Here is a 57,671-nt window from a genome sequence, read left to right as displayed (position 1 = left end):
CGGAGGGTGCGATTCGCGCTGTCCGTCATCGCCGTGTGCAGCGCCGCGATGCTGATCATGCCGCAAGGGATCGCGAGCGAACGTTCAGTCTCGGCAATGGAAGTAGGCATATCGTCCGTAACCGCAATACAAGCATTGGAAGCCGCGTCCTCGTCGGATAAAGCCGCGTTCCTGAAGGAATCCGGCTTCATCGAAGCGTGGGCCGCGTCGCCCGCCGAAGTGAACGCGACGATCGCCGTCGTCGATACCGGCGTCGACTTCAATCATCCCGCGCTGAAGTCTTACCTCCTCCCAGGTAAGAATCTCGTCAACGCGAACCGGCCGCCTCAGGACGATAACGGACACGGTACTGCCGTAGCCGGTATCATCGCCGCGGTCGCGGAAGCGGGAACGGCTTCGGGCAAGACGAAGTGGAAGGGGCGGATATTGCCGATCAAGGCGCTCGACCAGAACGGCTCGGGCGACGAATCGAAGCTGACGCAAGCGATCGACTACGCCGTATCGCAGGGGGCGGATATCGTCGTGCTGTCGCTCGGGTTGCGCCGCGACGCTCCGCGGCTGCGAGATGCCGTCGCGGAAGCGGAGAGCAAAGGCGTGCTGCTCGTCGCCGCCAGCGGCAACGACGCGGCCACGTTGGGAACGAGGGCAACCGTGCAATATCCGGCGGCGTACGCAAGCGTGTTGGCAGTCTCCGGCTCGGATGGGCTGAAGCCGGTAACGCAGTCGACGCCAGGACCGGAAATCGACCTCAGCGCGTCATGGACGGTCGATACGCTCGCGATCGGCGGCGGCCGCGTCTCGATGGCGGGCAGCTCGATGGGGGCGCCGCAAGTCGCGGCAGCGGCGGCGATGCTGATGGCCGCTCACCCGGATTGGAGTCCGCTGCAGCTTCGCGAAGCATTGCGGGCCGCGGCGGTTAAACCGACCTCAGCGGACTGGAACCGGAACGTCGGATTCGGTTTCTTATCGGCGAGCCGCGCCTTGGACGAGGAAGCGACGGCCGATTGGCGGGAGCCGAACGACTCGCGGGAGCAAGCCGCGACGTTCCCGCTAGGCAAGGAAGCCGCCGGAGCTTGGAGCGGCGCGAACGACGCCGATTGGTACGCGCTCGACATGCCGCATGCAGGCACGTTGAGCGTTCGCGGAACCGGCGTAGCGCTGGCGCTATACGGCTCCCAGAGCATCTCGGCGCTTGCCGAGGTCGACGGGGCGGACGGCGCGGCGAGCGAGTGGCGCGTCTCCAAGGGGCGCTACTGGCTGCGGGCGACGAAAGCGGCCGGCGCCAGCGCGAGCAAAGCGTATCCGGCATACCGTCTTACGTCGGATTTCGTCATAGCGGCCGACGCGCGCGAGCCGAACGATGCCGCCGCGACAGCTTATACGATGCCGCCCCGCTCTCAGCAATGGACGGGGACGTTCCATCAGCGGGGCGATCAGGATTGGACAGCCGTTACGCTGCCGAAGGACGGCGATCTTACGTTATCGGCGACGACGGACACGGCGCGCATCGATCTCGCGCTCATGATACAGCCCGCGGGGGGCGGCATGACGCTCGCGGACGAGCGCGGAGACGGCGGCAGCGAGCAGCTGTTCGTCAAGCATGCGAAAGCCGGTAAGTACTACATTCGAATCATGAACGCGGTATCCGCAAATCCGGAGCCTGTCATCGGGACGTATACCGTGCAGTTGGAATATATTACCCAATACGAAGACCCTTATGAACCGAACGACGGTCCGGTCGAAGCCACTCCGCTACAGTTTGGAGAGTCGTACGAAGGGTTAATAACTCCTGTCAACGACGTGGATTGGTACAAATTTACGTTGAACGATCGGCGTAAAGTCGGCGTGTCGCTCGGCGGAATACCGTCCGACACGGCTTTCTCGGTCGAATTAAGGGATCGCAAACAGCAAACGCTAAACAAGTGGCGCAATGCGGACGGTCTTAGCGAGCTTAACGGAGAGCGCGTGCTGGAGGCCGGCACGTATTACGTCTCCGTAGGCGCGAACCGCGCCGGGCAGAACGAAGCGTATCGGTTGACCGTAAGGGCGGAGACGACTTCGGATCCGTTCGCCGATCTGGCCGGTCATCGATGGGCCAGCTCGAGCATACAATCGCTTGTCAAGGCAGGTTGGATGAACGGTTATCCCGACGGGCGGTTCCAACCGTCCGCGGCACTGAACCGAGGCGAATCGATCGCGACGCTCGCGCGCGCGCACGAACTGCAGAAGCGGACGGCGAAAGTACGCTTCAAGGACATTCCCGCGAATAGCTGGCTCTACGATCCGATTGCCAAGGCGGATCAAGCGGGATGGCTCGGGCTGTACGGAGGCGCGCTTCTCCGTCCGGAGCAAGCGATTACGCGCGGGGAAGCGGCAGCGTTGTTCGCCGCGGCGCTCGCGCTCGACTTGCCGAAGCAGCCGAAGCAAGTGTTCAAGGATATTCCAGCGAACGATGCGCTAGCATCCACGGTGGAAGTTCTCTCGGAACAGCATTGGCTGAGCGGATATCCGGACGGAAATTTCAAACCGAACGCAACGATTACCCGGGCGGAATGGTCAGTATTGTTGGCGAAGCTGCTCGCGAGGGCAACGTGATGCCGACGCGACGTCGCGCGAACAACTAGTCGAAGGAATGGATGCTGCACATGGATCAATCGGACGTACTCGCGACAGTGGGATGGAACGGTATTTTCTCGATATTCGTAACGTTGGGTTGCGTGGCCGTCGCTTGGTTCGTCCTGCACGAAGTGAACTTCGACAGGTTCGTCAAACACCCTAGAAGCCCGAGAGCCAGGCTGCTGCAATTGCTGATCGCGATCGTGCTCGGCCATTCCGCGGCGCGGTTCGTTCTGGATTATTGGACTTGGGCCGGCACGGTAAAGTGGCTGTTCGGCGCGGCATAATCGCGCGTCCCGCATAACGCGGAGACGGAATGCTCACAATGAAACATAACGGGATCGTATCGCCTGTCTACGTAGATACGCAAGAACGGCGTCGAACGGAGTCGTAAATCGGCAGAATTTGCCGCTTGTATCACCATATTCCCAGTGGTATGATGGAATTTGGGTTTTTCGGGGTTGGTCTGAAGCATGCAGCTTCGGAATGAATCTATAACGCGCGGAGGGAACCACCCATGAGCAAAATCATCGTCCGCGGCGGACGTACCTTACAAGGCACGGTTCGCGTGCACGGCGCCAAAAATTCTGTCCTTCCGATCCTTGCGGCCGCATTATTGGCGGAAGAAGGATCCAGCGTCATTCATGACGTGCCTGCCCTGGACGATGTGAAGAATATCCTGCAAGTGCTCGCGGCTTTGGGGGTTCACGCGCAGCAAAGCGACGGCAGCGTCCGCTTACAAGCTGAATCGTTGATTTCGTATGAAGCGCCTTACGAGTTAGTCAGGAAAATGCGAGCTTCGTTCTTGGTCATGGGTCCGTTATTGGCCCGGCTAGGCAAAGTAAGGATTTCTCTTCCAGGGGGCTGCGCGATCGGCACGCGTCCGATCGACCAGCATTTGAAAGGTTTCGAAGCGATGGGAGCGGAGATCGGATTCGGTCAAGGCACTATCGAAGCGAGCGTGAACGGCAAGCTGCGCGGCGCCAGAATCTATCTGGATATCGCCAGCGTCGGCGCGACCGAGAACATTATGATGGCGGCCGCTACGGCGGAGGGCACGACCATTATTGAAAATGCAGCAAAAGAACCGGAAATCGTCGATCTGGCGAATTTCCTGAATAGCATGGGCGGAAAAGTCCGCGGAGCCGGAACGGGCGTCATTCGGATCGAAGGCGTCGAGCGTCTGCGCGGCGTCGAGCACCATGTCATTCCGGACCGCGTGGAAGCGGGTACTTATATGATCGCGGCGGCCATTACGGGCGGAGACGTCTATGTCGAAGGCGCGATTCGCGATCACCTTGGACCCGTCGTCGCGAAGCTGGAAGAGATGGGCGTTCGAATCGATTGCGACGAGAACGGCATCCGCGTCAACGCGACGCATCCGCTGAAAGCCGTCGACGTGAAGACGCTGCCTTATCCGGGCTATCCGACGGATATGCAGGCGCAGATGATGGCGCTCCTGCTCGTCGCCGAAGGCACGAGCATCGTGACGGAGACCGTCTTCGAGAATCGCTTCATGCACGTGGAGGAGCTCGCCAAGATGGGCGCGGAGATCAAGGTCGACGGACGTACCGCGATCATAACGGGCGGCTCGAAGCTGTCCGGCGCCAGCGTGTGCGCGACCGATCTTCGGGCGGGCGCGGCGTTGATCTGCGCGGCGCTCGTCGCCGACGGAAGCACCGAGGTCGGCGGCATTCACCACATCGAGCGCGGTTATATGGACCTCGTCAGCAAGCTTGCCGGGATCGGGGCGGATATCTATCGCGCGCCGTCGCCGGAAGAAGTGCTGGAGGAAGCGGAGCTGGAGTCGTTGCAGCCGGATAAGCTGCTGCAGCAGTTGGAGCAGCGTGCCGTTGCGCCAGTGCAGACACCTGCGCCGACGCACGCTTCGGCCGAACTCGGCCGCGCGATGAAGATTCAGCCTACGTTAGCGTAATAAGAGCAAGCGAGTACATTGTCCTTATATTATCCCTCTGCCTTCGGGCAGGGGGATTTTTCGTTGTTGTTGGGCATTCGTGCCGCTGTAACGTTACGAGGCACGGTTGGAGCAACCATGTTTGCATTCGCGCCGCTGTAGCGTTGCGAGGCACGGTTGGAGTAACCCGTTGGTCTTTCGCGCCGCTGTAGCGTTGCGAGGCGCGGTTGGAGTAACCCGTTGCTCTTTCGCGCCGCTGTAACGTTACGAGGCACGGCTGGAGTAACCAGTTTGTCTTTCACGCCGCTGCAGCGTTGCGAGGCGCGGTTGGAGTAACCAGTTGGTTTTTCGCGCCGCTGTAGCGTTGCGAGGCACGGTTGGAGTAACCAGTTGGTCGTTCGCGCCGCTGTAGCGTTGCGAGGCACGGTTGGAGTAACCAGTTGGTTTTCGCGCCGTTGTAACGTTACGAGGCACGGTTGGAGTATCCAGTTGGTTTTTCGCGCCGCTGTAACGTTGCGAGGCACGGTTGGAGTAACCAGTTGGTCGTTCGCGCCGCCGTAACGTTGCGAGGCGCGGTTGGAGTAACCAGTTGGTCGTTCGCGCCGCTGTAGCGTTGCGAGGCGCGGTTGGAGTAACCAGTTGGTCGTTCGCGTCGCTGTAGCGTTGCGAGGCGCGGTTGGAGTAATCCGTTGCTCTTTCGCGCCGCTGTAACGTTACGAGGCACGGTTGGAGCAACTAGAAATTATAGAAGGTTGGGGAAAGCAGATGCTTTCAGCCGATAGCGATGAATACGCTGGCGTTCTCCGTCATAAGCCGGCTCAAGGATTTCATTAACGATAAGCTCTTGCAACTGTGCCCGGGTAAACGTTTCTCCCTTGCCCAAGGCTAGACGAATATCCTCTTGCGCGAAGGGAACGGGCGAACGCAGCGCGATCCGAACGATCTCCCGCTGATAGATATTCAAGCCGGCCATCATTTCGTCTTCGCCCCCATACCAGCTAACGAACATCCGCTTAATCGTCTGTTGGCAGGCAGTCGGATTCTCTTTCAACTTGTCCGTCGAGAATCGTAGAATGTTCCAATTCGTCAATACGATTTCGTTCTGTCGGTCTAATCCGCGAGAGAATTCTTCGCGATCTATATCCCGTGCGTGCGAGCCGTAACTATCCGCTTCCATAGCGGTCGGCTTAGGCAGCTGTAAGTAAGCGTAGTCCATGAAATAATGTTTGCCGTCAAAGCCTATGAATTCAAACTCCGGGACAAGATGGTCTAGATTCCCGACCGCCGGCCACCAAGCTTGTTGCAACAATAGCTTCTCGCCGTAACCGAGCTTCTTGACCAGTCGCCGCAATCGCTCGCCTTTTGCCTCGGACTTGTGCTTCTCGAACCACCCCATGTACGCCTTCTCGAAATTCGCCATCTCCGAATCCTCCCGGACAAAAAAATAACCGCCCGACGCCCCGGAGGGGGAGTGGACGGTGTGCTTCACGCGTGTACGGATAGCATATCGCAGTTGCGGAGCATTCGCAATATAGCATAAAAATGAACTTACCCTCATCTCGTTCTAGCGCTTCTATTTGTCGCATAATTTGAGAGCATTGGAGAATGGAGCGAGGTGAGCGGGATGGAAGGAAGATTGAGAGAGAGATGGGGTTTGCCATCCGGCGAGCTGAAGTGGAGCGTGCTCAGGACCGGATTCGCGGTCGGGGCGGTCATGGCGGCGGCGTGTTGGATGGTCGTGCATGCGGGACAGGATACGGGGGGGAAAGAGAGCGCGCGATATAGCGTCGACTCTGAACTGCAACGGACGGCGGTGTTAGCGAAGAGAGAGTCGGCGTCAGACGAAGGTAGTTCGAGCACCGCCGCGAGAGACGTTGCGCAGCGACAGCCGGCGCAACCGCAATCGGCGGTAACGGCGGCCAAGCAACAACCGGAGAACAAGAAGCAGGCCGCCGAAGCCGAAGCGGTCGCGCCGGCCGACAGCCTCGATCCCAACGTTAGCGTCTACTTGAAGGACAAGCAGAGCGTGGAGACTGTGCCGCTAGAGACATACGTGCTCGGCGTCGTCGCGGCGGAAATGCCGCTGGATTTCGAACCGGCGGCGCTCGAAGCGCAGGCGCTGGCAGCGCGAACCTATATCGTGCGCAGGCTGCTCGCAGATAACCGAGACGGCGTGCCTGGAGCCAAGGCGCTCGTAACCGACCAAGTGACGCATCAAGCTTATCTCTCTCTAGCGAACATCGCCGAGCTACAAGAGATGAATGCGTCCGGTCTGCGCAAAGCGCGCAATGCAGTCGAGCGAACGAAAGACAGCATCATCTCCTATAGCGGCGAGCCGATCGAAGCGCTGTTCTTCTCCGCGAGCAACGGCTATACGGAAAATTCCGAGGAAGTGTTCCCGAACAAGCTGCCCTATCTGCGAGCGGTTCCTAGTCCATGGGATAAGGAAAGCGTGCATGCGTCGGAGGAGACGGTGACGATGCCGCTACAACGATTTTACGAGAAGCTGGACGTAGATTCGCTCCCCGCGATCGGCCGCGGCAAGAGCAAGCCGAACGTCCGGGTGCTCGAATGGACGCAAGGGCGCCGGGTGAAGCTTCTGCTGGTCGGCTCCGTCAAAATAACGGGAGAAGAGGCTCGCGCCAAGCTTGGCCTGCGTTCCGCCTCGTTCGACGTGAACGTAGCTAACGGCGAGGTTAAGATTAAGACGCACGGAAACGGCCACGGAGTCGGCATGAGCCAGTGGGGGGCGGAAGGCATGGCGAAAGCCGGAAGCGACGCCGACGATATCGTCGAGCACTACTATACCGGGGCGCGGGTTACCGAAGCTTCGAAGATTCTAAAAGACGCCGTAGACCATACCTGACTATAAAAATTGCAATCTTCCAACGCGGATACGTATAAAACGTCCTCACCTGGTAACAATGGCTTACTGAGGTGATGATAACAATGAATGATGGAAACAACAAAACGCCACGCAAGATCGAAGAGTCTTCCAAGTCGGTAGTAGGATCGTCTTCCGCTGTCAGGCCTTCCGGTTTCAAAAAGCTGCTCTCCAAACGCTGGGTTTTCCCTGCAGCTTACATGGCCGCCGCAGCAATCATCGTAGCGATTCTCTGGGTGTATTCGGGAACGGACAAGGATGAATCCGCGCAAACCGTAACCGAAGTCTCAGAAGTCGACGGCGATACGACGAACAGTCCGACGGGCTCGGATGCCGCCCCTGCAGCAGCGAATAATGAGACGCTGCGCTGGCCGGTAAGCAAGATCGAAGACATGACGCCGACTATGCCGTACTATGATCAAGCGGCATCGGTGGAGCAACGCGAAGCGGCCATGGTCGAGTACAACGGTACCTTCACGCCGCACACCGGAGTCGATCTGGCCCGCAAAGACGCGAAAGCGTTCGACGTGCTGGCCGCGATGAGCGGCGAAGTCACGGTAGCGGAGCAAACGCCGGGCAACAACTACGAGGTGGAAATCAAGCATGCGGACGGCCTCGTAACGGTGTACCAAAGCTTATCGAACATCGAAGTGAAAGTCGGCGACCAAATCGAGCAAGGCGACAAGATCGGCGCTGCCGGTCAAAGCCAAACCGAGCCTGGCGAAGGGTACCACGTACACTTCGAGGTTCGCAGCAACGGCGAGTCGATCAACCCGTCATCCAAGATTGCCGCAGCTGAATAATAGGCGCTAACGCGCGCGACCGCTCCGCTTGCCGAAAGGCAGGCGGGCGGTTTTTATTGTGAGGATGTAGCAATTTAGTCCTATTAATGTTACAATTAGTATCATAGAATCAGTGAGACTTTCGTCGACAAGTTACTAGGCCCTATGGCATAATTTGTTACATAAGAATACGGCGATCTGGACGGACGCAGGCAGGAAGGGTGTGACTAATGAGACTAGTAGGGGTTTCCGAGTTGGAGAGAGGCGACGTGCTTGCCAAAGCGGTGCATAACCACAGCGGCGTCGTGATGCTGGAAGCGGGCACGGTGTTAACGGAACAATATATTAGCCGGCTGCGGAATCTTCGCATCAATGCCGTCCACCTTCAAGCGTTGCCGAATCAACCCGGCGCTATCTTGGACCGCGGCGGCCGTCCGATCTACTCGGACGCGGAGTGGCTCCACCCGGATATCGATAGAATGAAGAACGACGATAAGGCCCGCGAGAACGCGGTCAAGCTCGTGACGGAATTCGCTTCCACGGGATTAATGCAGGATCGGATTATTCTGCCGGTTCCGGAAGAGGCGTTCCGCAACAGCTTCCGCGAAGTTTTGCACGAGATCGCTTCCAACCGCGCGTTCGCGGAGGAGCTCGGCGTCATGATGCTGAGCGACCCGATGCAGTTCCAGCATGCGATGAACGTAACCTTATGCGCCGACGTGATCGCCGCCGCCAAGCAATTCGATAGCGCCAAGCTGTATGAATTGACCGTCGGCGCGTTGTTCTGCGACATCGGCATGACTCGGCTGCCGATGGCGCTGACGAAGGTCAATCGGGAGCTTAGCGAAACCGAAATGAAGATGATGAAGCAGCATACGACCGAAGGCTATCGGGTACTCAAGGCGATGAAGGACGTCCCGACGGCAGCGGCGCAGGTCGCGCTCTTGCACCACGAACGTTATCGCGGAGAAGGGTATCCGCTCGGCGTCAAGCAAGAGGCGATACCGGAATTCGCGCAGATCGTCGGCTTGGCCGACGTCTACAACGCGCTTATCTCCCCTCGGCATCATCGGAAGCCGTTCGCGCCGGGCGAAGCGACGGAGTATCTGTTCGCCTCCGGCAACTACGATTTCGATCTGTCGCTCGTGAAGACGTTCCTGAAATTTCTCACCATCTATCCGGTCGGAACGGTCGTGAAGCTAAGCACCGGACAGATCGGCGTCGTACTGGAGACGGCAGGTCGTCCCATGAACCGTCCGGTCGTGCAAATTTTCTGCGAAGCGAACGGCGCCGTCGCGAAGGTTCCTTACGCGCTGGATTTGCAGGAGATTAACAACGTCGTAATCGCCGGCAAGCAAGGCAATTAAACGAATCGAATAACGGCTCGCAGGCGGAAGGGACCCCCCTTCCGCTTTTTGACGTAGGGCTTAAGTTGCAGGAAATGGGACTTTCCTAGCTTGTCAGGCTTGGCAACAAAGAATAAGTGAACGCGCCCCTCATATACTGTACCAATCAATCACAGCAGGGAGGCGGGAGCGTGCACGATTATATCAAGGAACGCACGATCAAGATCGGCCGATGCATTGTGGAGACGCGCCATACGGTGCGCACGATAGCCAAGGAATTCGGCGTCTCCAAAAGCACGGTGCATAAAGATTTGACGGAGAGGCTGCCGGAAATCAACCCCGATTTAGCGGACCAGGTGAAACACATTTTGGAGTACCATAAGTCGATTCGGCACTTGCGCGGCGGAGAAGCAACCAAGATCAAATACAAGAAGACGACGATCAAGAAACGGGAGGTTATGACGGCGGGCAAAGCATAATTTTTGGAATTTTGTCGAACGAAAAGAGGGTTTGCTCTAATCGTGGCGAATAATGTACTATTACGATGTCGTTTCAAACGCAGACGCAGTCGCAGACATTCCAAACGTGGTGAGGGATCCCAAACGCATGTTTAGCAAAGATATCGGAATCGATCTAGGTACGGCTAACGTATCCATACATGTGAAAGGCAAGGGCGTCGTACTCGACGAGCCTTCGGTCGTCGCGATCGAGAGCGACACGAAGAGGGTTCTCGCGGTCGGCGAGGAAGCACGGCGCATGGTCGGGCGTACGCCCGGCAACATCATCGCGATTCGTCCACTGAGAGACGGCGTCATTGCCGACTTCGAAGTGACCGATATGATGTTGAAAGCGTTCATCCAGCGCGTCGGAGGACGGAACTGGTATAGCCGGCCGCGCATTCTGATCTGCGCGCCGTCGAACATTACGTCCGTCGAGCAGAAGGCGATCCGCGAAGCGGCGGAGCGCAGCGGGGCGAAAGAAGTATTCTTAGAGGAAGAAGCGAAAGCGGCCGCGATCGGTGCGGGCATGGATATTTTCCAACCGAGCGGCAATATGGTCGTCGATATAGGCGGAGGTACAACGGATGTCGCCGTGCTGTCCATGGGCGACGTTGTGACCGCCTCTTCTCTTAAAGTCGCAGGGGACAAGTTCGACGCCGCGATCATGAAATACATAAAGAACAAATACAAGCTGCTCATCGGCGAACGCACGAGCGAAGATATCAAGATCAAGATCGGAACGGTCCATCTCGGAGGACGCCGCGAAGAGATGGACATTCGCGGACGGGACATGGTATCGGGCTTGCCGCTTACCGTCACGATCCACTCGGACGAAGTTCGCGAAGCGCTGTGGGAGCCGGTCATGTCGATCGTCTCTTCCGCCAAAACCGTACTCGAGCGCACGCCGCCGGAGCTGTCCGCGGACATTATCGACCGCGGGGTCATTCTGACCGGCGGCGGCGCGCTTCTTGACGGGTTGGACGCGCTCTTGGCCGACGAGATCAAGGTTCCGGTGCTCATCGCCGAAGACCCGATGCATTGCGTCGTCAAAGGCACGGGCATCATGCTCGACCACTTGGATAAAATGACCCGCAAAATGGGCTAATCGCAGCGAGTCTTACTCGCGCGACTTCACCGATAAGACATAAGGAGGCATCCGCATGCTTAGAGGCTTGTATACCGCGGCATCTGGAATGGCGGCGCAGCAGCGCAGGCACGATACGGTTACGAACAACATCGCCAACATCAACACCCCGGGCTTTAAGAGCTCGAACGCGGTCACCCGTTCTTTTCCCGATATGCTGCTCTCCGCGCTCGGCGGGCCCGATCCGTCGAACGGGACGATCGGCAAGGTGAGCACGGGCGTATTCGCGGAAGAGAACCTGTTATCGATGGGACAAGGCGATCTGCAGCAGACGTATCGTCCGCAGGACTTGGCGCTCGTCGCCGACATTCTCGTGCCCGGCATGGCATTCGACGCATCGGGCAAGGCGATCGATGCGAACGGCAACGTCACGTATCAGCCGCAAGCGTACTTCAGCGTCTTGACGCCGGAGGGCGAACGCTATTCGCGCAACGGCAGCTTCAAGACGGCTCCGGACGGCACGCTGGTCAATGCCGACGGCATGCAGATTCTAGGCGCGGATGGACAGCCTATCCAAGTGAACGTTCCGTGGGATCAGATCCAAGTGACGCCGATCGGCGCGCTCATCGACGGCAGGACGGGCTTGCCGCTCCAAGGCGATCCGCAATTGCGCATCATGCGGGTGGACAACCCTAACCAGCTCATTCGCGAAGGCGACGGCAACTTCCGCTACGAAGGCGAGCCTGGAGGCATGCGCCAGATCGAAGCGGACGAGCGGGTAGAAGTACGCCAAGGCTTCTTGGAACGCTCGAACGTGGACACGGCGCAATCGGCGGTCGACATCATGTCGGCGCTTCGCGCTTACGAAGCGAACCAGAAGGTCATCCAATTCTATGACAAGAGCCTAGATAAAGCGGTTAACGAAGTCGGTCGCGTATAAGAGGAGGAACGATAACGTGAATAGCTCCATGATCTCGGCATCCGTCTCGATGGGTGCCCTGCAACAGAAGCTGGATATGCTGGCGGACAATATCTCCAACTCCAATACGGTCGGTTACAAACGCAAGACGGCCGTATTCGAGGATATATTGACCAGCGTCAACCCGCAGGAGAAAGACTTCGAGCTGTCCGGCCGACGTACGCCGCTCGGCTTCGCTCAAGGCTGGGGCGCGCGGATCGCGAGCATGCAGCTCGACCTGTCCCAAGGCATGCTGCAGCAGACCGGCAACATGACGGACGTGGCGATCGAAGGCAACGGCTTGTTCGAAGTGCGGACGGGCGGCACGCTCGACAGCTCGCGCGCGTTCACGCGGCACGGTTCGTTCCAACTCGTCTCGACGGGCGGAGGAGACCGGACGCTCTATACGAACACCGGATATCCCGTCGTCGCCGAAGTCGGAGGCGCGGACAGCTTCATCGTCGTTCCCGAGGGGTATAACCTAAGCATTAACGCGGACGGTACGCTCGTGGGCGTCGGACCGCAAGGTTCGACGCCGATCGAGTTGGGCAAGCTGAAGATGATGCAGGCTTCCAAGCCGGAGCTGCTTCAATCGATCGCGGACAACTTGTACGGAGTACCGGAAGATATTAATATAGAAGACGTCGTCACGAACGTGACGCAGTTGCCGGCGGACACGCTCGGCATCGCTGTCCGTCAAGGATACGTGGAGAACTCCAACGTCAGCATGACGGACGAGATGACCGATCTGATGATCGTTCAGCGGGCCTATCAGCTGAGCGCGCGGGCGCTGAGTTCGAGCGAACAAATGATGGGAATGGCGAACAACTTGCGAGCGTAAGACCTTCGTTGTTGCCGGCAAGAGGAGAGAAGCCTACATGACAGTAAGTACCCGTTCGACGGATCCAAGAAAACGTTCATCTAAATCATCGGGTTCTTCAGGTCCTTCGGGACGGACGTTACTACGCATCGTATGGACGAGCGTCAAAATACTCATTATTCCGATCGTATGCATCGCAGCGCTCATCGTCGGCCTCGCGATCGGCTACGTCGTCTTGGGCGACAAGCCGTTATCCGAGGTGTTCGACGCGGGGACGTGGAGACATATGTACGATCTCGTGTTCTCGGAGGGCGGTTAACGCCCTGCCTGCCGCCCTCTCGAGGGGACGGTGAACTCCCCGGCTTTCGCCCGGGGAGTTTTCATTTGTAGGGGTGAGCGGTTATAATGATGTGGAACTTCGGAGAAAAGAGGGGGATGCCATGAACTTGCCGAATACGCTGACGATGTCGCGATTTGTGCTGATCCCCCTCTTCCTGGCGTTGTACCTGTACGATTATACGATTACGGCTTTGTTCGTCGTCCTGCTCGCCGGTTTAACGGACGTCTTGGACGGCTATCTCGCCCGTCGCAACGGCCAGATTACGGTTACGGGCATCATGCTGGATCCGCTCGCGGACAAGTTGATGATGCTGGCCGTCATCGTCGCGCTGCTGATCGGCGATCACCTCTCTTGGGAGGCGTTCGGGGTCATGGCGTTCCGGGAAGTCGGCATGATCATCACGTCCGCTTACTTCCACTTCCGTGGGTTTAAGACGGTTCCCGCGAACAATCTGGGCAAAGCGACGACGGTCGTATACTATCTCGCGATCGTGCTGTTGTTCCTGGACCAGCAAGGCGGTACCGCCGTCTTGTGGTGCGGCATTGCGCTGTCCTATGTCGCGTCCGCGATCTATCTCGTTAAATTCAGAATGCTCAATCGGGCGTCCTGAGCTAACGATACATATGTGCAAGACAAAAGAGCTCGCCTAAGGGCTGAACGACAGGGGCAGACCGGGCGAGCTCTCTTATAGTCAACCTTCGCGACTGCAGTTTCGCCAAAGGGATAATGCTAGTATTGCCGCCACAATGCGGCTTATGCGCGCCTATGCGCGAAAATTCAAGCTGTCGACCCGCGCCGCGGGAATTAAGGAGGAAACCGAAATGTTGGATATCGTGCAAATTCAAGAGATTATTCCCCACCGTCCGCCGTTCCTGCTCGTGGACCGGATTCTGGAGGTAGAGCCGGGCAAACGCGCCGTCGGCATCAAGAACGTGACGATGAACGAACCTTATTTCGTCGGACATTTTCCGGGATACCCGGTCATGCCCGGCGTATTGATCGTCGAAGCGCTCGCGCAGGTCGGCACGGTCGCCATGCTGTCGCTGGAAGAGAACAAAGGCAAACTGGGCTTCTTCGCGGGCATCGACGAATTCCGGTTCCGCGGACAAGTGAAGCCGGGCGACACGCTCATCCTGGAGCTGGAAGTGACGCGGCTGAAAGGTCCGATCGGCAAAGGCCGCGCGACCGCGAAGGTAGGAGATACGGTCGTCGCCGAGGGAGAGTTGATGTTCGCGTTGTCCGACCCCAACAAGGGTTAATGATAACAATAGAGAGATAAGGGAGAGAAGAAACGATGCCGATAACACCGCAAGAGCTATACGAAGCATGGTTGAACGATTCGAACATCGATGAAGCGACGAAGAACGAGCTTCGCGCGATCACGGGGCAGCCGGGCGATATCGAGGATCGCTTCTATCGGGAGCTGGAATTCGGAACCGGGGGGCTGCGCGGCGTCATGGGCGCGGGCACGAACCGGATGAACCGGTACGTCATCGGAAAGGCGACGCAAGGCTTCGCCAACTTCCTGCTCGGCGAATCGGCGGCGCCTTCGGTCGTCATCGCGCACGATTCCCGCAACAACTCGGATACGTTCTCGCTGGAAGCCGCTTGCGTGCTGGCCGCGAACGGGATCCGCACCTACTTGTTCCGTTCGCTCCGTCCGACGCCGCAGCTTAGCTTCGCGGTGCGCGACTTGAAGGCGACCGGCGGCATCGTCGTGACGGCGAGTCACAACCCTCCCGAATATAACGGATATAAAGTATACGGCTCGGACGGCGGACAGCTCGTTCCCCACCAAGCCGAGCAAGTAATCGGCCGCATTCGCGACATTGCTTCGTTCGACGAGGTGAAGCGGTTGACGCCGGAAGAGGCCGAGGCTCAGGGATTGCTAGTATGGCTCGGTGACGCGGACGACCAGCGGTTCGTCGACGCGGTCGTGGCGCAGTCGGTGCGGCCCGACGTCCTCAAGGGCGGAGCGGGAGCCGCGCTGAGCGTCGTGTTCACGCCGCTGCACGGCGCAGGCAACTTGCCGATCCGGGCGGTGCTGGCGCAAGCGGGCTTCACTAACGTGAACGTCGTCGCCGCGCAGGAGCAGCCGGACGGCATGTTCAGCACGGTGAAGTCGCCGAACCCGGAGGAGCAGGAAGCGTTCACGCTGGCGATCAAGCAAGCGGACGAGATCGGCGCGGACATCATCGTCGGCACCGACCCGGACTGCGACCGGATGGGCGCCGTCGTCAAGAACGACAAAGGCGAATACGTGGTACTGACGGGCAACCAATCGGGCGCGCTCATGGTCCATTATTTGCTATCGAATTTGCAAGCGCAGGGCAAACTACCGGCGAACGGCGCGGTCATCAAGACGATCGTGACGAGCGAGATGGGGGCGGACATCGCCGCTTCCTACGGCTGCACGGTTATCAACACGTTGACGGGCTTCAAGTATATCGGCGAGAAAATGACGCAGTTCGAAGCGGACGGCTCCCATGAGTTCTTGTTCGGTTATGAGGAGAGCTACGGCTACCTGACCGGCACGTACGCTCGCGACAAAGACGCCGTCGTCGCGTCGCTACTAATCTGCGAGGCGGCCGCTTATTACAAATCGCAAGGCAAGACGTTGTACGACGTGTTGCTCGAGCTGTACGAGAAGTATGGAACGTACTTGGAGAAGCTCGAATCGCGCACGCTCAAGGGCAAGGACGGCGTCGCGCAGATCGGCGCGATCATGGAAGACTGGCGGAACGCTCCGCCGGAGGAGATCGCGGGCGTCGCGGTAACGCAGGTGCTGGACTACGCGCAAGGGCTGGACGGTCTTCCGGCCGAGAACGTGCTGAAGTACGGGCTGGCGGACGGTTCGTGGTTCTGCTTGCGTCCTTCGGGAACGGAGCCGAAGATCAAAGTATACTTCGCCGTCAGGGGAAGCGGGCTGGAAGGCGCGTCCGACGCGCTAGGACGGCTCGTGGGCGCCGTTATGGCGCGTGTCGATGGCTAGGCTTGGAACGATCGGGGAGCAGCGGAGGGTGAAGACCAGCCGCTGCTTTTTGCGGGTGATGCGGCGAAAAATGGCGGAATCGGCCGCGGCGATACATAATGGAAGTACCGAATCGTGGAAAATGAGAGTAGCGATGCGCTACGAAAGCGGGATTGGCTGAAGAAGCCCGCACGGGTATTCCGGATGCTGTAACTCAATCGGTGAAAAGTCGGCGTCTTGCGTCCTTATCATATTTATCTATATCGCCCGGCGGAAGAAGCCGGAACCATTAAAAAAGTAATGGAGTGAAACGTTGTGCCCCATTGGCTGAGCGCATGGAATAGAAGGTTGTCGAAGTGGTTATGGTGGGTCGTGCTGGTCGGGATCGTCGCCGCGCTGCCGGTCATGTACGCGAGGGAGCAAACCGAGACTTCCGCGGATCAAGTCGCCGTCGTCATGGATTATCGCGACTTGCTGCAGGTGAGCTCGTCGCAGGCGGTTCCGCGGCAATTCCTGCAGGAGCAATTAACGAAGCTGAAGGATGCCGGTGTGAACGGCATGGCCGTGTTCGAGAGCACGCTGGAGGAGCTTGGCTGGGCCGGCGAGGTGAACGTCTATAACGCGTCGCAAGCCGCGCTGCTGGAAGGGCGCGTATCGCGTCCGGGCGATAACCGCACGTACGTCGTCTTCCAAGACGCCGAGCACGAGAAGGCGCTTCGTCCGATCATCGAGTGGGCGTTCGCGCATTACGGGGCCGACGTGAAGAGCTGGACCGCGGACGGATTGCCCGGCCTTAGCATCGGCATGGGCTACGATGATGCCATCATCCATCCGATGCAGCCGAATCCGATCGCGATGCAGGAGCTGAAGGATCTAGGGTTCCAGGTGTACCCGCGGCTGTCGAACCGCATCTTGCCGTTCGACGCGCCGGAAGTAAGCAAGTGGCTGGACGCGTTCCAAGCGCTCGGGGTGAACCGCGTGCTGTTCGACGGAGACGCCGTTACCGGTTACGGAGACGGGGAAAGCCTGAACGGCGTGAAGCAGTTCGCTCGTATGCTGGACGAGCACGGCATCGGCGTCGCGATGTTCGAGAACTTGAAGGTTCCAATGAAGGGGCTCTCCAAGGTTGCCAATCTGCTGGAGTTCGACGCGATCCGCGCGCACTCGGTCGGGGAAGCGGAGATGTCGATTCTGAAGCCCGCCCAGCTGGAAGATCGGCTCGTGCTCGCGGTGAAGGACCGCAACATCCGGTTGCTGTATCTGAACGCCGTGGCGGCGAAAGATCTGGTTAAAGGCCAAGTGTATCATCCGCTTAATAAAATCGCCGACGTACTCGCCGGGGATGAAGATAAAAAGGGCGTCATCGGACAAATCGAGGATTTCGGCTTCGAGACGGGCACGCCGAGAGCGTTCGAAGTGCATTCGGCGCCGCAGGCTTCTTTATTGAAGGGCGTGGCCGCTCTCGGCGCGATCGCGCTATGCGCGATCATGATCGGACTGTTCCTGCCGGGCGTGCAAGTGCTTGCGTTCATCGTGGGCGCGATCGGCTCGGCGGCATTGTACGTGCTCAGCTCGAGCTTGATGCTGCAGGCGTTGTCGCTGTTCGTGGGCATCGCCGCTCCGACGACGGCGGTTATTCTGCTCGTGAAGCGGCTTCGGGAGCTTCGGGAGGGCCGCGATGGCGGGGGACAGCTTTCCGCGGCCAGAAGGCTCGGTGGTTCGCTGTTGCTGTTCGCTCGCACGACGGTGCTGTCGCTCGCGGCCGTTCCGTTCATCGTCGCGATGCTGAACGATATTACGTACGCGCTCGTGCTCGAGCAATATCGCGGCGTCAGCCTGCTTCACCTCGGTCCGATCGCGCTCGTCGCGCTGTACGTGTTCCTGTACGGCTCGGGCGACACGGTGATCGGCAACGCGCGCCGCATTCTCGCGATGCCGCTGACGGTGCTGTGGATCGTGGCCATCGGCGTGCTGGCCGTGGCGGGGATGTACTACTTGACGAGAACGGGCAACGAAGGCCAAGTGTCCGGCCTGGAGCTGCAGTTCCGCTCGCTGCTCGAGAATACGTTCGGCGTGCGTCCGCGCACGAAGGAGTTCATGCTGGGCCATCCGATCTTCCTGGTCGGCATCTTCCTGGCGCTGCGTTACCGCTGGGCGATGGCGCTGATCATCGCGGGCACGATCGCGCAATTGTCGATGGTCGACACGTTCGCGCACATTCATACGCCGCTTATACTCTCGATCATCCGCGTGCTGCTCGGTCTGGGGCTCGGCGCGATTATCGGGCTGGTGGGTATGGCGGTATGGCAAGTACTCGAGTACGCGTATAAGCGCTGGTTGAAGAAGCTGGCTTGAGGGTAGATAAACATTGAATGAAGGTCAGGGATCGCGGCTATGGCGAATAAGGGAATAAATCGAGCGTCGAACGTTCGTCGTATCGTATTGTCCGGTTATTACGGATTTCACAACAGCGGCGACGAAGCGGTGCTGAAGAGCATACTAACGGCGCTGGACGAAGCGGGAACGGCGGCCGGCTTGAAGATTGAACCGATCGTGCTGTCAGGCGATCCCGAGTGGACGCGCCGTCATTACGGCGTGGAAGCCGTGCCGAGGATGGATCTGAGGGAAGTGCGCCGCGCGCTCAAGAACAGCGACGGCCTCATCAGCGGCGGCGGCAGCCTGCTGCAGGACGCGACGGGGATGGGCTCGATTCCGTATTATCTCGGTATCATGGCTATCGCGCGCTGGTGCGGCAAGCCGACGTTCGTGTACGCGCAAGGAATCGGGCCGGTCAACCGGAAGCTGTTCCAGCCGTTCATTGCGCGCGCGTTCAAGAAGGCGGCGTACGTGTCGGTGCGCGACGAGGAGTCGGCCTTGCTGCTGCGGCGGTATGGCGTGCCGGAGGCGAAGGTGGAGGTTGTGCCGGACCCGGTGATGGGGTTGCCGGCGGGGAGTGCGGGGGTGGAAGAGCAGGAAGCGCGTGGTGCGGTAGGGCAGGAGCATGGGATGATGGCAGGTGCTGCGGAAGGGCAAGAGCATGGGGCGATAGCCGGTGCTGAGCCTGCTGCCATCGGCGGAGGCGTGGCCGGACGTGATGAGCCGCCGATCGTCGAAGCTGGCGTTGCGGGGGGGCAAGAGCAATGGGCATCAGCCGTTGCTGAGCCCTCCGCCGCCGGCGGAGGCGTAGCCGGACGTGACGAGCCGCCGATCGTCGGCGTGTCCGTCCGGTTCTGGCGCAGCGACCGCGCGGACTTGGACCGCGCGGCTGCGGCGCTTGAAGCGCTGGCCGCCCGGGCGCCTCGCGGCGTGCGGCTGCGCTTCTTGCCGTTCCATCAGGGGGGCGACGAGGGTGCGTCGCGCTACGTGATGGAACGGCTCTCGTGCGCGGCTGAGCTGGCGCCGGCGCACGAAGACCCGCAGCGCATGCTGCGGGAGGTAGGCCGATGCGCGCTGCTCATCGGCATGCGGCTCCATTCGCTCATCTACGCGGCGAATCGCGAGGTGCCTCTCCTTGGGATCTCTTACGATCCCAAGATCGATCAGTTCCTCGCGCGGCTGAGCCAGCGCGCCATCGGAACGACCGAGGCGCTCGATCCGGATAACGCCGCCGACCGCGCCTTAGAAATTATTAATAATCCAGCCCAATGGCTTGCCGCGTGCGGGCCGGCGGTCTCTCGCCTGAAGCGAGAGGCGATCAAGCCGGCGCAACAAATTGTCGATTACCTGCGTATTTAACATAGGGTTTGGAGGCTGAAGGCGTTGAACACAGGCGTTAGACCGTTTCCGACGGTATCGCTCTACGGCGTGCCGTTCTCCAAGATGAACATGGAAGAAACCGTCGCTTACCTTGCGGAAGCGATCGAATCCAGACGTCCGAACCGCGTCATCACGGGCAATCCGATCATGCTTATGGTCGGTCTCGAGAATCCCGCCTTCCATCGGGCGCTCGCGACCGCCGATCTCGTCGTGCCGGACGGCGCGGGCGTCGTATGGGCGGCCGGCAAGCTGAAGCAGCCGGTGAAGGAACGCGTCGCGGGCTTCGATCTCATGCACGAATTGCTGCGCGAGGGAGAACGGAAGAGCTGGAGCGCGTATTTGCTCGGCGCGAGCCCGGACATTATTCGGACGGCTCACGATAACTTGAAGAGCAAATTTCGCGGCGTGCGCTTCGTCGGCTACCGCGATGGGTATTTTACCGATAACGAAGACGAAGTGGTGATTGCCGAGATCCGTGCCGCTAATCCGGATATGCTGTTCGTCGCGCGAGCTACGATGAACCAGGAGCCGTGGATCGAGAAATACGCGAAAACCCTTGGCGTACCGGTCATTATGGGGGTCGGAGGCAGCTTCGACGTCGTCGCCGGGAAGCTGAAACGGGCTCCCGCGATTTTCCGCAAGTTGAGCTTGGAATGGTTCTACCGCTTATTGCAGGAGCCGTCCCGCTACAAGAGAATGTTGGTACTGCCCAAGTTTGCGCTTAAAGTGATTAAAGACGGAGATAAAGTTCTGAAACCGATCAAACCGTCGTGAAAACTTTTATGAAAATGATCTAAATCGGTGAAAACGGCTGAAAACGGCAAAATGTTCGCCTTGTTGTAATCCGCATCTCGGGAGTATAATTCATTCCGGTATACAAAAAGGGGAGAGTTGCAGATGCTGTCTGGCTGGATGGTAGGAATCGGATTATCCGGATTTGCTATTGCATTGGCGCTAGCGCTTGTCTTGACGCCGCTCGTTAAAAAATTCGCCGTTCGGGTCGGGGCGGTCGACGTGCCGAACCAACGTAAAGTTCATACACGCATTATGCCGCGCATGGGCGGCCTCGCTATTTATGCATCTTTTACCGTAGGATTATTGCTCTTATTGCCATGGTTGCCTAGCGATCTCTTGAGCCACCACGACAAGAACCTGATCGGCGGGTTGTTAACCGGAGGCACGCTCATCGTGCTCCTCGGCTCGCTCGACGACAAGTTCGATTTGTCTGCCAAGCTGAAGCTGCTCGTGCAGATCGCGGCGGCGTGCATCGTCGTATTCGGCTTCGACGTCAAGATCAACCTGCTCAACATTCCGTTCGGCGACGCGATGCAGCCGCTGGGCGAATGGATCAGCGTGCCGCTCACGATCTTCTGGATCGTCGGCGTCACTAACGCGATCAACCTGATCGACGGTCTTGACGGCCTCGCCGCGGGCGTGTCCGCCATCGCGATCGGCACGATCCTCGTGATGGGCATCATCATGGGCAACTTCGCGGTCATCATGTTGGCTGCTGTGCTGCTCGGCAGCATTATTGGATTCTTGTTCTTCAACTTCCATCCCGCGAAGATCTTCATGGGAGACTCGGGCTCGTTGTTCCTCGGCTTCGCCCTGGCAACTCTGTCGATGCTAGGATTTAAGCAAATTACCGTCGTGTCGTTCGTCACGCCGCTTCTCATCATCGGCGTTCCGCTGTCCGATACGTTCTTCGCGATCGTCCGCCGCTGGATCCAGAAGAAACCGATCTTCGCGCCGGATAAGGGCCATCTGCATCACTGCTTGCAGCAACTCGGATTCAGCCATCGCAAGACCGTGCTCATCATCTGGGGCATCGCCGCGTTCTTCGGTACGTGCGCGGTCATCCAGTCGAGCATCTCCAACACGGGTCTCGGCAACTGGATTACGTTCATCGTCATCTGCGCGCTCGTGTTCCTGCTCCAGATCGGCGCCGAGCTCATCGGCATCGTCGACAAGTCGCGCCGCCCGGTGCTCGATTTCCTGGCCCGCCTGCGCTTGAAGCCGCAAACCGATTCCCGCGGCAAATAACGGTTATCCACTAAGATTCGCTAAGACCAAAGACTCAATTGCTTCTCCTTTCTCGGAAAGGACAAGCCGTTGAGTCTTTTTTTTCGCGCGTACGCCTAAACATTTTCCGTGAAAATCCGATAACTACTGTACAGAACTTTTGCGGGAAACGTTCGTCTAATGGAATATCCTGCCGAAAATTAGGGATTTCTCAGCAAGGGGGAGCGAACAGTCAAGCTTGATCCAAGATTCGACCGAAAGGTCGCTGTCTCTCATCAGAATGCTTCCCGAAGAACGGACACACATTAAGGAGGATCTACAGTGAGAAAATTGCTATCGACATTATTAGCGTTGGTCTTGGCGATCGGTCTGATCCCATACGGCCTCGTTCAGACGGTAAGCGCAGCCAGTAACGCGACTTACTTTATTCCCGATATCTCGGGCGTTCGTGATACGGCTATCTTGCAGATCAGTAATCCGACTCCCGCTCCAACTGAGCCGCAGCTTTTGACGCAAACGAATTCTTATCGAACGAATCAGGGAACGCTGACGATAAACGGTACATTTTCCTATGTGACGGCGTCATCCATGAGCTACCGAATTGACCAGCTCAACTTGCAATCCAATGGAACTTGGCTGCCCGATAATACGCATTTCACGACAGGCGCGCTAGAGGAAGTTACCGGTTCGACGAATCGGTTCGCCGGCAAGAACTTGACGTTGTTCAGCGGCATGAACCGAATCACGTTTACAGGGACGCAGGGCTCGACCTTGAGATCCGACGTCTTCTATGTACTGTATGATCAAATTCCTTATATCCAAAGCTTGAAGGTAATGAGCGGCTCGACGATCGTTAACTTGAACGAAGGCGCGCAAGCCGTCGTTCCTGCCAAGACAATTACGCTACAAGGCGTTGCTATTAACGCGAATAACGCGACGGTTAGCGTAAACGGCGGCGTGGCGATCAAAACCTCAGTTCTGCCCGACGGAACGTTCTTCTCTCCGGCCGTAACGCTCATTCCGGGTTTGAATGAACTCAAGATGAGTATCACGAACGGCACAAACACCATTAATATCAAGCGGGAGCTCTATTATTTCGATATCAACAATCCCTTTACGGACGTAAAAGTAAAGCAAGGGGCGACAAACGAGTTTTCCATACTTAATAATATTCCTTCCATTACAGACGTCGGCGTAACGGCGGTCGGCTATAAGGTGAAGATGTTGCTCCCCTACACGTCTACTCCTTTCGCCGGTTCGGGTACGTATACCGCGAGAAACAGCGTAACCTCGGCCGTATATGATGGTATTTCGGGGACGGTTGCGACTGCTACCGAAATTATTATTCCGGGTAGCGACGGCATTACACCGCAATATCGGTTGGTCGATTTCACGCTACCTAATTTGAATCTGCATCAGACGTCCGGAGTTTACGATAAAGACCAATTCGTAAACATGGTCATCACTTATGGTAACTTCAGTTCCACTTTCAATGGCAATTTCAAATATTTGCCTGGCGAGACGATCATTAAGAATATTCAACTTCTTCCCGGTTACAATGGGTCTGCTAACGTAACGACAGTCGCCAAAGAACCTTTGAATGGAGCAGAGGTCAACGATTCGACGTTCTATATCTTGGTGGATGCGGACAAACCGCTGACGGCCGACTCGCTTAGCGGAACCTACTTACCTTTAAGTACATTGAGTCTTACGTTGGATGACCTAGGGGCAGTTGCCGGACTAGGGGGCAATCAAGCCGTTTACCGCGTTGATAACTTCACGAACGGTCAACAGAAGGTTCAATTTAAAATCGGAAGCTCTACGGCTACGTACAACGCAGATATTACTTACGTACAGAAGAGCTATATCTATATCGCCAACTTGTACGATGGGCAGCGCTATGAGTTCGATTCCCGGAATAGCAACTCGATTACGATATCGGGTAAATATATGGGCTTCAAGAACTTGAGCGGTGCGCAGTATTTCGTTAACGGCAAGGAAATGACGGCGCCGGCGAATCCGGCACTTACCGATGCTATCGCCTTGTCAGGCTTTAGTTTAGCTCTGAACGTCGATACGACTGGGCCGCTTGTATTCGGCGAAAACCGCATCGTATTCAAAGGGGTCAATACGAGCGTCTCCGGCATTACTCAGGAAATTATCAAAGAGATAAGAATATACTTGGTCGACACAAACGTATCTAAGATTGATCGGTTCCAGCCGACGCTTAGCGTTGCGACTAGACAATCGTTCCCTAGTACGACTCCGGGAACTTACACGGACGATGTTAGAGGAAGGATCTTTGCTGTATCTCCTGAATTCGTGTTCACGAAAGACAAGTACGTGACTAGCGAGCTTGGGTATGACTTGGTGATGCAAGGCAGCGGGGCGTCCACTTTGAACGTAAAATTGGGCTCGGATCTGTTCTTCTCCAAGCCGATTCCGGCTCGAGGCACTCCTGTGCTTGAACAAGCGCAAACCTTCACTTACAAGAGCGTGACTTATTACTACGATTTCGCCGGCGACGAGACGAACTTTATATTCCGGATTCGCGATATCAAGTTCGAAGCGCCGGGCTCGCACGTTTATAATCTTGAGTTGATCAATCGAACGGGTGCGATCACGAAGCAAACGTTGGATATTACGAGAGAATTGTCGTCGTTCAGATTGCTGTCTCCGCAGCCTACGGTAGGCGACCAAATCATCGTCAACAAGAATTTCGTAAGATTCGATATCGAAGCGGAAGGCGCAACGGAAGTGTTGGTTGACGGGGAGCAAGCAACCAAGCGCGCCGACTTGAACAACCGGTTCGTGTACGATTTCGTCGGATTAAAAGCAGGCAAGATGACCGAAATCGACATCGATATCATTCGGGTTGATTCGAAGCTAAGCCAATCCGTAAACGTGTTCTACTCGGACACGGTGCAAGTCGACACTCAGTTCATGCAGAAGATGGGCACTAAATTCGACATGTTCAACAAGACGTTGCAGTTGACGTTCCCTAAAGGGACGGTTCTCAAAGCAGCGAATGAAAATACGCTCGGAATTACGAAACTGTATAACGACACGAACGTGTTGTTCGGCATCGCCAATCCGGAAGACGGTATCGTCGAACGCCGTAACGACTATGGCAACATTATCAATCGAACGGTGGACGCAAGAACGTATCAGGGAGCAAGTCCGATCGTCATTCCCGACTTTTTCCTAATCCGTTTCGCTAATAACACGAACACGTTCAACTTTAACAACGTATCTCCGACTTACTGGATTAGCGCAGGGGTCGGCGAACTCGGTAATCGAGGAGATATCGGCTATAAGCCGGCTACGAACGGCTTGGCGCCATACTCCGTCGAAGGCAGATTTACGGAGTACGAGCTCGAGCGCAAAGTAATACCATCCAATCGCGGTCAATTGACCTTGAAATACGACAGCAGCGTCGTCGATGAAGCCGGCTATATCATAACCGTTTTCCGATATACGGATAGAGGCGAATGGGAGAACATCGGAGGCGAAGTGAACACGAGTAGCCACACGGTCACCGTTCCATTCGATGATTTCGGATATTACAAGGTCATGAAGATGAGAAAAGGCTTCGCGGACGTTACGAACCATACCTGGGCGCGTAATATCCTGAATGCCTTGTATTCCAAAGGGATTATGAACAACGTGCGCTTCGACGAGTTCGGCGCCAACGATCTGACGACGCGCGGAGAATTCGCGACGTTGCTCGTGAAGGGTCTCAACCTCCCGCTGAATTACGAAGGCAACGCATCGTTCTTCGACATTACGCCGGGCACGAAAACGACGACCTGGGATTATGAGCATATCGAGACAGCCGCAAGAGCGGGTATCATCTCCGGTCTTGAAGAAGGGTTCTTCGGAGCCGGAATACCGGTAACGCGGCAAGATGCCGCGGTCATGATTGCTCGAGGCCTTAAGCTGAAGATGGCGATCAATAACGACAAGCTCGAAACGAGCATCGCCAAATCGTTCGCGGATTCCGGCACCATTCAATTCTATGCGAGACCTGCAGTCGATGCCGTCAATAAAGCGAAGATCATGACGGGAGCGGCCGTGACGATTCCGGGAGTGAAGAAGCCAGTGTACAACTTCAACGCGCGTAGCAACATGACGCGTGCCGAAGCCGGTAAAATCACGGTCGAGCTGTTGAAGAAGAGCACCAAGATATTCCCGAAAAACTTAAGCTAGTCTTGCGTCAGACCGAGGGAGTTGCCGAACTGGCAACTCCCTCACTTCTTACTCTTTCTTGGCGCATTAGGTAAAGTTTATACAATGACGGTTAGGCCTATCCTCGCTATACTAGAGAAGTGTTAGCCCTTACATATTTAATCTGGTGCCAACAACGTATTATTGGGTAAAAAAAGTTACGGCAATTCGATTTCATCCGCAACTTTTCCGTTTCCCCTGCGTTTAACATGATGAGTCTTGCGAGAAGGGCTTTAGCCCTAATCCCTATACTTCACTATCAAAATCTTCTTTACGCTAGGCAAGGCGCTCATGTATAATGGGGAAAGTGGCATATTTTACCCTGCCCATTTTGCGTCTCTTTCTAAGTTTACGAGTTTCTGCGACATGTATCTACTACATAGACATGCAGCAGACATCAATTATAGACAATGCTCTACTCAAGGAAGGGGGTGAAACACCGATGAGAGATTCGAGCTATAATTCTTCCCACCAAACAAAACAGATATTTTCTCGAGGAGGAGAAAAAAAGGTTATGAAAAAAAGTTTATCCTTTTTGCTAGCGATCGCCCTGGTCTTCGGAATGTTCTCCGCCATGGCATCCGCTGCAACACCAAGCACGCCGGCTGAAGCTGGCGCTGTACTGAAAGAACTCGGCGTCCTGAAGGGCGACGACGGCGATTTGCTCGAAGGCACTGTATGGAAACGTCAAGACATCGTAGTTCTGCTTGCTCGTCTTCTTGCTAAAGAAGAAGCAGCAGCTGCTACTGCGAAATCCCACACTTTCAAAGACGTACCTAAAGGCTACTACGACGGCTTCCTGTCGTGGGCTAAAGCTGAAGGCTACGTAAACGGCTACTCCGCTACGAAGTTCGGCTTCAACGACGAGTTGACGGTTAAAGACTTCGCAGCTGTAGTCCTTCGCGCTCTTGGCATCAAGAACGACGAAACGATCGCTGCAGACGCAGTTAAAGCTGGAATCTTCGCTGAAGGTACCGACTTCGCTGCTAAAGCTAAGCGCGGCGACACTTTCGTAGCTCTGGTAGCTGCACTGAACGCTGAAGTTGCTGGCACTGGCAAAACGCTGGGCGAAGTTCTGGGCCTTCCAGGCTTCAACGTTGCGCTTGCTGTAAAAGGCGCTAAGCAAACTGGCGCTAAAAAGATCACGGTTGAACTTAGCCGCGCTCTGAAAGCCGACGAAGAAACTGCACTGAAAGCATCCGTTAAAAACGGCCTTGTTCCTTACCCAGTAACGATCAAAGCTTCCGAAGACAAGAAATCCGTTGTTCTCGAAGCTACGTTCCTTCCTGCTGCTGAATACGACGTAGTAATCAACGAGTTCGCTGCTGTTAAAGTAACGGTAGCTGCTGAAGTTATTACGAAAATCGACATCGGCGCAGTTGCTCTGCAAAACATCAACGGTCAAGACCTTCTTGTCAAGCCTTACAACCAGTTCGGCGAAGTAGTTGCATCTGCTTACACGGACATTAACGTATCTGCATACACGAGCGAAGCTGTTACTGCTAACAACTTGGCAAACGTACTCAGAGGTACGAACAACTTCAAAGTAGATCTTGCTGCTTACAAAGTTGACGGTACTGTCGTTGTAACTGCAAGCCACAGCAAATCCGGCGTTGTTGCTTCGAAAACGTTCAAAATCGTTTCCGCTAGCTCCGCGACGAACATCACGCTTGGCGCAGTAGTTCCAAAAACGGATGAAACTCGCATCTTCACGGGCAGATCCGGTGCAAATGCTTATACTCTTCCAATTACGCTGAAAGACCAATACGGTGCAGAGTTCAAGCTTCCTGCAAGCGTAACGGCTAATGTGTACAACCAAATCGGCGGTATCACGTTCGCTTCCAGCAACACTGCAATCATCGATCCAGCTTCGTTCAACACGAACGGCGACAGCGTTCTGAAATTCAACACTGGCGCTACTGCAGGCGTTGTAGTAGTTACGGCTTTCAACTCCGCAACGGGTGCATCTGCATCTGTATCGGTTAACGTTGAAGCTCCAGCTTCCCTGAAATCGTTCCAGCTTAACAACCCAGCTGCAATCGTTGTTGACGGCGAAGAAGTTACGATTCCTTATGTAGCTGCTGATACTTTCGGTTCTCCAATCGCTAACAAAGACGTCCCTGCTTCTGCTAAAGTACAAGTTAACGGCGCTGACACGCTGACGTTCACGGCTAACAGTGTTCCTGTCACTCCTAAATGGAAAGCTAATGGCGATCTCGTATTGTCCTTCACGGGTACAGGTACGAAAGTCGTAACCGCTCTGGTTAAAGGCATTCCAGTTTCGACTATCACAGTTGATGTTAAAGACGCTGCTTACCCTGTAAGCATCACGGGTACGAAAGATCTGAAAACGACTCTGGCTGTTTACGGCGCTCAAACGATCGCTGGAAGCAACACGGATATCGGCAAACTGGTTGTAGTTGATAACTACGGCCGTGCAATGGGCTCCCTGCCAACTGGTTGGACGTTGGCTGTAGCTGAAGACGGCGCTAACGCTGCATTGTCCCTGACGGGCTTCGCTGCAACTGCTGGCTCTGCTGCTGGTTCCGAGAAAGTCACTGCTACCCTGTCCAAAACTGGTGCAACGTCCGTATCTTACGACATCGCATTCACGGTTGTTAAGATCGAAGACGTTAAATCGGTAACGATCGGCGCTGTTGGTACGGTATACGGACACGCTAGCAACACTATCTCTGGCGCTAACGTTAAGCACTCTGTTGAACTGTCCCTGACAGGTAAAACGGCTGCGGGCGTAGAAGTTGCGGTTCGTGCAACCGACTTCTTCGACCTCGTAACTTCGAGTGATTCTGCAATTCTTGCTACCGACGCTGACCCGACGACTTCCCTGAAGATCGTAGGTAAAGCTGAAGGTACAGCTACTGTAACGGTTTGGAAGAACGGTGCTAAGTTGAACGAACAAACTGTAACGGTTGCTAAAGCTGCTCCTGCAATCGCTACTGTTAAGTTCACGGCTTCCGAGTATACGTTCGTTCCTGCAACTCCAGCTGGCATCGTGAGCAAGCTTGAGATCAAGGACCAATATGGCGTAGCGTTTGATGGTGCTGATAACTCTTGGATCACTGCTGATGTAAACGGCAAATGGTTCTCTTCCGATCCTTCGGTTGCAACTATCAGCAATTCTGGTACGATCGCTAAGCAAAAATCTGGTATCGTAACGATCACTTACGTATCCGGTAACGGCGTATCCGCTAGCATCACGGTTAATGTTGACTAATTGATCTAAATTGAACAAAAGAGCTTGGCAGCTGCCAAGCTCTTTTGTTTTGTATAAATAATTCATAAATTGGGTTGTGTCGAGAAACTATTTGATGCTAATAAACGTTATATTAAGCAGAGAATATTTTCTGAGGAGGAAATGGGTTGTTACATGTACCTAAGGTTCGAAAAGCCGTTGTGTATTCCCTTTGTTTCTTGTTGATGCTAAGCATTACGCTAATGAATAATGTAAAACCTTCTATGGCCGCTACAACTACCGCCAAGGCACCTGCAAAGATATCTTTAGGAAACGCGGCAACAGTTCAAGTGAAAAGCGCTGACGTGTTCTCGCAGGACAAAGGAACGTACCTCATCTATACGCTAACATACACGAACAATGGATCGAATACAGTGCAGCTTGGCGACTACTGGTCTAAAGTAAAGAATACGTCGGGTAAAACCTATACGACAAGCGTAATCGAGAAAGACAAAAAAATAACGACCTTAAACGCCAAGTCTAGCGTAGACGTGACCTATTATGTATCCGTGGATGAATCAACTTTGCTATCCAAGCTAATCATAACCATTGTAAAATGGGATTTCTCAGCTCCGAGCTACACACGTACGTTGGGCAGTTTCAAACTAGCGAACTATAATACGATTCCGGTGGCTGCATTTCAACCGAAGTACTTAACGGCAAAAGAATGGAAAATTAAAACGGCGATTAAAAGCGTGAAATCGAAACTAGCCTCTGCATCCACAGAGAATGATGTCGATCTTCGAACGTTAGAGATTTCGTTCTTGTTCGAAAATCAAAATACGAGAGAATACAAACCGAGTTCAACACAGTTCTTCTTAATCGCCAAAGATGGATCGTTATTCAAAGTAAACAGCGATAGTCTAAAGGATCTAATCGTCCAACCTAAAGAACGTAAGATCGTAACCATTAAGGTAAAGATGCCCGCAATAGTTAAAGAGGATGGTTTGAAGCTCGTAATGGGTACCGCAAGCGAGACCGAAGGGCTATTCATCCCCCTTGCCACTTATCAAGTGCCTAAGAGCAGCACAAGCACTACGACCACCGCTGTTTCCAAGTTAACTTATAATGATTACGAAATTGAAATAATAGGGTATAGTCGATTGCCGGCAGGCGCGCAAGATACATTAACGGCTATGTTCAAAGTTACGAATAAAGCCAAGACCGCGGTCAAGGTGCCGGATCTTAAAGCTTCATGGACTTTAAATGGAATAGATCAAAACAACAGCGAAGGTAAAGCAGTCGCGTATGATCAACGAGTGCAGTTAACAACTAATCAATCCATCTTAATGCTTGCAAGCATCCAAGTGCCATATACGGCTACATTGGACGATATTCGAGTAAATCTAAAAGAAGTAGAAGACGCTCAGACTACGAATACTATCGGACAATTCAAGAATCTGAATGTCAATAAGTTTATAGCTGCAGCAGATCAGATTGCACAGTTCGATCGGCTTGCTGCCAAAGCCAGCATTGAAGTATTGCGTGTTCGTTCATCGGTTGAGGGTAAACAACTAAATGTGAGCGGAGATCTCGCAATTACGAATTTAGAGCCTAGAGTTAATAATCTGCAAAAGTATGCGATTTATTTGAGAGACAAAGATGGACAGATGTATACGCTGACGCTAGGGGAATATACCAAGCCGATTCTTGCCAATGGCCGCATCTTGGTGCCGTTCAGCGGTAAAGTCCCATTGACGACTTCTACTGCCGATATGAATCTTGTGATTGCCGACCTTGTTCAGCAACAGGCGGAAGGCGGAACTGCTGCCGGATCCTTAATAGGGAATGCCATTAGCATGACGACTCCGTGGCCAGCCACGACGGTTCAAGACAAGTTCACGAACCTTACTATCGGTCAGAACCTGATTAGCATGGATAAGTTCTATGCCTATGCTGAATACGCAGGAAGCATGGGTAGCGCGCTAGGCTTGAACTTGGAACTGGAATACAGTTTGTTGAAGGATGCAACGTTCGATGATGTGGCGGGGCCCTATAAGCTTCGAATCGAAATTGAAGATCAACAAGCGGATAAGACCGTTCTTTCGAAGGAAATCAATCTCGATGATGCCGAACAAGGATTTAAAGAAGGTCAGAACATCAAGAAGATCATCTTGTTGGAAGACAACAAACTTTTAGATAAGATCACGGAGTTTAGGAATTATAAACTGTCGATATATTGTGTAGTGAACGATCAGAAAGTGCTGCTTGCACAACGGGTTATGCCATACTTCCTGATTAATTGGCTCGTGAATCAATAGCGAGAGTAAGTGAGTATGTAGTTGTTTTTCATCTTGCGAATATAGACTAGTTATTGATAGCAGCCACTTGAATTGACGGTGAATTCGGAACCGCTCATTTAAGTGGCTGTTTATTATCATAGCCGATATGGAAATGAACGAAAGTACATAGGTTACAATCGCTGAGATGAATCTACAGGTCTAAAAATGTAATATTTTAACAAATAAGCACGAATTGCTAAGAAATATAGATTGTACTGGGGACTCCAAATCCGATACAATGATAGACGACGAGTGCCTTACGGTATGGAATCGACCCGCAATCTAAAATTGAGACGTGCCTGACGAGGAGACCTAACATGAACGATGAAATTCTGATAAGAGATTTGATAGCGGCCATTTGGAATGGACGCAAAAAGATCTCTATTTTTACCGTCGCGATTATAGTCCTTACGTTTGCCTTGCTATATTTTACAATGACGACCAAATATGAAACGACATCATCGATTATGTCAAATCACAAAAACCTTCAATCGTTCGCTCAACAAATCGTAATGGACAAAAATATACATGATGTCGTTTCTCACTTGAAGTTCGATTCATCGATCTATCATCGTATTAAAGACAATATTAAAGTAACCTCTAAAGAAGAATCAAATATGGTATCCATAATGATTAAGGGAATCGACCCTGATCGGATTACAAAAGTGAATAACATGCTTGCATATCGCCTTGCAAGACAAATCGAAAGAGTCGACCTATTAGACCAGATTCAAGAATATAAGTCGGTCGTCTCAACTCTAGATACTGAAATAAAAAAGGCATCTTCCGAAGTATTAGAACTGGAAGAGCGAATCTCGAACACGCCTAAGACGATTCTGTTATCAAAATCGCTATCTGACGAACAAATAATTGCTTCGTCAAATAATGCAATGAAATTGATTACCGAAGAGATCAATGAGGAGTACATCGAATTAAAGAATTTGTATAACATCGCAGTAGCAGAAACAAGCAAGTTGGAATCCGAACAAAGAAATTATAATGAACTCATTACTCAAAAGCAGAACAAAGCTGAGCAACTAACAAACGAACAGGATTGGAGTGATTCTAATACCGTTGTGAATACGGATACAACTTCTATAGTAATCACGCCTGCTATCGTTCCAACCATTCCATTAGCTACTCATATATTGGTTAAGGTGGCCATGGCAGGATTAATCGCATTTATTATGAGCTCGATCTACTTTATATTAAAACACTATGTCAAAGAGGGCATAGTGAACGGTAAAACTACTAATAAAAGCAATTAATACATTTGGATGATTGGCTGGTAGTTTAGAAGGAGGCACTAATGGGTCAACTAAGCAGAACAAGGTTGTTAATGCTTGTAGATGCAATAACGATAGCTTGTTCGATAATTATTGCGTTTCTTTTAAGGTTTGACTTACATATTCCCAAAGAATACTTTAATACGTTATCGATTGTAATTCCGATACAAGCCATATTGACGATATCCTTAATGACGTACTTCCGTATCTATAAGAGACTGTGGCAGTATGCGAGTACGAGTGACGTAGTATCAATATGCAAGGCAACCGTATTGTCATCGGGCATGCTGTATATTATTCACCATTTAGTATTGCATCCTGCATGGGACAATCTAATAATTCCACGCAGTATTCACTTGTTGTCTTGCATTCTTATCATCTTGTGCATTGTTGCATCCAGGTTCTTCTGGAAAATAATTCGTGACGACTTCATTAAGCTGCAGCCCCATCACAAACGAGTATTAGTGATCGGAGCGGGAAATACGGGCGTCAAGCTGATTAGGGACTTGAAGCAATCGGATAAGTCGGATCTATTTCCTGTTGTTTGCATCGATGATGACGTGTACAAGCGCAATCTTGAAGTACATGGCGTCCCGGTCGTCGGGGGAAGGAAGGATATCGCTAAAATCGTCGATAATTACGAAATCGATGTCATTGTCATAGCCATTCCCTCGGCAACTAAGGAAGACATGTCCGAGTTGGTGAAAATCTGCAAAAAAACCGGGAAAGACACTAAGATCGTTCCTCGCTTTCATGATTTCATTTCATCCGCTACAATAATTCCTAAAATCAGAGAAGTTCGGCTAGAAGATCTGCTTGGTAGAGAGCAAATTCGAACTGATCTGGACGAGATTATGCACTATATTCAAGATAGAACGGTTCTTGTCACAGGAGCTGGCGGTTCGATCGGGAGCGAATTGTGCAGGCAAATCTTGAACTATTCTCCGAGAAGACTAATTCTACTAGGTCACGGTGAAAATAGTATTTATGAAATAGAATTGGAGCTTAGAAAGTCGTATCCTGGTATTGACTTGGTGCCTGTCATCGCGGACATTCAAGATAAAAAAAGGCTAGAGTACGTATTTAAAGAATACGAGCCCAAAATTGTATTTCATGCGGCTGCGCACAAGCATGTGCCTTTAATGGAAAAAAACCCGATTGAAGCGGTCAAGAATAACGTGTTCGGTACGATGAATCTGGCGGAAACCGCACATCAATACAATGCCCACAAATTCGTTATGATATCGACGGATAAAGCAGTCAATCCAACGAATGTGATGGGGGCGACGAAAAGGATTGCTGAAATGATTATTCAGGGTCTTAGTCAGATCAGCAATACGAAATTCGTAGCTGTTCGTTTCGGGAACGTACTGGGCAGTCGGGGGAGCGTAGTACCGATTTTTAAGAAGCAAATCGAAGAAGGCGGACCGGTTACGGTCACGCATCCGGAGATGGTCAGATACTTCATGACGATTCCAGAAGCGGTGCAACTAGTCTTGCAATCAGGTAGTATGGCTGAATCTGGCGAAATCTATATTCTAGATATGGGCAAACCGATGAAGATCGTTGATCTAGCTACCGACTTGATTCGATTGTACGGAATTGAACCAGGGATTGACATCGAAATCAAATTTACCGGCATTCGCCCGGGAGAAAAGTTGTATGAGGAAATTTTATCCAGCGAAGAAGGGGCAAGGGCATCCAAGCACAATCGAATATTTATTAGTAAGCCGGAAAACATCGCTATCGACGGTCTGAAAAGGAAGTTGGATATTCTAGATAGAATATCGAGCAAATGGAACGAGGATCCCGACGGTGTATTGGTCAGGCAAATCATTAAAGAGATTGTTATTAGTTATCAATACAACGACGAGTACGGCGATTCCAAACAACTCGTTCTTGATGCGATTAGAGCTGCAGAGGAACTTGCCTCATCCGTAGAAAGTAAAAGCAATAGACAGGGGTAGGATCAATCAATGATCTATAAACGGTTTCTGAACGTTAAGTCGATAGCAACCTTGTTCTTCTTCATATTCATTATTGTTATGCCTTACTTTAGAGGCTTATTCAATGGGAATTTTCCGCTTTTTGATCTACCCATATATTATAGTTTTACATGTGCTTCGTTACTGATGATGACGATTGGAATTTATGCTATTAAAGAGAGAAAGTACAGCCAAATTCATACTTCTATATGGGTCGCAATGGCGATTGTACTTTGTTATTACATGGCGTCCTTCGGAGCAGCTTCACAATTTACGGCTTCTAAATCCGTTTATATTCAATTGGTGTTTGTGACTTTATTTATCTATGGAACGTTGACGACCTCCTTCCAAAGCAAGATTAATACGACTCTTGCAGGGCTCGTTGGATCAACATATCTGATTGTTCTATTTGGGTTGTTCAACTGGCTTGGCGTAATCCAATATCGGGATGCGGTATTGCATGAGCGCCTTGGGGGAGCATTTCAATATGCGAATTCCAACGGCGCACTACTGAGTTGCGCATTGATTGCATGCTTATTGTTGAATTTGACGATTCAAAAGAGACCCTATCTTATTGCAAACTCACTGATGCTAGTTCCGATCTTCACATCTCTTATTTTGACATATTCTCGGGGCGCTTACTTGGTATTCGGGATCGTGTGGCTGATCACCTTGTGTTTCTTATCGGTTAAACAACAGGTGGCATTCATTATACATTCGATTATAGCGGTGATGGCTTCTGTCTCGATAATTGAAACATTAATTGAAATCCGAGTGTCCATGAACGATGAAATATTAATATCGTATAAAGGCTTCGCGTTCTTGCTTATCGCATCGGCGATTGCTTCACTGCTAGTAGTAGGTATGAACTATCTTCTTGAAAGGAAGTTATTGAATCTATCGAGTTGGTCGGTAAAAAGTTCTATTCTACCTTCGATTATGATCTTAATATTGAGCCTTGGAGCTTGGGTTTCGTTAACGCTTCTCATTGAATACTTGCCGGAAAGGCTTCAGCTTCGGCTGAAATCGACCGACGTATTCTCAATCTTCTCCGAAAGAGGCACATATTATAAGGATGCAATCGACATAATAAAACACAAATGGTTGCTTGGATCCGGCGGTGGTGGTTGGGCGGCGCTATTCGAAACGTACCAGTCAGTTCCATATATCAGTCGTCAAGCGCATAGCTCTGTATTGCAGGTAGCGTCCGAGATTGGATTAATAGGTCTTGGGTTATTTCTATTTTTAATTATTTATGCCACGATTAGTTTTGTGAAGGACTATAAGCAATCGGATCGTATTGGGCTGCATCGAATGATTTTCTTCGTATTCGTCATAGCTTTGTTTTTACATAGCTTGATTGATTTTGATCTGAGTTATGTTTGGATCGGAGCTGTATTTTATCTAAGTCTAGGCGTACTCTTCTCGAATAGTGAGCAACGTCAAAGCAGAATGAGAAGTTGGAAATTACATCAACTGGTTTCCAAGCATAAAGCGAAAGTGTATATTGCAGCGTTGCTTCTACTAGGCGGAGTACTATTCATAAAATCCCTGACAGCAATTCAAGCTAATAATGTATTTGAAGATGCCAATAAAGTACTGAACACAACAAGAAATGCGAATGATCTATCCCGATTACTTAATAAAGCATTAAGTTTAGATTCAAAAAATACGAACTACGGAATGTTGAACGCAGCAGTACTTAAGAGCACCTACGAACAAACGCAAGATGTAAAGCTGTTGAGTAAATACGAAGATCAAATTAACGAGTTAACCAAGAATGAGCCTTACAATCGGGGCTTGATAGAACACCAATACAATTTAGCGCAGATGCAGGGGTATAACGAAACCGTTGCTCTTCTGTCAGATAGTATCGCTAAGCACCCTTGGGATATTTCGATTTATGATCTAATGATTAAATTGACGTACGGGCAAGGTTTAAACGACCGGAATAACGGTAAATCCAACGATCAGAATGAAGCATGGAAAATGGCGCAAGATGTACTTGAGAAAGCCATTGCGAAACGAGAATACTTACGATCCTTGCAAGCGGAGACGAGTGGATTTGAACCGACTAAGGATATGTTCTATAAGGCGGGACAAATATACTATTACACCGGCGAATACGATAAGGCTTCCAATACCTTCAAAGAAATTCTCCCGGCCGAGATTTCCGAGGAAGAAGACAAGGAATACGTACGCTGGTACCTCGCTTCTATTCATTACACGAGAGAAGCGGACACGGGCATAGGCAATAAACTGTTAGAGCAGTTCCCAGCAGAGCAACAGCGGGTAGATTTCATAATTAACTTGAAATAATTGTGGGGGGTACGACCAATGTCTTATAAAGGTTCTCGAATATTAGTCACCGGTGCCGACGGATTTATAGGATCGCATTTGACGGAAGAATTGGTGCGCAGAGGTTACGATGTTAGAGCGTTCGCAATGTACAATTCGTTCAACTCGTGGGGGTGGTTAGATCAATCGCCTAAAGAAATCAAGCCCTCGTTGGATGTATTCATGGGAGATATCAGAGATCCGCATGGCGTGAAACAAGCAATGAAGGGCTGCGATGTCGTGCTTCATCTGGCTGCTCTTATCGCTATTCCGTATTCCTATCATTCGCCTGACACCTATGTCGACACCAATATCAAGGGAACGCTCCATTTGCTTCAAGCGGCGCGAGAACTTGGCGTGTCGAAGTTCGTGCATACGTCAACGAGCGAAGTGTACGGTACGGCGCGTTTCGTGCCAATTACCGAAGCGCATCCGTTGCAGGGCCAATCCCCGTATTCCGCAAGTAAGATCGGCGCTGACCAGATGGCAATGGCGTTTTACGATTCGTTCCAAACGCCGGTGGCTACTATCCGTCCATTCAATACCTACGGACCTCGTCAATCTGCACGCGCAGTTATCCCGACGGTAATTACTCAAATAGCCAATGGGAAAAAGGCGATTCAACTGGGGGCGCTACACCCGACGCGAGATTTCAACTTTGTCGAGGATACGGTGAACGGATTTATTAGCGTAATGGAATCCGAGCGCTCAGTAGGAGAAATTATTAATATTGGAAGCAATTATGAGATTTCTATTGGAGATACGGTGAAGATGATCTCCGAAGTGATGAACTCGGAAGTGGAGGTCGTTACGGATTCAAACCGAATGAGACCTGAGAAAAGCGAAGTCGAGCGTCTCTGGGCGGATAATCAGAAGGCGAAAGAGCTTCTAGGATGGGAACCTGCATATGGCGGTAAAGACGGATTGAAGAGGGGACTAGAGAAAACGGCTGAATGGTTTACGAATCCAGAGAACCTAAAAAACTATAAAGCCGATTTCTACAACATATGAGTACGTCTATCGATTTACCTAAGCTTGTCGCGGCAATTAGGGAAGCAACCTGCTCGGACAAAGACTTCGTCGGTTTGCATGAACCAATCTTCGTAGGCAAAGAAAAGGATTATGTCGTTGATTGTCTAGAAACCGGTTGGGTATCTTCCGTTGGCAGATATGTTGATCAGTTCGAACAGATGATGGCGGATATTACAGGATCCGTGCGCGCGGTCGCAGTAATTAACGGGACCGCTGCCTTGCATATGTGCTTGCTGCTATCCGAAGTGAGAGCAAATGACGAAGTCATTTGTCCTGCGCTTTCTTTCATTGCTACGGCCAACCCTATCGCTTATATCGGTGCTATTCCGCATTTTGCCGATGTCGGCAGAGATACGCTCGGCTTAGATCCGGATAAGCTAGAGTGCTATCTGCAATCAATCTCCACGATTCAAGGCGATGAGTGTTTTAATAAAGTCACGGGTAGACGCATAAAAGCGGTCATTGCGATGCATACCTTCGGTCATCCTGTTAAGCTTGACCGTTTGCAGGAGGTTTGTCTGAAGTACAAACTCGAATTGGTCGAGGATGCGGCTGAATCGCTTGGCTCGCATTACAAGGGGCGACACACAGGCACTTGGAGCAAGCTTGCAGCAGTCAGCTTCAACGGGAATAAAATCGTGACCACAGGCGGCGGCGGCGTTATTCTAGTTCAGGACGAAGAACTTGGGAAATTAGCCAAACATCTTACGACGACGGCAAAGGTGCCGCACAAATGGGAATTCGTTCACGATCACGTTGGATACAATTATCGCCTCCCTAACCTTAACGCCGCATTGGGATGTGCTCAGTTGGAGCAGTTGCCTGCGTTCCTGGCAAGCAAACGCACACTGGCCGAGCGTTATCGCGGCATTCTGGCAGAGGTAGAAGGCGTTACTTTCTTTGACGAGCCGAAGGACAGCATCAGCAACTACTGGTTGAATACGATCCTGTTGAATGAAGTGGATAAGGGACAGCGGGACGAGGTTCTCAAGTACTTGAACGATAACGGGTTAATGGCGAGACCGGCATGGACGTTGTTGCACAAGCTGAATATGTACGAGGGTTGCCCGCGAATGGATCTGGAAGCATCCGAAGATCTTGCTCAAAGAATCATTAACATTCCGAGCAGCACTTTCCTTGGAGGCAATCATGAGTAAAAAGAAAGTATGCGTCGTTACGGGGACGAGGGCGGAGTACGGACTGTTATATTACCTGCTGAAGGGGATTGAGCAGGAACCGGATTTGGAATTGCAACTCGTCGTGACGGGCATGCATTTATCCCCGGAATTCGGATTAACCTATCGAGGCATCGTTGAAGACGGTTTTCGGATCGACGAGAAGATAGAGATGCTGCTATCGAGCGATACGCCGGTCGGCATTACGAAATCGATCGGTCTTGCCGTTCTGAGCTTTGCAGAATGCTTAGAGCGGTTAACGCCGGATATATTGCTGCTTGCGGGCGATCGTTATGAGATATTAGCCGCAGCTCAAGCCGCGCTTATCTTCAAGATTCCTGTAGCGCATGTATTCGGAGGCGATACGTCTGAAGGCGCTTTTGACGAAGCGATTCGTCATAGCGTTACGAAGATGTCTCATCTTCACTTCGTTACGAACGCGCAAGCGGCCAAACGAATTAGACAAATGGGGGAGAACCCGAACCATATACATCTTGTCGGCAGCACGGGTTTGGACTTCATTCGCAATGCGTCGTTGCTAAGCCGTGATCAGTTAGAAGAGAGTCTGGATTTGAAATTCAGGTCTAGAAATATCGCGGTAACTTTTCATCCCGCGACGCTTGACTTTCAAAAGCCGGAAGAGCAATTCGAACAACTACTTCTCGCGCTAGCTCAATTCGAAGATCTTGGCATTATTATTACGAAGCCCAACTCGGATACGTACGGCAGGAAGTTAATAGACATGATCGATACGTTCGTACGGCATCATTCGAACGCCAAATCCTTTACTTCGTTGGGCCAATTAAGATATATAAGCCTGCTTTCGCAAGTGGATGCTGTAGTAGGCAACTCGTCGAGCGGTCTCTATGAAGCACCCTCGTTCAGAATTCCAACCGTAAACATCGGAAACCGTCAAAAAGGTCGGCTGCAAGCAGCCTCCATCATTAACTGCGATCCGAAGCGAGAGGACATTATACAAGCAATGAACACTGCGTTCGACATGGAGTGTTCTAACGTAGTCAATCCTTATGGGGACGGGTTTGCGTCTGAAAAGATCTTGCGAATTCTTAAAAACTTGTCCGACACGAAAGCGGTAATACAAAAATCATTTTACGAGGTTGATTTTGATGAATAATGCCGTTCGTCAAGTATATATCATTGCAGAAGCCGGCGTTAATCACAATGGGTCTCTGGATATAGCGCTTCAATTAATCGATGCCGCGAAGGCTGCCGGCGTTGATGCCGTAAAGTTTCAAACCTTTAAGGCGGACAAGCTGGTAAGTAAATCAGCACCTAAAGCTGATTATCAATTGGCAACGACTGAAGCCACCGAATCTCAATACGAGATGCTTAAGAAGCTTGAGCTTTCCGAAGAAGATCATATCGTTCTAGATAAATATTGTCGAGAGACGGGGGTTCAGTTCTTATCGACGCCATTCGATCTTGATAGCTTAGACTGGCTTTGCGATCATTTACAGCTCGATACGGTGAAAATATCGTCGGGCGATTTGACTAACGCGACCTTGCTGCTTGCGGCCGCGAGAAAAAGAGTGATGATGATCCTTTCTACGGGGATGAGCAGCTTAGGAGAAATCGAGAGCGCGATGGGTGTTCTGGCATTCGGCTACCTGCATCCGAATGAAGAGCCCCAATCGGAAAGCGACTTCATAAATGCTTATCGTTCGGAACAAGGTCAACAGGAACTGAAAAAGCATGTTCGGATATTACACTGCACGACGGAATATCCCGCGCCGCTTAGCGAAGTCAATCTGAAGGCGATGGCCACCTTACATGCTGCTTTCCAATTGCCTATCGGTTATTCGGATCATACGGAAGGCATTGTTATCCCGATTGCAGCGGTCGCACAGGGAGCGACGGTCATAGAGAAACACTTTACTCTGGATCGGAACATGCCTGGACCGGACCACAAAGCGTCACTAGAGCCGGAAGAGCTCAAGCAAATGGTACAGGGAATCAGACAAGTAGAACAGGCGCTAGGAATCGGTTTGAAAGTGCCTAGCGATTCCGAAATGAAAAACGCGGCGGTGGCAAGAAAAAGCTTGGTCGCGGCTAAAGATATCGAAATCGGTGAAACGTTTACTTCCACTAATCTCACCGTAAAACGCCCGGGCACGGGGGTGGAGCCGATTAAGTATTGGGACCTATTAGGCACAACGGCTACTAGATCTTACAAGAAAGACGATGTGATCTAATCATGGCCGATAAGTGCATTGTATTCGGAGGCGGCGGGCATGCCAAAGTCCTGATTGATGTTTTGGAGAGCCAAAAAATTGAATTGATCGGCTATACCGCGTTGCAGCCCTCAAGCGACGAATTATTCAAGAACCTAAAATTCTGGAACGAGAACGAACTGGCGGTTAGTGACTTGGAGAAGATGACTGTTCGATTAGTGAATGGTATCGGCGCCATCGGGGACCCGAGTTTGCGAAAGAAAATATTCGAACGCTGGACAGCAGACGGGTATACGTTTGTAAGTCTGATTCACCCCGGTTCGATCGTGTCGAAGCATGTAGAAATCGAAGACGGCGTGCAAATTATGGCGGGCGCGGTCGTTCAACCGGGATGCCGAATCGGCGCGAATAGCATCGTCAACACTAGAGCGAGCATCGACCATGATTGCGTGATCGGAAGACATGTTCATCTTTCTCCAGGCGCGGTGCTTTGTGGCAGCGTCATAGTCGAAGACGAGGCACATATCGGAGCCGGCGCGACGATCAAGCAGAACGTACACATTGGAAAAGGAAGCATTGTCGGAGCAGGTGCTGTCGTGATCAAGGACGTTCCCTCAGGCAAGACTGTAGTGGGAGTTCCCGCGAAGGAGGCGAGCACATGAATAACTGGAAAAAGTCGCTTGTTATGCATACTGCAAGCATTCGCGAAGTCATACATGCGATCGACACGAACTCCATGCAAATTGCTTTAGTCGTGGACGGATCAAGCAAGTTGTTAGGTACCGTGACCGATGGCGATATAAGAAGAGCGATCTTGAACGGATATTCGTTGGAAGACATAATCACGAATGTCATGAATAAATATCCGACGGTCGTCAAAAGCACGCACGATCACAGCGAAGTCGTTGCGATCATGCGAAAAAAACAAATCAACCATGTTCCCGTCGTGGACGCTTTCGGCGTCGTTGTCGGTCTCGAGACGATTCAGAAGATCGTAAGGCCGGAATTAAGAGACAATTGGGTCGTATTGATGGCGGGGGGGCTGGGGAGCCGACTTAGACCGTTGACAGACGACTGCCCCAAGCCTTTGCTGAAAGTTGGGGGCAAACCTGTACTGGAGACGATATTGGAAAATTTGATCTCTTATGGTCTGAATAAGTTCATACTCACCGTGAATTATAAAGCCGAGATGCTAGAAGAATTCTTCGGAGATGGATCTAAGTGGGGCGTAGAAATCAGATATGTTAACGAAGAGAAGCGCATGGGTACCGCCGGGGCATTGAGCTTGCTTCAGGAAAAACCGGATTTGCCGTTTATCGTCATGAACGGAGATTTACTGACTAAAGTAAATGCGGGTAATCTACTGGATCATCATGCCGCCCAAAGAGCATTTGCCACGATGTGCGTTCGGGATTATGAGATTCAAATCCCTTACGGAGTTATTCATGCAGAGCATGATCGATTGACGAGTATCGAAGAGAAACCGATCTTGAGATACTTCGTAAACGCGGGAATTTATGTACTGAGTCCGGACGCCCTTCAAATCATACCTAATAATGAATTTTACGATATGACAACGCTCTTCGAGGATTTGATTAAAGCCAAGAAAGAAACTTCGGTATTCCCGATCAGGGAGTACTGGCTGGATATCGGGAAAATCGAGGATTACGAAAGAGCGAACGGTGAATATACGAAGGTGTTCGGATGAACGTATTGATCGTTGGTTACGGGTCGATCGGTCAAAGACATGCTGAGCTATTCGAGCAGCTTGATTGCAAAGTAGGTATCGTCAGTCGTCGAGACTCGGAACTATCCAGGGATTGCTATCATTCGGTTGCCTACGCTCTGGCTGCATCGACATGGGATATCATTGTCATTGCAAACCGCACGGCGGAACATTTTTTTACATTGAATGATATAATTCGATTAAAGTATACTGGAATCGTACTTGTAGAAAAACCGATTTTTGACGAATTGAAGGAGTTGGGGGAGCTTCCGTTTCGCAAGGTGCTTGTCTCCTATAATTTAAGATTCCATCCTGGCGTGCAAAAATTGCGTCATCTCTTAATCGGAGAAAAGACCATCTCCGCACACTTTTACGTCGGTCAATATTTGCCTGGTTGGAGACCGGGCCAAGACTACCGCGACAGCTACTCTGCTTCCAAAGAGATGGGGGGCGGCGTCCTTCGCGATTTAAGTCATGAACTTGATTTATTGCAATATTTAACCGGACGATGGACAAGGCTATCGGCAATCGGCGGCACGTACAGTCATTTGCAAATAGACAGCGACGATATCTTTTCGATACTTCTGCAAACTGATAGGTGTCCCGTCGCGACCGTTCAACTTAACTATCTCGATCGCATTACCCAGAGGCAAATCATTGTGAATACGGACCGACACACATTTTCTCTCGATCTTATTAAAGGGACGTTGAATGTCGACGGTGTAGTTGAAAGCTTCGATCTTGAACGAAATGCCACGTATCTTGTCCAACATCGTCAATTGCTCAACGAAGACTTCACGCAAATTTGCTCTCTTGAAGAAGGAATGAACGTACTTAGAATGATCGAGGCGATTGAATCGGCGTCGATCCGGGAAGTGTGGATGCAAAATGAAGTTGTGCACGATATGCGCTAGAGGCGGATCAAAAGGAGTCAAAAATAAAAATATCCGACTATTGGCTGGGAAGCCGCTAATCGGATACAGCATCGAACAAGCCAAGAAATCCGGGTTGTTTAAATATATTGCGGTGAGCAGCGATTCGAAAGATATTTTGAAGATCGCAGCGGAGTTCGGTGCCGATTTTTGCATTCATAGACCCGATGAGCTTGCATCCGACACGGCGGCCAAGTTGCCGGCTATTCGTCATTGCGTATCTTCAACGGAAGAACTGACAGGGGAAACGTTCGAAATCATCGTGGATTTGGACGCTACCTCTCCGCTGAGAATCCCCGATGAGATTGTCGGGGCCGTTCGGTTGCTGGAGAGTAAAAACTGCGGAAACGTTATTACGGGCATTACGTCGCGGCGCTCGCCCTATTTCAATTTAGTAGAGCTTAACGAATCAGGAGCAGTCCAACTAAGCAAGAAGCTTGAAAAACCGGTTGTAAGAAGACAGGATTCACCTAAAACGTTCGATATGAATGCGTCGATCTATGTCTGGCGCAGAGACGTGTTGATGGAGACGGAGGGACTATTCCAACTGGATACGTCGCTCTACGAAATGCCGGAAGAGCATTCATGGGATATCGACTCCGAACTGGATTTTGAATTTGTTGAATTGCTAATGAAAAAGAGGGCAAATTCATGAGCGAAAGATTCGACTATCGCAACTTGTATTCCTTAAACAACAAAACCGCGATCGTCACCGGCGGCGGTGGGATACTAGGCAAGCATTTTTGCTCGGCGCTCTGCGACTTCGGCGCTAACGTTGCCGTCGTAGACATCAACGAAGATGCCGTGCATAACGTAGCGCACGAACTCGTCAATAAGTACGGCGTGAAGGCAGACGGATTTATTTGCGACGTCGCTTCGCCGGACTCCGTTGCAAAATTGATCGCAGATGTTGTTGCGCATTTCGGAAGCATTGATATTTTACACAATAACGCCGCAAGTAAGTCAAAGGACTTAAATCAGTTTTTTGCACCTTTCGAGGAATACTCGCTTGAGCAATGGCGCGAAGTTATGTCCGTGAATATCGATGGCATGTTCTTGATGGCGCAGGCCGTTGGAAAACAAATGATAAAACAAGGTACCGGGGGATCTATTATTCAAACCGCTTCAATCTACGGCATTATGGCTCCCGATCAAAGGATTTATGAAGGTTCGAGTTATATGGGCGTTACGATTAACACTCCTGCCGTCTATTCCGCATCTAAAGCAGCGGTTGTTGGATTGACGAAATACTTGGCCACATACTGGGCCGATCAGAATATCAGAGTCAATACATTGACGCCCGGCGGCAACGAAAGCGGCCAGAACGAAGAATTCATTCGTAAATACTCCAATCGCATTCCGCTAGGCAGAATGGGGTACCCGCACGAGATGACTGGGGCGTTGATCTATCTCGCCTCGGACGCATCAAGTTATATGACGGGGCAAAACTTGATTGTCGACGGTGGGTTACATGCTTGGTAAATCATATCGCAATTAAAATGGAGGGTTAAACGTGATTGAGGTCAAGAAAAGAATCGATGAAAGTTTGTTCGGTTTGTCAGAAGACCAATTGGATGCCAAATACGGATTGCCGCGAGAAGTGAAGTTTTGCAAGATGTGCGTCATATCCAACCAACGACCGAACTCGGCAGTTGAATACGAGCACACGAAAGACAGTAAGAAGAAAACCATTCATTTTGACGAAGACCATATTTGCGATGCATGTAAATTAAGCATTGAAAAACACCACAAGATCAATTGGGCCGATCGAGAGAAGCAACTAATGGAGCTTTGCGACCGTTATCGCAGTAAAGACGGATCTTATGATTGCTTGGTTCCGGGCTCCGGCGGTAAGGACAGTTTCTATGCCGCACATATCTTGAAAACCAAATACGGCATGCATCCGCTAACAGTTACTTGGGCGCCTCATGTATATACGGACTGGGGGTTTAAAAACTTTCAGTCGTGGATACATGCGGGTTTCGATAACTATTTGTGTACGCCTAACGGACGAGCGCATCGCCTCCTGACCCGGTTGGCCGTAGAAAATATATTCCATCCGTTCCAAGCCTTTATTTTCGGTCAAAAAGCGTTAGCGCCTAAAATGGCTGCATTGTTCAATATTCCTCTTGTGTTCTACGGAGAAAACGAAGCGGAGTACGGCAATCCGATTGCGGATACGCAAAGCGCAAAAAGAGACTGGTCATATTTCACTGCCGAGGATCAAAGCAAAATTTATTTGGGCGGTACTTCCGTTCAGCAGTTAAAAGAAGATTACGGAATGGATCAGAGCGATCTTACGCCTTACTTGCCGGCTAACCCGGAGGAAATCGAAAAGAAAAAAATCGAAGTGCATTACCTCGGCTACTACTTGAAATGGCATCCGCAAAGCTGCTATTACTACTCGGTCGAGCACGGAGGGTTTCAAGCCTCGCCTGAGAGAACGCCAGGCACCTATAGCAAATACAACAGCATAGACGACCGGATTGACGATTTCCACTACTACACAACCTATATCAAGTTCGGTATCGGACGCGCCACATACGATGCCGCTCAAGAAATCCGTTCACGCGATATAACGCGCGACGAGGGAGTGGCGCTTGTCAAACGTTATGACGGGGAGTTCCCGGAGCGGTTCGCTGATGAAATCTTCAACTATCTTAGCATCAACGATAAAGAATTCCCGCAAGCTTCGAAAATGTTCGAGCAGCCAATTATGGATAAGGACTACTTCATGAATTTGGCGGATCAGTTCCGCTCGCCGCACCTGTGGAAAAAAGAAGACGGGGTATGGAAGCTACGTCATACCGTGTGGTCCTAATAGAGAGGATTGGCTTGAGATGGCGAATGTTAGGCTCATTGCTAGGCTAGATATTAAAGGGCCGAATTTGATTAAAGGCATCCATCTTGAGGGCCTCAGAGTTATGGGAGATCCTCAAGAATTCGCCTCTAAATATTATGCGGCAGGTATTGATGAACTTATCTATATGGATGCGGTCGCAAGTCTCTACGAACGGAACAATTTGTCCGATATCGTCAAGCACACCGCCCAGAACCTATTTATTCCATTAACTGTAGGAGGCGGTATTCGCTCGATTGATGATGTCAAAAACTTGCTCCGATCGGGTGCGGACAAAATCGCGATCAATACGGCAGCCGTCAGAAATCCCGAACTGATCCGTCAAGTTGCTCGCAGATTCGGCTCCCAGTGCATGGTACTGTCGATCGAAGCGAAGAAAGTAGCAGACGGCAAGTGGGAAGCATATACGGACAATGGCCGCGAACATACGGGATTAGACGTTGTGGAGTGGGCGATCAGGGGGGCTGATCTAGGGGCAGGGGAAATTTTACTGACATCCGTAGACCAAGAGGGAACGCGCAAAGGTTTTGATATTGATCTCGTTCGACGAGTCAGTCAAGCCGTACCGATTCCTGTAATCGCAAGCGGCGGAATGGGCAATGTCGATCATTTAGTTGACGTGATTGAAAACGGCAAGGCGGATGCTGTGGCTATGGCCGATGTATTGCACTACAACCGGCTTAGTGTACAAGAAATCAAGCAACAAGCTCTCCTCAATCACATCTCAGTTAGGAGAACTTGATATGGAAAACCGACCGTCAGTATCTATCATTGACTATGGCATGTGCAATATGCACAGCGTTATTCATGCATTCGAAGCGATCGGGGCGCAAATAGCGATCGCAAACAAACCGGAAGACATTCTGACAGCGGATCATGTCGTACTGCCTGGCGTAGGTGCGTTCGAAGACGGCATGAAGGGCTTGGCGGAGCTCGGCTTTATCGAACCGTTAAAGCAGTTTGCCGCAACGGGCAAACCTCTGCTCGGAATTTGTCTAGGCATGCAAATGCTGATGGATACGAGCGAGGAGTTCGGCGAGCATCGCGGACTGGGGTTGATCGAGGGGACGGTAACGGCGATTCCGGATACAGGGAACAACGGCGAACGTCACAAAATTCCGCATATCGGATGGAATGAACTTGTCAAACCCAATTTGAAGCAATGGGACGGAACGATCATGAACGATACCGAAGAGCATTCTTCGGTTTACTTTGTGCATTCGTTCACGTGCAAACCAGAAAGTTCGGAGAATCGATTGGCAGATGCGTACTATAACGGCAGACTGATTTCGGCCGCAATAAAAAAACAAAATATTTACGGATGTCAATTCCATCCGGAAAAAAGCGGCAAGGTCGGTCTCGAGATCATTAGCAACTTCCTTCGAATCCGTTAGATTGGAAATGGGAATTGCAATACGATTATTAGGAGTAAATCAATGAAGACGGTATATGTTTTTAATCGTCCGTTCACGAACGGTTTTAACAAAGTTTATAAGGATATTCTAGGTTCTGAACAATATCGTTTACTTTATATTAGCGACTTCAAATATAGGGATGACGTAGGACTCGTTACTAAACTCTATAAGCACCTGAATAATAAGTTCGATGCGCTTCCTGAGTTGTCTTCGGATTATGAGGCCGTCATTCGCAGATGCCGGTATCTTCGCTTTCAAAGCAAAGATCTGGCGAATCGGTTGATTAATTCAGTTTGGAAGGCATTACAAGAAATTTTCGCGATCACTCCTCCTGATTATGTGATCGGTCTGCCGATTGATAATTATGTATTGGATTTGCTTCACCTCTATTGCCAGAAAAACAACATCGCCTGTATCTTCCCGGTACAATCGTTCTTGCCGAACCTAACCAGAATGACTTGCCGAGGCGAATGGCGCAAGGCTAGGGATGTTTCAGACGACGAAGTAACGGAATATTTAGCCGTCATCAATAAAAAGAATTTCCGTCCGACATGGCTTTCGCCAAAGCGCAACAACTATAAGTTGTTGAAGCTTTATGTTCGGGAAAGAATGAAGAAGGTATTCTTCGAGTCAATGAAGATCTTGAAAAATGATAAATACAGTTTCCATTATAATTGTATTTTCCCGATGCCTGGAGCGATTACGGTTAAATCGATCGATGTATTGGAAGCCAGAAAGATGTTCGTAGCGGATCCTGGATCGATTGAGCAAAAGGCGGCTAAGTTCAAGAAAGTGGTCTTCTTCCCGTTGCAATTCTCTCCCGAAACCTCCTTGGACTATTACATTGAAGATAGCCGGTTTTCACAGTACGAAGACATGCTAAGAACGGTTTTGAATAGCATCCCTTCAGATACGTTGCTTATTATCAAGGAGCACCCGGACTTGTTCGGCTTTAGGGAGAAGCGGTTTTACGAGAAGTTTCTACATAAAGACAATGTCGTATTGGCGGACGTCGATATTACCGTTCAAGAGATATTTAATTACGCGCAATATCTTCTCGTGACGGGAGCGGCATCGACGGGAGCGGAAGCGGTAGTCAAAGGAAAGACCGTCATCTCCTTGGGCGGAGCATTCTATAGCTTAGACGGCATGATTCATGAGATCAAGAACTTTTCCGATGCGGGGAATTGGGGCCAATATTTGACGCCGATTCACAACGATGAGGATCAGATTTTTCGTTATATGCGCAATATATTGGGAAATACGGTTAAGGGACCTTATGATTTCGTTCGTACGAGTCCTGACAAACAACCGATTACCGAGGCGAATCTCAGAGCTGTCATGAATTATTTAGAAAACCCGAAGAATTAGCAACGGAATCGGAGAAATGCAAATGATTGATTCTTCCCTCACTTCGACTCGGAGTCCCTTGCTTCGCGTCCATCAGGCCGTAATTGCGTTTTATGCTGTTGCGCCCTTCTTATATTTACTCAAACCGATGCAGGGGTCTACTGCCGTCTCCGTTCTGCTTCGAATGATGGAGCCGTTATTGATTGTAATCGCCGGCGGAATTCTGTTGGTGCAGATCGTTCGAAGCGGGAAGATCAAAATCGATATATATATCGTTATCTTTCTTTTTCTGATGATGTACGGATTTTTTACGGGCATCTTTATGGGGAATGAAATCTCATCGGTATTCTCAGGTTTCAGCCACTTATTGGCGGGGATATTGCTTTACTGGTACAACAAGAATTGCAACTTAGAACAAGGCGATATCGAATATTTCGTCGTGAAGTTGATCAAATATGCGGTATATGCCAACACAATCGTGATCTTGCTCATGTACGCCGTAAATAAACTCATCGGGCCAACGTACTATATCGGTTTAGATGCATCTATTTATTTGCTTGCACTATATTGGTGGTTGGATCGGAAAAAGCTGCTCATGATGCCTTTTGTGCTTGCGATGATATTCTTGTCCGGAAAGCGCGGAGTACTTGTGGTCAGTATGTTCGGTTATTGGTTATCCTGGCTCACGTTGTCGGTCTCAAGAGCGCGATTGTACGTCAAGCTTATTCTCGTTGGCATTGTTCTTCTGATTGGATTGCAAGTCTCCGGCGTCGATCTGTCTCAAACGAAGGCATATCAGAAGATTGAAGCGATTCGTTCCTTAAGCATTGCCGAATATTCCTCAGAGAGAATCGCCGAAGTGAAGTCCGCTTGGAAGGGGTGGGTAGAGAGTCCGACCGAAGTGCTGTTTGGCTCGGGATTGGGTTTTTCTTATACGTTCTATTACGACGACCCGAAAATTACGCCGGAAGAAAACTACCATAATATCCACTTCAGCCCGCTAAATGTCCTCGTCATCTGGGGACTCCCGTTGTCGATCGTAGCGTTTCTTCTTCTGGCTTACCAAATGTGGCGCATAAGAGGTCGGTTTACAGGGCTTGATGGCGTTATGCGGTTAACTGCCTATTCGTATTTCCTCTATTCGATATTCGTTTTCAATTTATTTAATGAACCTGTCCTATGGACTTTTGTCGGCTTGCTGTTAAATCCGGCCAGTCGCAAAGAGTTTGTACGGCGAGTAGGGTAGTGTGATATGGAACGTATTCGAAAGGGAATTATCCACAGCTTGTCAGGAGATTTTCTGTCCAAAATACCGATGTATTTAGCCGAGTTAATATTAGCAAGCGCCTTGAATACTCGAACTTACGGGTTATGGACTTCCTTGCAAGCGGGTTTACGGTTTTTGTTATATGCGCACTTGGGGTTGCTTTCCGCTTACAATAAAGTGGCTCCGTTGCAGCATCAAAGCCACAAAAAAGAGGGCGAAAAGTTAAACAACGTCGTGCAGAGCTATATGCTGATTCTCGGCGGAACTTTCCTGCTTATCATTGCGTTGATTGCATTAATTAGTGTTCGGAAGCCTGTAGGCAGCTTTGGGTGGGAGCAGTGGTTGGCTTTTGGCGTCATCGGTTTTCTCATTCAGAGCTATTCTTACCATCAAGCCCGGTTAAAGAATGAGACGAATTACTTCAGAATGAGCATGGGCCTCCTTATCTACTCGTTCTCCTATTTGATCTTCGTCTATTTGCTGGCTTCAAAATGGCAATTGACGGGAGCATTAGTTGCAATATTGATCGCCTACTTGCTATCGACGTTATACTACCAATTCAGACGAAAAATTCAGCTAGACTTCGATATTACGGTACTTAAGCGTTTACTCGTTTCAGGGGCTCTACCGTTCTTCTTCACTATCGTTAACTTCCTCCTTCAAATGACAGATCGTATTGTCATAATGATCGGAGCCAACATAGAGATGCTTGCGCTGTATGGTTTTGCTTATTTGGCTAATCAAGTCGTATTGCTAATGGTTAACGCGATTGATCGCGTATTTTCAACGTTTTCCTTACGGATGCAAGGATCCGGCGATTACGACCAGGCCGCGAGTTTGTCGCTGCACTCGATGTGGATTACGGCAATCGGAGCCGCTATAGCCTTCGGCGGTTATTACTTTTTCGGGGATCTGCTGATCCATTCCTATTTCAGTAAGTACGCAGAAGCAATTCAACCAATTTTTTATATGATGATCGGAGTTTATTTCTTCTCGTCGGTTCAACCGACCTTCAGCTTCATCATGGGTCATAACGGCGAGAAGCGTCTTATCGCCATACATATCATAATGATCATTGTCATGGCCGGATTTACCGGGAGTGCGCTCCTTATCGATCACGCATTCCTTTCCTTCTCGAAAGCGGTTTTTGCCGCCCAGCTCCTCTATTACTTTGCGTTATTATATTTATTCATAAGTTACTATCTAAAGCATTCGTCATTTAAGCAAAAAGCAAAACACTGGCTCCGATTGGCTACAATGATATCAAGTCCGCTTGTGGTAACATTGATATTGACTGCAGGTTTTAATTCGGTACGAATTAGCGGTCACGAGATCGTGATATCTATCATATCGTTTCTACTCTATGCTGTATTGTTTGGTTTTTTCATTTGGAAAGGTTATAGATTATTCCATAGGATCGTAAACGTCAAATATGAAAATAGGTGAACCTAATGTGCGGGATTGCTGGAATTACGGGGAATGATCGAAACGCATTGCGGAATATGCTGAAAGTGTTGAACCATAGAGGTCCCGATGCATGCGTAGAGATGGATCTTCCCGATCATTCGGTTGCTCTCGGACATGTGCGTCTAAGCATTATCGACTTGGATGAAAGGAGCAATCAACCGTTCGTTTCCTCCTGCGGTAGATATGTTCTGACGTACAATGGCGAAATATACAATTATCTTGAATTGCGTTCGGCCTTGGAAAGGAAAGGGTATCCGTTCCGAACAACATCGGATACGGAAGTACTATTGTACTGGATAATCGAGAACGGTCCGCAAGGTATCGTTGCGCTTGACGGAATGTTCTCGTTCGCATTCCTTGATAAATCCAAGAGAAAGCTGTTGCTGGCGAGAGATCACATCGGCGAGAAACCGCTCTATTATTCGGTGTATAAATCCGCATTGAAGAGCAATGCTTTCGCCTTCGCATCGGAAATAAAAGCATTGAGAGAAATCGAAGGGATCGACTTATCTCTTGACGAGGACGGACTATCAGATTATATCCGATTCCTTTATACCGCGGCGCCGAACACGCTTTATAAAGGCATTAGAGAACTGCCGCCGGGCCATTGCGTGGAGGTCGATATCGACGAGGCCGACATACAAGCTTCTCGATACTATAACATAGAGGATTATTTAGCGCGTGAGGGCGAGCTAAGCTTCCAAGAAGCGACGGATATATTCCGCGAAAAGTTTTTCGGCAGTATTTCGATGCGATTACGGAGCGACGTACCGATCGGCGTATACCTAAGCGGAGGTTTGGATTCCAATGCGATATTGGGAGCCGTTCGCTCCTTGCAACCAGACAATGATCTAGAAACATTCACCGTCAAATACGCGGGTTCGAAGGTTTCGACGCAAGTTGATGAAAGCGAGCTTGCCGCGCAAGCTTCCGAGTTCCATCGGGTACGTAATCAGCAATGGATATTTACGGAGAACGATAACTTTATGGATGCCGTGAATCGAGTAACCCATCTGTTCAGTCAGCCTTTCGGGAATGGGACGGCGATCGTTGCGGATCATATTGCATCTTTGGTTTCGAAGCGATGCAAAGTCGGTATGGTGGGAGACGGCGGAGATGAAATATTGGCCGGATATCCCCGATACAAAGCGCTTAACTTATACAAGAACCTGCAGCATATCCCAGGCTTCTTGAAATCGGGAATCGCCTCGTGCCTGTCCATCGTTCCGGAAAGCGGCAGGTTTTCAACGAAAATCAGACGCTTGAAGCAATTTTCCATGGGCTTAAAGCAGCCGATGGCCGCAAGCTTCATGGATTGGTCCACTTATTGCAGTACAGATACTTTGGTCAAAGAGATCGGACTGAATGGTTTAACGCCGTATTATGAGGACAAATTGGCGTTATTCCAACGCCATCAGAACGATCCGATTAAAGCGGCAGCGCTCGTGGACCTGACGTCGTTCGTTCCATACAACTTGATGCAATCGGCTGACCGCACGAGCATGGCGCACGCATTGGAGCTAAGATGTCCGTTCCTGTCAACGGAATTGATTCATAGTGCGTTGAATATACCGAGCGAACATAAAGTTAAAAAGGGCCAAACGAAGCCGTTGTTAGCGGGAGCATTGCCTCAAGAATTACCTGATTTCATCAAGAGCCAACCGAAGCGACCGTTTAATCCGCCAATGCAAATGTTTATGCAGCGCAACCTTGCGTCTTTAGAAGCGTTATTAACTAGTGGTGATTCACAGATTAATCAGATTATTCCAGAGAAGTTTGTCAAAGGTCAGATCGACCAATTCAAATCCGGACAAAGGGATAATTCGACGTTCCTTTTTGGTCTTGCAACGCTTGAAGCATGGTTGAGTCAATAAACATAGCAAATCATTCGAGGAAGGTGACGGCAATGAAAATATGCGTAATCGGACTTGGCTACATCGGGTTGCCGACCGCTGCAATGTTCGCGAATCACGGGAATGAAGTCATCGGAGTAGACATCAATAAGAATATCGTAGATGCCCTGAACAAAGGGGAAATTTCGATCGAGGAACCCGGACTGCAAGGTTTCGTGAAATCGGCGGTAGAGAAAAACAAGTTGAGCGCCTCAACGGAAATCGTGCCGGCGGACGTCTTTATTATCGCGGTTCCGACTCCAATTACGGCAGATCATAAAGCGGATCTTTCCTACGTCGTTTCGGCGACGAAGGCCATAGTTCCTTATCTTCGAAAAGATAATATCCTAATCGTGGAATCGACAATTCCGCCTCGGACCGTTCAGGACGTCGTGTGTCCTATTCTGATTGAAGCCGGTTTCCCGCCGGGAGAAGATCTATACGTTTCTCACTGCCCTGAACGCGTACTTCCAGGACAAATACTAATCGAGTTGGTTCACAACAACCGAATCGTCGGAGGAATCAATTCGATTTCGGCGCAGAAGGCGAAAGAAGTATATGAATGCTTCGTTAAAGGCGAAATCTATTTGACGGATGCAACTTCGGCCGAAATGGCAAAATTGATGGAAAATACGTTTAGAGACGTTAATATTGCCCTCGCGAACGAGCTTGCGATGATTTGCGAGAGACTCGGGATGAACGCATTGGAAGTCATCAGGATGGCCAATAAGCATCCGCGCGTCAATATTCATCAACCAGGTCCGGGCGTTGGAGGACATTGTTTGGCGGTCGATCCGTACTTTATTATCGAAAAGGCTCCTGAAGAATCCAAAATCATTGCTCTTTCCAGACAAGTCAATTCGCATATGCCTCATTTCGTCGTCGATCAAATTCATAAATTGAGCGGTATGAAACCGCGGAAAGTCGCAGTTCTCGGCGTCACGTATAAAGGAAATATCGATGATTACCGCGAGAGCCCTGCGACCGAAGTCATTGACCTTCTGATTGAACAAGGAATCGCTGTTAGTATTTTCGACCCGCACGTTAAACATTATACGCAGCCGTTGGCCAAGGACTTGGAAACCGCGCTGACCGGAGCGGATTTTGCGGTTGTCTTGGCGGATCATAATGAATTCAAGCAGCTTGACTTTGACCGCTACGCATCGCTTATGAACGCTGCGATCCTGTTAGATACGAAAAACTGCGTAAAAAGCGGCCGAAAGATGAAAGTCTACACGATTGGAGACTACATGAATCGGGGCGTAACCTATGAAACGGTTATTTGATGTCATTATTTCATTCATCGCATTGATCGCTTTCTCGCCATTATTCATTGTAATCGGATTAATGATCAAGCTGGATTCGAAAGGTCCGGTGTTTTTCAGGCAGCAACGTTCGGGAAAGGGCAATATGCTTTTCACCATTTACAAGTTCAGAACAATGCGCATTGATTCTCCGAACTTGCCGACCCACTTGTTAGCGAGCCCGGAAGCATACATTACGAGGGTAGGAAGAATACTCAGGAAGACAAGTTTGGACGAACTGCCGCAATTGCTCAACATCATCAATGGTGACATGAGCATCGTAGGTCCAAGACCGGCCTTATATAATCAAGTAGAACTGATCCATATGCGCAATGAAATGAACATTCAACAGCTCCGGCCAGGCTTGACGGGATGGGCTCAAGTCAACGGCCGAGATGAAATTACGGATGAGCAGAAGGCGCAATACGACTTGTATTATTTGCAAAACCAAGGACTGTTCATGGACATCAAAATTATTGTCAGAACAGTTACGAACGTCGTGCAATCCAAGGGTATCAAAGCCTAATGAAATAGCGGGAAGAGGCTCTCATGAATATTATCGGACGATTGAACAAAACATGGTCTACCGTCAAGTATATGAAACCGAGTCAGATCTTCCATCGAATCGTTTTTATGGGTAAGCGAAAATTCGCTTACCCGTTTCGCATTATCACGGCGAATCGCTATGATTCAAAGGCCGGATCGCGCCTAGGGCTCGAAATGCCGGGTCACTCGATCACTTATGCGGACCAGAATCCGCACCAAAACTGGAATTCCTCGCGAATGGACAATTTTATGCGCAACGTCAAGTCCGTTCAACAATATCGGTTTGCTTTCCTAAATAATGAATATCGGTTCGACGGGGACATTGATTGGCACGTTAAGTCTCAATCGCATTTATGGAGATACAACCTTCATTACTTCGAATACGGGATCGAGCTGGGGTACGCTTCGAAGATTGAACCGCATAACGAATCTTATTACGAGACTTTCAAAGCGCTAGTAGATAGCTGGATCAAAGGGAACCCCAGATTGGGGATCGGCGACGGGTGGCATCCGTATACGATTTCCTTGCGATTGGTGCATTGGGCATATGCGTACGACCTGTTCAGAAGCCGTATCGATCAAGACCCTGCATTCAAGTCGAGATTCATTCAAAGCTATGCCAAACAAGGCTTGTTTTTATACGACAACGTGGAATGGGACGTACTGGGCAACCATGTGATCGAGAACGGAAGAGGATTGGTATTCGCGGGTCTGCTGCTGGATATCCCATTGTCTGCCAAGCTGTTGAACAAAGGATGCCGCATTCTATGGTGGCAGCTGGAGGCGCAAGTACTGCCAGATGGCGGTCATTATGAACGGTCTCCGATGTATCATCAGATCGTCTTGAAGGACTATTTGGAAGTTATTCGCTTGCTCCGGATTTACAATCGTCCGATCCCAAGCGAAGTGAATAGGAAAGTGCAGGAGATGCTCCTATTTCACGATCGTACGCTTCATCCGGATGGGGATATCGCGTTGTTCAACGATTCCGCATTCGGTATCGCGCCTTCAGCGTCAAGCATACGGTTATTAGCGGAAGAGGCAGGCTTCAAAGAGGCATATGCAACGGACTTGCGTAGCACTTTGCTGGACGATCTATTAGTTAGCGGGAAGCTGCTCGGTAATAGGGACACTGAGCAATCGGGAATA

General features: G+C 50.9%; 44 protein-coding genes (1 of these 44 cut by a window edge). 43 read left to right on the top strand and 1 reads right to left on the bottom strand.

Features of this window, described 5'->3' with window-relative positions; all coding sequences use genetic code 11:
- Positions 1–6 precede the first annotated feature (6 nt).
- The 3 genes from ACFQZG_RS19540 to murA all read left to right on the top strand — a co-directional run bounded on the left by ACFQZG_RS19540 (position 7) and on the right by murA (position 4,552).
- The gene (locus ACFQZG_RS19540; protein WP_378155532.1) at positions 7–2,595 is read left to right on the top strand and encodes a S8 family serine peptidase; all 2,589 of its coding nucleotides are present in this window, start codon (positions 7–9) and stop codon (positions 2,593–2,595) included.
- Between the two features lie 50 nt (positions 2,596–2,645).
- Positions 2,646–2,903, top strand: a complete 258-nt coding sequence (locus ACFQZG_RS19535; RefSeq protein ID WP_378155531.1) for a DUF1146 domain-containing protein — start codon at positions 2,646–2,648, stop codon at positions 2,901–2,903.
- A gap of 230 nt (positions 2,904–3,133) precedes the next feature.
- Positions 3,134–4,552 (top strand): UDP-N-acetylglucosamine 1-carboxyvinyltransferase, encoded by a 1,419-nt coding sequence (gene murA / locus ACFQZG_RS19530; RefSeq protein ID WP_378155529.1) that lies wholly within the window; start codon positions 3,134–3,136, stop codon positions 4,550–4,552.
- A 721-nt stretch (positions 4,553–5,273) separates the two neighbouring features.
- Here the strand turns inward: murA and ACFQZG_RS19525 are convergent.
- Positions 5,274–5,927 carry a hypothetical protein gene (locus ACFQZG_RS19525; protein ID WP_378155527.1) on the bottom strand — a complete coding sequence of 218 codons (654 nt, stop codon included), beginning with the start codon at positions 5,925–5,927 and terminating at the stop codon, positions 5,274–5,276.
- Positions 5,928–6,155: 228 nt separating this feature from the next.
- Between ACFQZG_RS19525 and spoIID the strand changes: the two genes are divergently transcribed.
- From spoIID to ACFQZG_RS19325, 40 genes are all read left to right on the top strand, one after another.
- Positions 6,156–7,397 carry a stage II sporulation protein D gene (spoIID, locus tag ACFQZG_RS19520; RefSeq protein ID WP_378155525.1) on the top strand — a complete coding sequence of 414 codons (1,242 nt, stop codon included), beginning with the start codon at positions 6,156–6,158 and terminating at the stop codon, positions 7,395–7,397.
- An 83-nt stretch (positions 7,398–7,480) separates the two neighbouring features.
- On the top strand, positions 7,481–8,218 hold the full coding sequence (locus ACFQZG_RS19515; protein WP_378155523.1) for a peptidoglycan DD-metalloendopeptidase family protein: 738 nt from the start codon (positions 7,481–7,483) through the stop codon (positions 8,216–8,218).
- A 209-nt stretch (positions 8,219–8,427) separates the two neighbouring features.
- Positions 8,428–9,564, top strand: coding sequence for an HD-GYP domain-containing protein (locus ACFQZG_RS19510; RefSeq protein WP_378155521.1), 1,137 nt, complete (start codon positions 8,428–8,430; stop codon positions 9,562–9,564).
- Between the two features lie 170 nt (positions 9,565–9,734).
- The gene (spoIIID, locus tag ACFQZG_RS19505; RefSeq protein ID WP_027087171.1) at positions 9,735–10,022 is read left to right on the top strand and encodes a sporulation transcriptional regulator SpoIIID; all 288 of its coding nucleotides are present in this window, start codon (positions 9,735–9,737) and stop codon (positions 10,020–10,022) included.
- 127 nt (positions 10,023–10,149) lie between these two features.
- Positions 10,150–11,148: a rod shape-determining protein MreB gene (gene mreB, locus ACFQZG_RS19500; protein ID WP_378155519.1), complete on the top strand. Its 999-nt coding sequence runs from the start codon at positions 10,150–10,152 to the stop codon at positions 11,146–11,148.
- A 55-nt stretch (positions 11,149–11,203) separates the two neighbouring features.
- Positions 11,204–12,067, top strand: coding sequence for a flagellar hook-basal body protein (locus ACFQZG_RS19495; protein WP_378155517.1), 864 nt, complete (start codon positions 11,204–11,206; stop codon positions 12,065–12,067).
- Between the two features lie 16 nt (positions 12,068–12,083).
- Positions 12,084–12,926, top strand: coding sequence for a flagellar hook-basal body protein (locus ACFQZG_RS19490; RefSeq protein WP_378155515.1), 843 nt, complete (start codon positions 12,084–12,086; stop codon positions 12,924–12,926).
- A gap of 37 nt (positions 12,927–12,963) precedes the next feature.
- Positions 12,964–13,224 (top strand): DNA-directed RNA polymerase subunit beta, encoded by a 261-nt coding sequence (locus ACFQZG_RS19485; RefSeq protein WP_378155513.1) that lies wholly within the window; start codon positions 12,964–12,966, stop codon positions 13,222–13,224.
- Positions 13,225–13,345: 121 nt separating this feature from the next.
- Positions 13,346–13,855 (top strand): CDP-alcohol phosphatidyltransferase family protein, encoded by a 510-nt coding sequence (locus tag ACFQZG_RS19480; RefSeq protein WP_378155511.1) that lies wholly within the window; start codon positions 13,346–13,348, stop codon positions 13,853–13,855.
- Between the two features lie 211 nt (positions 13,856–14,066).
- Positions 14,067–14,504, top strand: coding sequence for a 3-hydroxyacyl-ACP dehydratase FabZ (gene fabZ / locus ACFQZG_RS19475; protein ID WP_378155509.1), 438 nt, complete (start codon positions 14,067–14,069; stop codon positions 14,502–14,504).
- Between the two features lie 35 nt (positions 14,505–14,539).
- The gene (locus tag ACFQZG_RS19470; protein ID WP_378155507.1) at positions 14,540–16,237 is read left to right on the top strand and encodes a phospho-sugar mutase; all 1,698 of its coding nucleotides are present in this window, start codon (positions 14,540–14,542) and stop codon (positions 16,235–16,237) included.
- A gap of 294 nt (positions 16,238–16,531) precedes the next feature.
- Entirely contained in the window at positions 16,532–18,571 is a 2,040-nt protein-coding gene (locus ACFQZG_RS19465; protein WP_378155505.1) for a DUF5693 family protein, read from the top strand.
- A gap of 39 nt (positions 18,572–18,610) precedes the next feature.
- Positions 18,611–19,951, top strand: coding sequence for a polysaccharide pyruvyl transferase family protein (locus ACFQZG_RS19460; RefSeq protein WP_378155503.1), 1,341 nt, complete (start codon positions 18,611–18,613; stop codon positions 19,949–19,951).
- Between the two features lie 84 nt (positions 19,952–20,035).
- A complete protein-coding gene (locus ACFQZG_RS19455; RefSeq protein WP_378155598.1) occupies positions 20,036–20,746 on the top strand; it encodes a WecB/TagA/CpsF family glycosyltransferase in 711 nt (236 codons plus the stop codon).
- Between the two features lie 138 nt (positions 20,747–20,884).
- Positions 20,885–22,015 (top strand): glycosyltransferase family 4 protein, encoded by a 1,131-nt coding sequence (locus tag ACFQZG_RS19450; RefSeq protein WP_378155596.1) that lies wholly within the window; start codon positions 20,885–20,887, stop codon positions 22,013–22,015.
- 567 nt (positions 22,016–22,582) lie between these two features.
- Positions 22,583–26,203: an S-layer homology domain-containing protein gene (locus tag ACFQZG_RS19445; protein WP_378155501.1), complete on the top strand. Its 3,621-nt coding sequence runs from the start codon at positions 22,583–22,585 to the stop codon at positions 26,201–26,203.
- Positions 26,204–26,663: 460 nt separating this feature from the next.
- Positions 26,664–29,456 (top strand): autotransporter outer membrane beta-barrel domain-containing protein, encoded by a 2,793-nt coding sequence (locus tag ACFQZG_RS19440; protein WP_378155499.1) that lies wholly within the window; start codon positions 26,664–26,666, stop codon positions 29,454–29,456.
- Positions 29,457–29,602: 146 nt separating this feature from the next.
- Positions 29,603–31,735, top strand: coding sequence for a hypothetical protein (locus ACFQZG_RS19435; protein WP_378155497.1), 2,133 nt, complete (start codon positions 29,603–29,605; stop codon positions 31,733–31,735).
- A gap of 338 nt (positions 31,736–32,073) precedes the next feature.
- Positions 32,074–33,024, top strand: coding sequence for a Wzz/FepE/Etk N-terminal domain-containing protein (locus tag ACFQZG_RS19430; protein WP_378155495.1), 951 nt, complete (start codon positions 32,074–32,076; stop codon positions 33,022–33,024).
- Between the two features lie 41 nt (positions 33,025–33,065).
- Positions 33,066–35,009 (top strand): polysaccharide biosynthesis protein, encoded by a 1,944-nt coding sequence (locus ACFQZG_RS19425; protein WP_378155493.1) that lies wholly within the window; start codon positions 33,066–33,068, stop codon positions 35,007–35,009.
- A gap of 9 nt (positions 35,010–35,018) precedes the next feature.
- Positions 35,019–37,346: an O-antigen ligase family protein gene (locus ACFQZG_RS19420; protein ID WP_378155492.1), complete on the top strand. Its 2,328-nt coding sequence runs from the start codon at positions 35,019–35,021 to the stop codon at positions 37,344–37,346.
- Between the two features lie 18 nt (positions 37,347–37,364).
- A complete protein-coding gene (locus ACFQZG_RS19415; RefSeq protein WP_378155490.1) occupies positions 37,365–38,375 on the top strand; it encodes an NAD-dependent 4,6-dehydratase LegB in 1,011 nt (336 codons plus the stop codon).
- Positions 38,372–39,553 carry a LegC family aminotransferase gene (locus ACFQZG_RS19410; RefSeq protein WP_378155489.1) on the top strand — a complete coding sequence of 394 codons (1,182 nt, stop codon included), beginning with the start codon at positions 38,372–38,374 and terminating at the stop codon, positions 39,551–39,553. The genes ACFQZG_RS19415 and ACFQZG_RS19410 overlap by 4 nt, the downstream gene beginning before the upstream one ends.
- Positions 39,546–40,706: a UDP-N-acetylglucosamine 2-epimerase gene (gene neuC / locus ACFQZG_RS19405; RefSeq protein WP_378155487.1), complete on the top strand. Its 1,161-nt coding sequence runs from the start codon at positions 39,546–39,548 to the stop codon at positions 40,704–40,706. The genes ACFQZG_RS19410 and neuC overlap by 8 nt, the downstream gene beginning before the upstream one ends.
- Positions 40,699–41,784, top strand: a complete 1,086-nt coding sequence (gene neuB, locus ACFQZG_RS19400) for an N-acetylneuraminate synthase (RefSeq protein ID WP_378155485.1) — start codon at positions 40,699–40,701, stop codon at positions 41,782–41,784. The genes neuC and neuB overlap by 8 nt, the downstream gene beginning before the upstream one ends.
- Before the next feature lie 2 nt (positions 41,785–41,786).
- Positions 41,787–42,425 carry an acetyltransferase gene (locus ACFQZG_RS19395; RefSeq protein ID WP_378155483.1) on the top strand — a complete coding sequence of 213 codons (639 nt, stop codon included), beginning with the start codon at positions 41,787–41,789 and terminating at the stop codon, positions 42,423–42,425.
- Positions 42,422–43,471 (top strand): nucleotidyltransferase family protein, encoded by a 1,050-nt coding sequence (locus tag ACFQZG_RS19390; protein ID WP_378155481.1) that lies wholly within the window; start codon positions 42,422–42,424, stop codon positions 43,469–43,471. The genes ACFQZG_RS19395 and ACFQZG_RS19390 overlap by 4 nt, the downstream gene beginning before the upstream one ends.
- Positions 43,468–44,403, top strand: coding sequence for a Gfo/Idh/MocA family protein (locus tag ACFQZG_RS19385; RefSeq protein WP_378155479.1), 936 nt, complete (start codon positions 43,468–43,470; stop codon positions 44,401–44,403). Before ACFQZG_RS19390 ends, ACFQZG_RS19385 begins: the two co-directional genes overlap by 4 nt.
- On the top strand, positions 44,378–45,076 hold the full coding sequence (locus ACFQZG_RS19380) for an acylneuraminate cytidylyltransferase family protein (RefSeq protein WP_378155477.1): 699 nt from the start codon (positions 44,378–44,380) through the stop codon (positions 45,074–45,076). Before ACFQZG_RS19385 ends, ACFQZG_RS19380 begins: the two co-directional genes overlap by 26 nt.
- Positions 45,073–45,903 carry an SDR family oxidoreductase gene (locus ACFQZG_RS19375; RefSeq protein WP_378155475.1) on the top strand — a complete coding sequence of 277 codons (831 nt, stop codon included), beginning with the start codon at positions 45,073–45,075 and terminating at the stop codon, positions 45,901–45,903. Before ACFQZG_RS19380 ends, ACFQZG_RS19375 begins: the two co-directional genes overlap by 4 nt.
- Positions 45,904–45,934: 31 nt before the next feature.
- A complete protein-coding gene (locus ACFQZG_RS19370; protein WP_378155473.1) occupies positions 45,935–47,242 on the top strand; it encodes an N-acetyl sugar amidotransferase in 1,308 nt (435 codons plus the stop codon).
- Positions 47,243–47,261: 19 nt separating this feature from the next.
- Positions 47,262–48,023 carry an imidazole glycerol phosphate synthase subunit HisF gene (gene hisF, locus ACFQZG_RS19365; protein WP_378155471.1) on the top strand — a complete coding sequence of 254 codons (762 nt, stop codon included), beginning with the start codon at positions 47,262–47,264 and terminating at the stop codon, positions 48,021–48,023.
- A 1-nt stretch (position 48,024) separates the two neighbouring features.
- Entirely contained in the window at positions 48,025–48,675 is a 651-nt protein-coding gene (gene hisH / locus ACFQZG_RS19360) for an imidazole glycerol phosphate synthase subunit HisH (RefSeq protein WP_378155469.1), read from the top strand.
- 42 nt (positions 48,676–48,717) lie between these two features.
- The gene (locus tag ACFQZG_RS19355; protein WP_378155467.1) at positions 48,718–50,067 is read left to right on the top strand and encodes a capsular polysaccharide export protein, LipB/KpsS family; all 1,350 of its coding nucleotides are present in this window, start codon (positions 48,718–48,720) and stop codon (positions 50,065–50,067) included.
- A gap of 22 nt (positions 50,068–50,089) precedes the next feature.
- Positions 50,090–51,292 carry an O-antigen ligase family protein gene (locus tag ACFQZG_RS19350; RefSeq protein ID WP_378155465.1) on the top strand — a complete coding sequence of 401 codons (1,203 nt, stop codon included), beginning with the start codon at positions 50,090–50,092 and terminating at the stop codon, positions 51,290–51,292.
- A 6-nt stretch (positions 51,293–51,298) separates the two neighbouring features.
- Positions 51,299–52,759 (top strand): lipopolysaccharide biosynthesis protein, encoded by a 1,461-nt coding sequence (locus ACFQZG_RS19345; RefSeq protein WP_378155464.1) that lies wholly within the window; start codon positions 51,299–51,301, stop codon positions 52,757–52,759.
- Between the two features lie 5 nt (positions 52,760–52,764).
- The gene (gene asnB / locus ACFQZG_RS19340; protein WP_378155462.1) at positions 52,765–54,654 is read left to right on the top strand and encodes an asparagine synthase (glutamine-hydrolyzing); all 1,890 of its coding nucleotides are present in this window, start codon (positions 52,765–52,767) and stop codon (positions 54,652–54,654) included.
- Between the two features lie 32 nt (positions 54,655–54,686).
- Entirely contained in the window at positions 54,687–55,958 is a 1,272-nt protein-coding gene (locus ACFQZG_RS19335; RefSeq protein ID WP_378155461.1) for a nucleotide sugar dehydrogenase, read from the top strand.
- The gene (locus ACFQZG_RS19330; protein ID WP_378155459.1) at positions 55,942–56,502 is read left to right on the top strand and encodes a sugar transferase; all 561 of its coding nucleotides are present in this window, start codon (positions 55,942–55,944) and stop codon (positions 56,500–56,502) included. Before ACFQZG_RS19335 ends, ACFQZG_RS19330 begins: the two co-directional genes overlap by 17 nt.
- 23 nt (positions 56,503–56,525) lie before the next feature.
- On the top strand, positions 56,526–57,671 hold the 5' portion of the coding sequence (locus tag ACFQZG_RS19325) for a heparinase II/III family protein (RefSeq protein ID WP_378155457.1). Its footprint extends 816 nt past the window's final position; the window shows 1,146 of its 1,962 coding nt (coding positions 1–1,146); its start codon is at positions 56,526–56,528; its stop codon lies off the right edge, out of view.

Origin of the sequence: Cohnella sp. GCM10027633, assembly GCF_042675445.1 — a bacterium.
GTDB lineage: Bacteria > Bacillota > Bacilli > Paenibacillales > Paenibacillaceae > Cohnella.
The sequence above is the reverse complement of the archived record's forward strand: the minus strand, read 5'-3'. Positions and strand labels throughout refer to the sequence as shown.

What these genes read in the sequence shown, in the direction of transcription:
- ACFQZG_RS19355 (WP_378155467.1), top strand. Translation starts at nt 48,718, where the DNA reads ATGAAGACGGTATATGTTTTTAATCGTCCGTTCACGAACGGTTTTAAC.
- ACFQZG_RS19450 (WP_378155596.1), top strand. Translation starts at nt 20,885, where the DNA reads ATGGTAGGAATCGGATTATCCGGATTTGCTATTGCATTGGCGCTAGCG.
- ACFQZG_RS19510 (WP_378155521.1), top strand. Translation starts at nt 8,428, where the DNA reads ATGAGACTAGTAGGGGTTTCCGAGTTGGAGAGAGGCGACGTGCTTGCC.
- murA (WP_378155529.1), top strand. Translation starts at nt 3,134, where the DNA reads ATGAGCAAAATCATCGTCCGCGGCGGACGTACCTTACAAGGCACGGTT.
- ACFQZG_RS19460 (WP_378155503.1), top strand. Translation starts at nt 18,611, where the DNA reads ATGGCGAATAAGGGAATAAATCGAGCGTCGAACGTTCGTCGTATCGTA.
- ACFQZG_RS19395 (WP_378155483.1), top strand. Translation starts at nt 41,787, where the DNA reads ATGGCCGATAAGTGCATTGTATTCGGAGGCGGCGGGCATGCCAAAGTC.
- ACFQZG_RS19485 (WP_378155513.1), top strand. Translation starts at nt 12,964, where the DNA reads ATGACAGTAAGTACCCGTTCGACGGATCCAAGAAAACGTTCATCTAAA.
- ACFQZG_RS19455 (WP_378155598.1), top strand. Translation starts at nt 20,036, where the DNA reads ATGAACATGGAAGAAACCGTCGCTTACCTTGCGGAAGCGATCGAATCC.
- ACFQZG_RS19480 (WP_378155511.1), top strand. Translation starts at nt 13,346, where the DNA reads ATGAACTTGCCGAATACGCTGACGATGTCGCGATTTGTGCTGATCCCC.
- ACFQZG_RS19525 (WP_378155527.1), bottom strand. Translation starts at nt 5,927, where the DNA reads ATGGGGTGGTTCGAGAAGCACAAGTCCGAGGCAAAAGGCGAGCGATTG.
- ACFQZG_RS19380 (WP_378155477.1), top strand. Translation starts at nt 44,378, where the DNA reads ATGAAGTTGTGCACGATATGCGCTAGAGGCGGATCAAAAGGAGTCAAA.
- ACFQZG_RS19410 (WP_378155489.1), top strand. Translation starts at nt 38,372, where the DNA reads ATGAGTACGTCTATCGATTTACCTAAGCTTGTCGCGGCAATTAGGGAA.
- ACFQZG_RS19440 (WP_378155499.1), top strand. Translation starts at nt 26,664, where the DNA reads ATGAGAGATTCGAGCTATAATTCTTCCCACCAAACAAAACAGATATTT.
- ACFQZG_RS19335 (WP_378155461.1), top strand. Translation starts at nt 54,687, where the DNA reads ATGAAAATATGCGTAATCGGACTTGGCTACATCGGGTTGCCGACCGCT.
- ACFQZG_RS19385 (WP_378155479.1), top strand. Translation starts at nt 43,468, where the DNA reads ATGAACGTATTGATCGTTGGTTACGGGTCGATCGGTCAAAGACATGCT.
- ACFQZG_RS19345 (WP_378155464.1), top strand. Translation starts at nt 51,299, where the DNA reads ATGGAACGTATTCGAAAGGGAATTATCCACAGCTTGTCAGGAGATTTT.
- neuB (WP_378155485.1), top strand. Translation starts at nt 40,699, where the DNA reads ATGAATAATGCCGTTCGTCAAGTATATATCATTGCAGAAGCCGGCGTT.
- spoIID (WP_378155525.1), top strand. Translation starts at nt 6,156, where the DNA reads ATGGAAGGAAGATTGAGAGAGAGATGGGGTTTGCCATCCGGCGAGCTG.
- fabZ (WP_378155509.1), top strand. Translation starts at nt 14,067, where the DNA reads ATGTTGGATATCGTGCAAATTCAAGAGATTATTCCCCACCGTCCGCCG.
- hisF (WP_378155471.1), top strand. Translation starts at nt 47,262, where the DNA reads ATGGCGAATGTTAGGCTCATTGCTAGGCTAGATATTAAAGGGCCGAAT.
- ACFQZG_RS19515 (WP_378155523.1), top strand. Translation starts at nt 7,481, where the DNA reads ATGAATGATGGAAACAACAAAACGCCACGCAAGATCGAAGAGTCTTCC.
- ACFQZG_RS19415 (WP_378155490.1), top strand. Translation starts at nt 37,365, where the DNA reads ATGTCTTATAAAGGTTCTCGAATATTAGTCACCGGTGCCGACGGATTT.
- asnB (WP_378155462.1), top strand. Translation starts at nt 52,765, where the DNA reads ATGTGCGGGATTGCTGGAATTACGGGGAATGATCGAAACGCATTGCGG.
- ACFQZG_RS19430 (WP_378155495.1), top strand. Translation starts at nt 32,074, where the DNA reads ATGAACGATGAAATTCTGATAAGAGATTTGATAGCGGCCATTTGGAAT.
- ACFQZG_RS19420 (WP_378155492.1), top strand. Translation starts at nt 35,019, where the DNA reads ATGATCTATAAACGGTTTCTGAACGTTAAGTCGATAGCAACCTTGTTC.
- ACFQZG_RS19350 (WP_378155465.1), top strand. Translation starts at nt 50,090, where the DNA reads ATGATTGATTCTTCCCTCACTTCGACTCGGAGTCCCTTGCTTCGCGTC.
- ACFQZG_RS19375 (WP_378155475.1), top strand. Translation starts at nt 45,073, where the DNA reads ATGAGCGAAAGATTCGACTATCGCAACTTGTATTCCTTAAACAACAAA.
- ACFQZG_RS19445 (WP_378155501.1), top strand. Translation starts at nt 22,583, where the DNA reads ATGAGCTACCGAATTGACCAGCTCAACTTGCAATCCAATGGAACTTGG.
- mreB (WP_378155519.1), top strand. Translation starts at nt 10,150, where the DNA reads ATGTTTAGCAAAGATATCGGAATCGATCTAGGTACGGCTAACGTATCC.
- hisH (WP_378155469.1), top strand. Translation starts at nt 48,025, where the DNA reads ATGGAAAACCGACCGTCAGTATCTATCATTGACTATGGCATGTGCAAT.
- ACFQZG_RS19495 (WP_378155517.1), top strand. Translation starts at nt 11,204, where the DNA reads ATGCTTAGAGGCTTGTATACCGCGGCATCTGGAATGGCGGCGCAGCAG.
- ACFQZG_RS19390 (WP_378155481.1), top strand. Translation starts at nt 42,422, where the DNA reads ATGAATAACTGGAAAAAGTCGCTTGTTATGCATACTGCAAGCATTCGC.
- ACFQZG_RS19535 (WP_378155531.1), top strand. Translation starts at nt 2,646, where the DNA reads ATGGATCAATCGGACGTACTCGCGACAGTGGGATGGAACGGTATTTTC.
- neuC (WP_378155487.1), top strand. Translation starts at nt 39,546, where the DNA reads ATGAGTAAAAAGAAAGTATGCGTCGTTACGGGGACGAGGGCGGAGTAC.
- ACFQZG_RS19470 (WP_378155507.1), top strand. Translation starts at nt 14,540, where the DNA reads ATGCCGATAACACCGCAAGAGCTATACGAAGCATGGTTGAACGATTCG.
- ACFQZG_RS19330 (WP_378155459.1), top strand. Translation starts at nt 55,942, where the DNA reads ATGAAACGGTTATTTGATGTCATTATTTCATTCATCGCATTGATCGCT.
- ACFQZG_RS19425 (WP_378155493.1), top strand. Translation starts at nt 33,066, where the DNA reads ATGGGTCAACTAAGCAGAACAAGGTTGTTAATGCTTGTAGATGCAATA.